This is a genomic window from Streptomyces sp. NPDC050636, assembly GCF_040654775.1.
Lineage (GTDB): Bacteria > Actinomycetota > Actinomycetes > Streptomycetales > Streptomycetaceae > Streptomyces.
The window spans coordinates 173,015-230,068 of the sequence record NZ_JBFAIP010000004.1 but is presented as its reverse complement, the minus strand read 5'-3'; the positions used below and the strand labels follow the sequence as shown (position 1 = coordinate 230,068).

Genomic DNA, 57,054 nt, shown 5'->3' with positions numbered 1-57,054 from the left:
GTTTGGCGGCGGGGCCGGGGAGGGCGGCGTGGCAGCGGGCGGCGCCTTCTCGGCCGGTGGCGCTGGTGTCGCGGGTGAGTTCGGCGTCGATGGTTTCGGGGGTGGTGGCGCCGAGGACGGCGAGGCGGTGGAGGATGCGCCAGCGGAGTTCGGGGTCGAGGGCGGGGCCGCCGGGGACGCTGTCGCCGTCGAGCCAGTCCTTGAGGTGTTCGTGGGTGGTGGCGCTGTCGATGAAGGCGCGTACGGCGGTCAGGCGGAGGCCCCCGCTGCTGCCGTTCTCGCTGCCTTCGGTGCGGCGCAGGATGTCGCGACTGATGGCGGTGAGGGCGGCCAGGGCGGTGGGGCGGGTGGGGGTACCTCCCTGCTCGAACGAAGTGGAGAGCTTGGGGGCGGAGGGGAGGTAGCGGTCGGCGATCTGGGTGCGGGCGAAGGTGAGGACGCCTTGGACGATGGCGAGGTCGGTTTCGTGCGGGAGGTGGGCGCGGGCGGCGTCCAGGTAGGCGGTGGGCGGGAGTTCGCCGTCGCGGACGAGGTCGCGGGCGGCGTTCCAGATGACGGCGCGGGTGAGCGGGTCGGGCAGGCCGGAGAGGGAGCCGGCGAGGGTCTGCCATGACAGTGGGTCGAAGCGGATCTTGGTGTAGGTGAGGTCGCTGTCGTTGAGGACGATGAGGGCGGGGGCGGGTGCGGGGAAGGTGCGGGAGGTGCGGCCTTCCGCTTCGGGGATGTCCAGGGCGAAGCGGTCGCGGAGGGTGAGGCGGCCGGTGTCGGCGGGGTCCTGGTCGTAGGCGCCGACGGCGATGCGGTGCGGGCGGCTGCCGGTGTGGGTGACGTCGAGGCGCCAGGAGTCGCGGTCGGCGGCGATGGCGGGGGTGAGGGTGTCGACGCCGGTCGTACGCAGCCAGCGTGCGGCCCAGGCGTGGACGTCGCGGTCGGTGGCGTGGGCGAGGGAGTCGATGAAGTCGGCGAGGGTGGCGTTGCCGAAGCGGTGCCGGGCGAAGTGGTCGTTGATGCCGGCGAGGAAGTCCTTCTCCCCCATCCAGGCGACGAGTTGGCGCAGTGCGGAGGCGCCCTTGGCGTAGGAGATGCCGTCGAAGTTGAGGAGGGCGGAGGCGGTGTCCGGGACGGCATCGGGGGCGGGGGCGACGGGGTGGGTGGAGGGGCGCTGGTCGGCGTCGTAGCCCCAGCCTTTGCGGGCGATGGCGAAGTCGGTCCAGGTGTCCTTGAAGCGGGTGGCTTCGGCGAGGACCTGGTAGCCCATGTATTCGGCGAAGGATTCGTTGAGCCAGATGTCGTCCCACCATTGGAGGGTGACCAGGTCGCCGAACCACATGTGGGCCATTTCGTGGGCGATGACCATACCGCGGGTCTGACGTTCGGTGTCGGTGACGGCGGAGCGGTAGATGAATTCGTCGCGGAAGGTGACGAGTCCGGGGTTCTCCATGGCGCCGGCGTTGAATTCGGGGACGAATGCCTGGTCGTAGGAGTCGAAGGGGTAGGGCTCGTCGAAGATCTGGTGGAAGCGGTCGTAGCAGCGACGGGTGATGTCGAGGATTTCTTCGACGTCGGTGTCGAGGTGGGGGGCGAGGGAGCGGCGGCAGTGGATGCCGAAGGGCAGTCCGGCGTGTTCGGTGCGGACGGAGTGCCAGGGGCCGGCGGCGATGGCGACGAGGTAGGTGGAGATGGGTGGGGTGGGGGCGAGGGTCCAGTGGCCGTCGCCGGTCTCCTGACCGATGCCGTTGCCCAGGACGGTCCAGCCGGGCGGGGCGGTGACGGTGAGGGCGAAGACGGCTTTGAGGTCGGGCTGGTCGAAGGCGGCGAAGACGCGTTGGACGTCTTCCATGAACAGTTGTGTGTAGGTGTAGGTTTCGCCGTCCGCGGGGTCGGTGAAGCGGTGCATGCCTTCGCCGGTGCGGGAGTAGCGCATGGTGGCGTCGATGCGCAGTTCGTGGTCGCCGGGGGTGAGGCCGGTGAGCGGGAGGCGGTTGCCGGTGAGGGTTTCGGGGTCGAGGGGCTGTCCGTCGAGGGTGACGGTGTGCAGCTCGGCGGGCTTGATCTCGGCGAAGGTGTCGGCGGTGGCGCCGGTGTCTTCGGCGTCCCGTGCCGTGAAGTGGATGGCGGTGCGGGAACCGAAGTGGTCATCGCCTTGGGTGAGGTCGAGTGCGATGTCGTAGCGGTGGACGTCGATGAGTCGGGCTCGGGTCTGCGCCTCGTCGCGCTGCAGTGCGGGCATGGTGTCATGCTGCCGTACGGCCCGGGGCGGACGCCGGGGGTTTGCGGGCGGGGCAAGGCGGGGGCCACCGAGTGGTCAACTGCTGACCAGCGGCGGATTGTCCGGGTCGGGGATCTGGGTGGACCAGCCGCCGGGGACGCTGCGGATCTGCCGGTCGCGGAAGCGCACCGGTGCGGTGCCGACCCGGCGGGTGAACAGCCTGCTGAAGTAGGCGGGATCGTCGTAGCCGACCCGGCGGGCGACCGCTGCGACCGGGAGTTCGGTGCCCACCAGTAGTTCCTTGGCCCGGCCCAGCCGGATGCCGAGCAGGTAGTCCTTGGGGCTGCAGCCGGCGCCGCGGCGTACGGCGGTGCGCAGTTCCGCGGGTGTCATGCCGTGCCGGGCGGCGTGCTCGGCGACCGACAGCGGCAGGAACGCGTCCCTGGCCAGGGCCTGCAGGACGGGGTCGCCGTCGGCGTCCGTATCGGCTCGTGCGCGCCGGAGTACGACGAGGAGTTCGTGCACGGCGGCCGAGGTCTCCACCTCCAGCAGGGGGTTGCCGCGGCGCGCGGCGCGCGCGATCCGGCCGACGGCGGCGCGGGCCGGTGCGGTGTCGGCGAGCGGCACGACGGGCCGGTCCGGCTCGATGTAGCCCAGTTCGGTGTAGGTGTCGGCCGCGGGGCCGGTGAAGTCGACGAAGCTTTCGTCCCAGCCGGTCTCCGGGTCGGCCCCGTAGTGGTGCGGTACGCCGGGCACGATCCACAGCAGGGCGGGGGCGGTGACGACGTGGCGCTGTCCGTCGGGGGCGGTGAGCCAGCCGCGGCCGGCGCTGATGATGATGGCGACGTGGTGGTCGAGGGTGCGCGGGCCCACCGTCGGCAGTGCGCCGTGCTGGAGTCCGACGCCCAGGCACACCAGGCCGAGCCGGTGGTGGACCGGGCTCGGGGTGAAGTACCGCATCCAGGTGTGGTACATGTCCGGGCCTCCCGTCGCCGTGTGCGCGGGCCGGGCAGCCGCGGTGTGCGCCGCCGTGCCGTGCGCTGCCGCCGCGTACCGCTCCGCCCGCTCCGTCCGCTCCGTCCAAACAACGCCGATCTTTATCCATGGACCGCCGCGCCGCCAGAGGGCGAGGGTGATCGATACGCGTGATCGGTACACGCGACCGGCGGCAGATGGATGGGGTGGGATGCGTGGTGCAGTTCGTGGTGGGTGAGCGGGACTTCGCGCTGGACGGGCGGCCGGTGCGGCTGCTGTCCGGGGCGCTGCACTACTTCCGGGTGCACGAGGCGCAGTGGGACCACCGGCTGGCGATGCTCCGTGCGATGGGTCTGAACTGCGTGGAGACATATGTGCCGTGGAATCTGCATGAGCCGCGGCCGGGTGAGTTCAGGGATCCGGAGGCACTGGGCCGGTTCCTGGACGCGGTGGATGCGGCGGGGCTGTGGGCGATCGTCCGGCCGGGCCCGTATATCTGCGCGGAGTGGGAGAACGGCGGGCTGCCGGAGTGGCTGACGGGGCCGCTGGGGCGGCGGGTGCGGACGCGGGACGCGGCGTATCTGCGGGCGGTGGATACCTGGTTCGCGCGGTTGCTGCCGCAGGTGGTGGCCCGGCAGTGCACAGCGGCGCCAGGGCCCGGCGGCCCGGTGGGCGGGCCGGTGATCATGGTGCAGGCGGAGAACGAGTACGGCTCGTACGGCAGCGATGCGGCGTATCTGGCGCATATCGCGGAGCTGCTGCGCCGGCTGGGTGTGCGGGTACCACTGTTCACGTCGGACGGGCCGGAGGACCACATGCTGACCGGCGGCTCGGTGCCGGGTGTGCTGGCCACCGTCAACTTCGGTTCCGGGGCCCGGGAGGCGTTCGCGGCGCTGCGCCGGCATCGGCCGGAGGGGCCGCTGATGTGTATGGAGTTCTGGTGCGGCTGGTTCGCGCACTGGGGGCATACCGGGGTGCCGCGCGCTTCGGAGGATGCCGCGGCGGCGCTGCGCGAGATCCTGGAGTGCGGCGGTTCGGTCAATATCTACATGGCGCACGGCGGCAGCAATTTCGGTGGCTGGGCGGGCGCCAACCGTGCCGGTGAGCTGCATGACGGGGCGCTGCGGCCGACGCTCACCTCGTACGACTACGAGGCGCCGGTCGATGAACGGGGCCGCCCGACGGAGAAGTTCTGGCGGTTCCGTGAGGTGCTGGCCGAGTGGGCGGACGGGCCGCTGCCGGAGCTGCCCGAGCCGCTGCGGGTGCTGTCCGCCCCGGTGCGGGCGGTGATCGGTGAGTGGGCGCCGGCGGAGGACGTGATGGCGGCGCTGGGCGGTGCGGAGATTGAGGCGGGCAGCCCGGTGACGTTCGAGGAGCTGGGGGTGGACCGGGGCGTGGTCCGCTACCGGGTGGAGGTGCCGGGGCCGCGCGGCCCGTATCCGCTGCGGGTGGCCGGGCTGCGGGACCGGGCGGTGGTGTACGTCGACGGGGTGCGGCAGGGGGTGCTGGAGAGCGAGGACGCGCTGGTCGGGGAGGTGCCGGGGCCGGCGTCGGTGGAGCTGTGGGTGGAGTCCCTGGGTCGCGTCAACTACGGGCCGCGGCTGGCGGAGTCCAAGGGAATCACCGGCGGGCTGCTGCACGAGCGGCAGTTTCTGCACGGTGTGCGGGCGCGCGGGCTGCGGCTGGACGCGCTGGAGGAGGCCGGGGCGCTGGGCAAGGTCCCGTTCCGGGCAGTGGCGGGAGCCGGGTGTGAGGCCGCCGGGAGCGAGGGTCTCTACCGGGGCACGCTGACCCTGCGCTGCCGTCCCGGGGACGCCGATCTCGCGCTGCCCGGCTGGACCCGTGGCTTCGTCTGGATCAACGGCTTCTGCCTGGGCCGCTATTGGGCCGTCGGCCCGCAGCGCACCCTGTTCGTGCCGGGCCCGGTGCTGCGCGAGGGCGACAACGAGCTGCTCGTGTGGGAGCTGGAGGGCGCCCCGCCCATCGTGGGGGAAGGGGCGGGGGCGCCCGGTCTGTATCCCTGCGCGCCGCGCTGAGGGGCCCGCAGGGGATGTGCCGTAGGGGGCGGGCCGGAGCCGGGCGGCCCGCCCCGCGCTACAGCTCCTGCACCTCGAAGGAATCCAGCACGAACTCCGCCGTGCCGTCGTCCCCCACCTTGCGCAGCCCCACCCACGCCGCACCGCCGGCCGGCGCGGTGAACTCGTAGGAGTGTGCGGCCGGTTGAGTGGCGACCGGCAGCGGCTCCCGGGTCAGCTCGCGGGCCTTGGGCTCGTCGACGGCGGTGACCCAGGCGTACTGCCCGGCTTTCTCGTTCGCGTAGCGGAAGGCGACCCGGTAGCGGCGGCCCGCGGTGAAGCGCACGGTGTGCGGCACCGTCCGGTAGACCAGCCCGCCGTTCTCGCCGCGTGATTTCAGTGATTCGCCGCCGTCGACGACATCGTCGACGGCCTTGCCGTTCCAGCCGCGCTGGGTGAACGGCGCGTGCCGCTGCGCGATATGGGTGCGCGGGTCGGTGATGCCCCCGGCGTCGCCCTTGACGAAGACGCCCCAGCCCTGCGGCACGTGCTCGAAGTCCTCGTGGACCAGTGCTCCTTTCTTGGCGCTGCGCACCGCGGGCACGACCCGTACGTTGTCGAATCTGACCCGGGCCCGGCCGGCCGCCGTGGTCAGGGTGAGGGTGACCGGGCCGCCGCCCTCCGGGACGGTGAAGTAGGTGAAGAGCCGCTGGAAGCGGGTGCCGGACTTGCGGTCGGCGGCCACGTAGTTGCCGGCCGTCGAGGTCTCGGTCCAGTTGGCCGCGGTGACGCCGTCGGCGGTACGGACCTCAAGGCCCGCGCGGCGCCGCTCCCCCGCCTTCGCGCCGACCTCGATCTGCACCGACGCGGCATAGCCTCCGGGAGCCAGCCGGGCGAGCCGCTGGCCGACGGTGGCGGCGGCGCCCGCGCCGATGACCAGTTCGTAGTCGCCCAGCGCGCTGAGTTCGACGGACGCCGGGCCGGTGTGCTGCCAGCCGTCGAGCGTCCCGGAGTGGAAGCCGGGGTCGGTCAGGCCGGTGCCCTCGCCCCAGCCGGGGTCGCCCTGCGCCGGGGCCTTGCTCCGGTGGACGGCATACGCCACACCGGCCTCCGCGGTGAGGGTGATCCGGCCGCCGCTGACCGGTACCCGGGTCTCCTTGGTACGGCCCTGGTCGGTGAGCCGGTAGGCATACACCTCACCAGTGCCCGACCAGCCGCGCGGCAACGCCCAACTGGTCGTACCACCACGGGGGTTGTAGTGGTAGAGCCGACCCGGATCGGTGGCCCGGCGCGGCTCCCAGGGCAGAAGATACGCGCCGCCGTCGTAGACCAGCCGCCCGTCCGTGGTGATTTTGCGGGTGCCGTCCGCGTCGCTCACGGAGGTCTTCGTCGGCCCCTCGAAGGTGATCTCGTGGGCGCCCCAGGTCTTGATCGGGTACGCCTGGAGGTACTTGGCGGGCAGCGCTTCGGTCCAGATGATCTTGTGGAAGGCGTGCCAGTCGGTCTTGCCGACCCAGCCCTCGAAGTTGCCCATCCGCGCGGCGCCCAGCAGCGTCGGCCACTTGTCGGCGAAGACGTCCTTCTGGTGGTTGCGGACGAAGCGGATCAGCTGGGAGTTGATGCCGCGCGAGGTGTCGGGGCCGTAGTCGGTCTCGGTCGCCCAGTGCGACCACAGGGCGGACCGCTCCAGGCCGTGGCCCCATTCGGTGGTGACCTGCCAGCCCTGGTCCCGCAGGTGCCGCTGCAGCCGGTCGGAATTCCAGCCCGACTCGCGGAACACATCGATATAGACGGTGTTCAGGGCCGGGTCGGTCTCCTTGCGCAGCTGTGCGAAGCGCTTCGCGATATCGCCGGAGACCAGATCGCGGCGGGCGTCGATGCGGTAGGACTGGTCGAGCCAGTCCCACTGCTTGTCGTCCTTGTCGACGAGCGTCTCGGAGAAGGCGTGCGCCACCGGGTACGACTCGGTGGCGTTCACATGCACCGCGAAGTCGCTGTGCCATTTTTTGCCCGCGCGGACCAGGGCGTTGAGGTCGGCGAGGCCGCCCGCCCGCTTGTTGTAGTTGCCGCCGTAGTCCGGGTGCGCGGAGTCGTGCCCCTCCGACTGGTAGCCCTTGACCAGCGTGAACTGCCGCAGCCCGTCGGTGGCCAGGGAGATCCGCTTGACGTTGTCGAGAGTGGCGAGGAACGGGTTGGTGGCCTGGCTGGCGAAGTTGAACGGGATGTGCGGGACGACCCGCAGATGCTGCTCGTCGGCGCCCAGCGGCGTCACCATGATGTCGCGCAGCGCGATCGCGGCGTCCTGCCAGTCGGCCTTGCCGTCGCCGTTGCGGTCACGGGTGACGATGACGGTTGCGTACGGCAGCGGGTCGGTGGCGATGGGGGCACCTCCCGCTCGAGCGAGGTCGAGAGTGGGGGACGGCTGCCCGGCCGCCCGGTACGTCCACTGACCGCAGGCCAGCTGCGCCTTGACGAAGCCGTCGCCCTTGACGGTCTGCCGCCACAGTCGGCCGTTCTCCCAGGTGGTGGCGCCGGCGGGCTTGTCGTGAACGGTGTTGGTCTCGACGGCGGCGGCCAGCTTGTCGGTGGCGACCACCGCGTACGCGCATCCGGTGGGCGACGCCTCGACCGGAGTGCCGGCGGCGACCTGCACCAGCGTGTCGCCGCTCTTGGTCTTGTCCAGGTCGATGCGGGCGGCGAGCAGCGCGGCGCCCGGCTGGTCGCTGCGGACGCTCAGCAGCGCGAGAGCCGGTATCTCCAGGGTGCCGACGCGCAGCGCCGCGGTGTCGGTGATGCCGGTGACCTGCCAGGTGACCCGCCAGCCCCGGACGGTGATCGCCACATCGATGGTGGTGCCGCCGTCGAAGGCGAGGGTGTACGTGGCACGGTCGGCGCCGGCCCGGTGGGTGACCTCGGGGGTGCGGGCGGTGCCGTCGATGAGGACCTGCCCGACCGGTGTCTCCTGGCCGTGCAGGACGGCGCCGGTGCCGCGGTCGGTGTAGGAGACGATGCGCGGGAACGCGGTGTCGACACGGACCTCCAGCTCGTCGGAGCGCAGCACCGCCTCGCCGGCGCGCGGCGCTGCCGTCGCGGTGTGCGCGCCGAGCGGGAGGGCGGAGGCGACCCCGGCGAGCGCGGTGGCCGCGACAACCTTTCGGCGGCTGGGCCCGCGGCGGGCACCTGTCTGTTCGTTCACGCGCGCTGTCCTCCTTCGCACCTGCACTGCCTGTTGGCTGCGTTGCCTGTTGCCTGTCGGCTGCACTGCCTGTCGCCGGACAGCGTGCTGGGCGCGCGGGGCATGCGCCTATGGACAAAGGGGGGACAGGTGTTGGACTAACGGGTGCGTGGTCGGCGGCCGTCGTGCACGACCGCAACGCGGAAGGCCCGGGGATCACCTCCCCGGGCCCCGCATGTCACATCACTCGGTCAGCTGCCGCCCAGCTCTCCGGCGGCCTTCTGGATGTCCTTGGCGAAGGTGCTCACCTCGCTGTAGACACCGGGCTTGCCGGGCCGTGCGCAGCCCTCGCCCCAGGAGACGATGCCGACCTGGAGCCAGGCACCGGAGTCGTCCTTGCGGAACATCGGGCCACCGGAGTCGCCCTGGCAGGTGTCGACGCCGCCGGTGTCCAGCTTGCCGGCGCAGAGCTCCTCGCCGGGCGTGAGCTGGTCGCCGTAGGCCTTCTCGCAGGCGGCGTCGTCGACGTACGGCACGGTCGCCTTGAGGAGGTAACGCTGCTGGTCGCCGCCTTCCTTGTCGGCGCCCCAGCCGGCGATCTCGAAGTCGCCGTTGTTGAGCTTGTCGTCCTCGGCGATCTTCAGAGTGGGCAGGTCTATCGCCTTGTCGAGCTTGATCAGCGCCCAGTCCTTGCCCTTGCCGTTGTAACCGGGGGCCTGCAGGACCTCGGTGGACTTGGCGGTGACCGCGTTCGAGTCCTCCAGGTCGACCACACCGGCGGTGGCGGTGATGGAGGTGTTCGGGCCGCTGCCGTCGACGCAGTGCGCCGCGGTGAGCACGATGTCCTTGGCGTACAGAGCGCCGCCACAGCCCATCGACAAGCGGACCATGAAGGGGAATTCACCCTGCTCGGCCTTGGTGCCGCCGACGACCTTGGTCTGGCTGCCGCCGCTGGGGGTCGGCTCGTGGGCGGCGAAGGCGGATCCGGGCTGGAGGCTGAAAGCGGCCAGGGCGACCGCGCCGACTGCGGTGCTTCTCTTGAGGTGCTTCAGGTAGCTGCGCAACGGGCTTCCTTTCGTGGGGGGTTGCACGTCGATGACGAGCCCATGCCAACCACCGGAGCCGGACGTGGCCGCCGAAGAGAACGCGTGAAAGAAGGCAGCACGCCGCAAGGCGTCCGGACCCAGTGGGGGATGAGTCCGTAAAGCGCCCTGTGATTATGTGGAGAGAGCGATCAGGGTGACAAGGGTGTGCATCCGGCCAACTTCCGTACTACCCACACCCCGTACGGCGCATACCGGGCAATCCCGGCCACCCGTACAGTGGCCGGGTGGCAACGGGTACCGGTGACATCAAGCACGGATTTCCCCATATCGACAGGGTGCGTTCGGCCATCACGGCGCTCTTCAAACGCCTGTCGCACGACACGGTGAGCACCTTCGCCGCCGCCGTGCCGCCCGTCGACGTCGCTTTCGACGACAGCGAGGACCTGTATCTGGGGGTGCAGCGGGTAGCCCATGTGATGGTCCGTCACCTGCGACTGCCGGATGCCCGGATGGTCGTCTCGTTCCGCGAGATGGACCATGCCGCGTTCGTCGAACTCACCGCGGGACCCGAGTACTTCATCGAACTCAACGACCGCTTCAAGACACACCGCAAGGACATCGGTGCCGCGCTCGCCCACGAAGTGATGCATGTCTATCTGCACCGCCTGGACCTGTCGTTCCCCGGCACCCCCGACAACGAGATCCTCACCGACACCGCCGCCACGTTCCTCGGCGCGGGCTGGCTGCTACTGGACGCGTACCGCGAACACGGCCCGTTCTCGCAGAAGCTCGGCTATCTGACACCGGAGGAATTCGGCTACGTCCTGGCCAAGCGCGCGCAGTTCTTCGGCGAGGACCCCGCGCCGTGGTTCACCAGCCCGCAGGCGTACGACGCCTACGCGGCGGGACGGGCGCGCGCCCGCGAGGACGCCCGCCGTCCGCCGCTGGCCGCCGCGGGCTGGACCGCCCGGCTCCGCTACGCCAAGGACCGGCGTACGGCGCAGGATCCAAAGCGCGGAGGCCCGGTCCGCGGCCCCGGCGACGGCTATGCCTTTGAAGGCCCGGCGCCGCTGCGGGTGTCGTTCCCCTGCCCCACATGCCACCAGCGGATCCGCGTCCCGGTCCGCGGCCGCCTGCAAGCGCGCTGCGGCCTGTGCAAGACACTGCTGGACTGCGATACGTAGGGCGTGACTTGTATGGATTGCACGTGTGGAGCTGATAGACGGGCTAGATCCAGCCGTCCAGCCCCGCCATGAAGCCGTCGAAGTCGTCGCGGTGGATGGTGTGGCCCGCGTCCCGAACGGTACGGACCTCGAAGCCGCGGTCCGTCAGTCCGGCCGCCGCCCCCTCGGGGAAGAGGAACCCGTTCCCCGCTATCTGCACCATGGAGGGGACGACCGGACGCTCCGGCGTACGGTCCTTCAGATGCGGGCCGGACAGGGCGTACGCCGTGCCGGTGTCCCAGGCCGCCAGCGTCGCCAGCTCGATGTCGACATCGGCGTCCTCCCAGCGCGGGTTGAAACCGGTCACCACCGCGCGGGAGGCGCTCTTGAACAAGACGAAGGCGTCGGGAGTCACACGCCGGCCCAAGGTGCCGAGCGTCCATGCCGGATCGCTGTAGACGGCACGCTTGGGCCGCAGCCGCTCCGCCGCGAGGGACAGTGCCAGCCCGCCCAGCGAATGCCCGATCACGACCTCCGCGCCGGTGGGCAGGGTGTCCACGAGGTCGTCGGCGAACAGCTCGGCGCCGTACTCGCCGCGCGGGCTGCGGCCGTGGCCCCGCAGATCGACACCGATGACGCGGTAGCCGCGTTCGGCCAGCGCCGGCCCGACCCGGCGCCAGGTGCGGTGGTCCGACATCATCCCGTGGACCAGCACCGCGATCCGGCCGCCGGCGCCCCACTCATGGGTGTGCAACTGCATGCTCGTGCCCCTCTCCCGTAGCCCGGCGTGGCGCCCTTCGCTGCGCCACGCCTCGTCGGCCAAAGCCCCTTCCGCATCAGCGTGCACACCGTCTCACGGCGCCGCAGCACGCCGTCCGGCCGTGCGGCGCATGAGGTCCCGGCCCCTCCCTCACAGCCAGTCCTTCTCCGGGGTGGCCGCCGCCAGGACGGCGCGTGCGCCCGTACGGATCGGCTCGCCGTGGGGTACGCACACGGTGTCCAGGCCGTCGAGCGCGGCGAGGCGGCGGAAGGACGCGATCGCCACCTCGCGGTCGACGTTGAACGGACCGAGGACCGCACGGCCACCGCCGCAGCCGATGATGTCGCCGGGGAAGAGCAGGCCGCTCTCGGGCAGGTACAGGGCGATCCCGCCCGGTGTGTGGCCGGGGACGTGCAGCACCCGGACGGGCTCCGCCCAGTCGTCCAGGGTGTCCCCGTCGTGCAGTTCGACGTCGACCGCGACGTGGCGCAGCGGCGGGAGCCCGGCGTCGGCGAAGTCCGCCAAGATGCCTTCGTGCAGGACCCGTTCGGCCAGGGTGTACACGGGCGGGGGTTCGGGGGTGGTGCCCCGGATGACCGGTGCGTCGTGTACGCCGGCCAGGATGCGGGCGCCGGTGGCATCCGCCAGGTCGGCCGCCGATCCCATGTGGTCGAGGTGGGAGTGGGTCAGCACGATCTGCCGCAGATCGCCCGGCGCCGCGCCGAGCCGGGCGAGCGCGTCGAGGATGGCGGGCGCGGAGCCGGGGATGCCGGTGTCGACGACCGCGTACCCGTCGTCGGGCAGTGCGACGACGTACACATGCCCTACGGGGAAGGGGAGTTGCCAGATGTCCGGGGTGATTTCGGTGAGCGTGATCGAGTCCATGGCTCGGACGCTAACGGGTGCAGGGACCGCCTGCCCCTGCCTTGCGCCCTGGGCGGATTGAGCGCACGGCGAACGCGGCGGAACCCGTCCCCCTCCTGCCACGTCCCATCGATGACCTGAGGAGGTAGGACATGACCCGTACTCGTCCCCATTCCCGCTCGCTGACCGCCGTGCTCGCGATGGCGGCCGCCGGCACCGTCGCGCTGTCCGGCTGCGGCAGTGAGAAGCAGACGGTGGGCACCGCGCCCCCGAAGAAGCAAGACCCGTTCGAGCAGCGGGCGGAGCAGATCGCGCGGGACTGGCCGAAGGTCTCCCCCGTCTCCGGGCGGAAGGACACGATGCTGCCGCTGGCCGGCGCCGACCGCCCGAAGAACACCGCGGTACGGGAGATCACGGTGACCGTCGGACACGGTGCGTGCGACGCCGAGTACGGTGTGCACACCCATGAGTCAAAGGGCTTCGTGGTGGTCTCCGGCTGGGGCAAGAAGAAGGATCCGAAGGGGATGTGCACCGATCAGCTGGTCACCAACAAGGTGAAGGTCAAGCTGAAGAGCCCGCTGGACGACCGCAAGGTCGTGGACGCGGCCACCGGTAAGCAGCTCCTCAAGTGATCGCCGGCCGCCGCTCCCCCGGACGCCACGCCCGTGCCCGGCCTTACCCTGGAGCGCGCTCCACCACCTAGTCTCGCCCGTATGAGCCCCTCCATCGCTACGAACACCCGTGTCGAGCTGCCCGAACTACTGGAGTTCGTCCGCCCCCGCCACCGTGCGATCCTGCTCACCCGCCGGGCCGACGGCACTCCGCAGGGGTCGCCGCTGACGTGCGGGGTGGACAGCTCCGGGCGGCTGGTGATGTCGACGTATCCGGAGCGCGCCAAGGTCCGTAACGCCCGCCGGGTGTCGTCGGTCAGTGTGATGGTGCTGAGCGACGAGTGGAACGGTCCCTGGGTGCAGATCGACGGAGATGCCGAGGTCATCGACGCCCCGGATTCGGTCGAGCCGCTGGTCGAGTACTACCGCAGCATCTCCGGTGAGCACCCGGACTGGGACGAGTACCGGGCGGCGATGCTCAAGCAGGGCAAGTCACTGATCCGGGTGACGCCGGTGCGCTGGGGACCGGTCGCCACGGGCGGTTTCCCGGCCCGGCTCGCCTAGACGAGAGCCGGATTCAGTCCTGAACGTCACACTCCAGGAAGGTCCCGTGGCGAGTTGTCCGGCGGCGAGCGCCGTCACACGCCGGGCGGTACCAGCGTCAGGGACGGTGACAGGGCGCTCTCGGCCAGCCCCAGGTGGCGGAACGCCGCACGGCCCGCCTCGGTGACGGTGATGATGCGGGTGGACGCGACCTTGACGATCCACCTCTGGTCCAGGGCGTGCCGGCACAGGGCGGCGCCGACCGCGCCGGAGAGGTGCTGCCGGCGCACGGTCCAGTCGAGGCAGGTGCGAACGTGGGCGCGGTGGGCGGCGGACGGGCCGGCGTCGGGGATGCCGAGGTCGGCGAGCCAGGACGCACCGTCCCGGGTCAGCATCAGGCCGTATTCCCTGACCAGCAGGCCGCGTTCGGTCATCGTCTCGGCGATGGCGACGCCGAGCGCGCCCGCGATGTGGTCGTAGCAGGTTCTGGCGTGGTGCAGGGCTCTGCGGTGGTTGGCCTCGACGAGGGAGCGGACCGGGACCTGGCGGTAGGGGGCCAGTCCGGCGAGGTTCTCCAGGGTTTCCGCGGTGTCGGGTCCGGCCAGGCGTACGTAGCGCCGCCGCCCCTGTCGTTCCTCTGTGAGCAGGCCGCCGGCGACCAGGAGGTTGAGGTGTTCGGTGGTGGTGGAGCGCGCCACCGCGGCGTATTCGGCCAGTTCACCCGCGGACCAGGAGCCGCCGTCCAGCAGGGCGATGCAGATGGCGGCGCGTGTGCGGTCCGCGAGCAGCGCCGCGAGGGCGGCCAGGTCCGGGGTTTCGGCGGTGCTTTCGTGATCGGCATCCCGTCGGTTCATGTGCAGAGATTATGCAGAGAGTAAGCGGTCATCACACTTCGGTGATCGCCGAATGATTCGGCTTCTATCCTAAGAATCATGAAATGCGTGCTGGAGAAGAGCAGTTCGGTCACTCGGGCGCTGCTGTCCACGGAGAACGACGACGGAACATTCGGGCTGGTCGCCCTGCAGATCACCTGGGAATTCGGCCCGGTTGTGAGTGCCTGGCTGCCCGCGCGCGGCCGCGCCGCGCGCAATCTCGTGGTGCGCCCGGAGGTGGTCTTCAACCTCTCACCGGCCGGTACAGGGTCCGAGGAGGAGCGGGCGGGAACGGGCGGCTGCCCGTCGTCGTCGGACACGCCGTTGACGGAACCGTCCGAGATGGTGCGGCCGCCCCGACTGGCGGACTGCCCACTGCAGTTGGAGGCGCGCTGCGTCGCCGAGCTGACGGTGACCGACGGCGCATGGACGCATATCGAGGCGCAGGTGCTGCGGGTGCACGCGGATCCCCGGTGGGTGCTGCCGATGGGCGATCGCGGTGTCGATCTGTCGGCGTGGTGCCCGCCGGTGTATGACTTCCGGTCCTCGGGCACGCCGCCGTACGAGCCGGTTCCGGCGCCCGCGCGGGAGCTGGCGGAGCGGTTGGGTCGGCGGTTCCCGGGGCAGCGGGCCGGCTCATCGGCCACCCACGCCCCGTAGACCGCGGATCGATCCATGGACCACGGATCGGCCGGACCACAGATCAGTCACGGCCCGGGAATCTCACCCGCAGCCGGAATGACACGCGGCGCCTGCCCCCTGGTCGGGGAGGGGGCAGGCGCCGGGTTGTTCCGCACGACGTTGTACGGGACATCAGGTGACGGTCACACGGTCAGCGAGCGATCCGTCGGCTTGATGGGAGCCGGCAGGGCGCTGGCTCCGGTCAGGAAGCGGTCCACGCCGCGGGCGGCGGAGCGGCCCTCGGCGATGGCCCACACGATCAACGACTGGCCGCGGCCCGCGTCACCGGCGACGTACACGCCGGGGACGTTGGTGGCGAAGTCCGCGTCGCGGGCGATGTTGCCGCGGGCGTCCAGCTCCAGGCCGAACTGGGCGACCAGGCCGTTCTCCTGGTCGGTGCCGGTGAAGCCCATGGCGAGGGTGACCAGGTCGGCGGGGATGGTCCGCTCGGTGCCGGGCTTCTGCTCCAGCTTGCCGTCCTTGAACTCGACCTCGATCAGGTGCAGCGCCTTGACGTTGCCGTCCTCGTCGCCCTCGAAGTGGGTGGTGGAGACGGAGTAGACCCGCTCGCCGCCCTCCTCGTGCGCGGAGGTGACCTTGTAGAGCATCGGGAAGGTCGGCCAGGGCTGGCCCGGGTTCCGCTCCTCGCCCGGCTTGGGCATGATCTCCAGCTGGGTGACGGAGGCCGCGCCCTGGCGGTGGGCGGTGCCGACGCAGTCCGCGCCGGTGTCGCCGCCGCCGATGACGACGACGTGCTTGCCCTCGGCGGTGATCGGGGCGACGGTCAGGTCACCCTCCTGCACCTTGTTGGCGAGCGGCAGGTACTCCATCGCGAAGTGGATGCCCTTGAGGTCACGCCCTGCCACCGGCAGGTCGCGGGAGGCGGTGGCGCCGGCGGCGATGACGACGGCGTCGTAGCGCTTGCGCAGCTTGGCGGCGTCGATGTCGCGGCCGATCTCCACCTCCGTACGGAACTTGGTGCCCTCCGCGCGCATCTGCTCGATGCGGCGGTTGATGTGGCGCTTCTCCATCTTGAACTCGGGGATGCCGTAGCGGAGGAGACCGCCGATACGGTCCGCGCGCTCGTAGACGGCGACGGTGTGGCCGGCGCGGGTCAGCTGCTGGGCGGCGGCGAGACCGGCCGGGCCCGAGCCGATGACGGCGACGGTCTTGCCGGACAGGCGCTCCGGCGGCTGCGGGGTGACATCGCCCTTGTCCCACGCCTTGTCGATGATGCTGACTTCGACGTTCTTGATGGTGACGGCCGGCTGGTTGATGCCGAGGACACACGCCGACTCGCAGGGAGCGGGGCACAGCCGCCCGGTGAACTCCGGGAAGTTGTTGGTGGCGTGCAGCCGCTCGCTGGCGGCGCTCCAGTCCTCGCGGTAGGCGTAGTCGTTCCACTCGGGGATGAGGTTCCCCAGCGGACAGCCGTTGTGGCAGAACGGGATACCGCAGTCCATGCAGCGCGAGGCCTGCTTGCTGATGATCGGCAGCAGCGAACCGGGAACGTAGACCTCGTTCCAGTCCTTGACGCGCTCGCCGACGGGGCGGGTCTTGGCGACCTCGCGGTCGGTGGTCAGGAAGCCCTTGGGGTCAGCCATTGGTCGCCGCCTCCATCATCTTCTCGTGGGTCTCGGACTCGGAGAGTCCTGCTCGCTCGGCGGCGTCCTTGGCGGCGAGCACTGCCTTGTAGGTGGCCGGGACGACCTTGCTGAAGCGCACGGCGGCCGCGTCCCAGTCAGCGAGGAGCTTCTCGGCGACGGTCGAGCCGGTCTCCTCCTGGTGGCGGCGCACAACCTCGTGCAGCCACTGCTTGTCGGTGTCGTCCAGCGCGGTGACCGCGTCGGCCAGTTCGCGGTTGACGTTCTGCGGGTCGAGGTCGATGACGTACGCGGTGCCGCCGGACATGCCCGCCGCGAAGTTGCGGCCGGTCTCGCCCAGGACGACGGCGTGGCCGCCGGTCATGTACTCGCAGCCGTGGTCGCCGACGCCCTCGGAGACCACCGTGGCACCGGAGTTGCGGACGCAGAACCGCTCGCCGACCCGGCCGCGCAGGAACAGTTCGCCGCCGGTCGCGCCGTAGGCGAGGGTGTTGCCCGCGATGGTGGAGTACTCGGCGAGGTGGTCGGCGCCGCGGTCCGGGCGGACCACGACCCGGCCGCCGGACAGGCCCTTGCCGACGTAGTCGTTGGCGTCGCCCTCCAGGCGCAGCGTGACACCTCGCGGCAGGAACGCGCCGAAGGACTGGCCGGCCGAGCCGGTGAAGGTGATGTCGATGGTGTCGTCGGGCAGACCGGCACCGCCGAACTTCTTGGTGACCTCGTGGCCGAGCATGGTGCCGACGGTCCGGTTGATGTTCCGGATCGCGACCTGGGCCCGTACCGGCTGCGCGGCCTCGGCGGAGTCCGCGGCCAGCGCGTCGGCGGCGAGCTTGATGAGCTCGTTGTCCAGCGCCTTCTCCAGGCCGTGGTCCTGGACCGTGACCTGGTGGCGGACCGCGCCTTCGGGCAGCTCGGGGACGTGCAGCAGCGGGGCCAGGTCCAGGCCCTGCGCCTTCCAGTGGTCCACGGCCTTGGCGGTGTTGAGCATCTCGGCGTGGCCGATGGCCTCGTCGAGGGTGCGGAAGCCCAGCTCGGCGAGGAGCTCGCGGACCTCTTCGGCGATGAACTCGAAGAAGTTGACGATGTACTCGGCCTTGCCGCTGAACCGCTCGCGCAGCGTCGGGTTCTGGGTGGCGATGCCGACCGGGCAGGTGTCCAGGTGGCAGACGCGCATCATGACGCAGCCGGAGACGACCAGCGGGGCGGTGGCGAAGCCGAACTCCTCGGCGCCCAGCAGGGCGGCGATGACGACATCGCGGCCGGTCTTGAGCTGGCCGTCGGTCTGCACGACGATGCGGTCGCGCAGGCCGTTGAGCAGCAGCGTCTGCTGGGTTTCGGCGAGGCCGAGCTCCCAGGGGCCACCGGCGTGCTTCAGAGACGTCAGGGGAGAAGCACCCGTACCGCCGTCGTGGCCGGAGATCAGGACCACGTCCGCGTGTGCCTTGGACACACCCGCGGCGACCGTGCCGACGCCGACCTCGGAGACCAGCTTCACGTGGATGCGGGCCGCAGGGTTGGCGTTCTTGAGGTCGTGGATCAGCTGAGCCAGGTCCTCGATGGAGTAGATGTCGTGGTGCGGCGGCGGGGAGATCAGCCCCACGCCCGGCGTCGAGTGCCGGGTCTTGGCGACCCACGGGTAGACCTTGTGGCCGGGCAGCTGGCCGCCCTCGCCGGGCTTGGCGCCCTGGGCCATCTTGATCTGGATGTCGTCGGAGTTGACCAGGTACTCGGACGTCACACCGAAGCGGCCGGAGGCGACCTGCTTGATGGACGAGCGGCGCGCCGGGTCGTACAGCCGGTCCGGGTCCTCGCCGCCCTCACCGGTGTTGGACTTGGCGCCCAGCTGGTTCATGGCGATGGCGAGGGTCTCGTGGGCCTCGCGGGAGATCGACCCGTAGGACATCGCGCCGGTGGAGAAGCGCTTGACGATCTCGGATGCCGACTCGACCTCGTCCAGCGGGACCGCGGGGCGGCCGGAGTCGAAGGAGAACAGGCCGCGCAGCGTCATCAGCCGCTCGGACTGCTCGTTCACCCGCTCGGTGTACTGCTTGAAGATGTCGTAGCGGCGCGAACGGGTGGAGTGCTGGAGGCGGAAGACGGTGTCCGGGTCGAAGAGGTGCGGCTCGCCCTCGCGGCGCCACTGGTACTCGCCGCCGATCTCCAGCGCGCGGTGGCTGGCGGCGATGCCGGAGACCGGGTACGCCTTGACGTGCCGGGCGGCGACCTCCTTGGCGATGATGTCCAGACCCGCGCCGCCGATCTTGGTGGCGGTGCCGTTGAAGTACTTCGCGACGAAGGCCTCGTCCAGGCCGACGGCCTCGAAGACCTGCGCGCCGCGGTAGGAGGCGACGGTCGAGATGCCCATCTTGGACATGACCTTCAGGACGCCCTTGCCGAGCGCCTTGATGAGGTTCTTGATGGCGGTCTCGGCCTCGACGCCGGGCAGGAACGTACCGGCGCGGACGAGGTCCTCGACGGACTCCATCGCCAGGTACGGGTTGACGGCCGCGGCGCCGTAGCCGATGAGCAGCGCGACATGGTGCACCTCGCGCACATCGCCGGCCTCGACGAGCAGACCGACCTGGGTGCGCTCCTTGGTGCCGATGAGGTGGTGGTGGACCGCGGCGGTGAGCAGCAGCGACGGGATCGGCGCGTGCTCGGCGTCCGAGTGGCGGTCGGAGAGGACGATCAGCCGGGCGCCGTCGTCGATGGCGGCGTCCGCCTCGGCGCAGATCTCCTCGATCCGGGCGGCCAGTGCCTCGCCGCCGCCGGAGACCCGGTAGAGGCCGGAGAGGGTCACGGCCTTCATGCCGGGCATGTCGCCGTCGGCGTTGATGTGGACCAGCTTGGCCAGCTCGTCGTTGTCGATGACCGGGAACGGCAGGGTCACGCTGCGACAGGACGACGCGGTCGGCTCCAGGAGGTTGCCCTGGGGGCCGAGGGAGGAGATCAGCGAGGTGACCAGTTCCTCGCGGATGGCGTCCAGCGGCGGATTGGTGACCTGCGCGAACAGCTGGGTGAAGTAGTCGAAGAGCAGCCGGGGGCGCTCGGAGAGCGCGGCGATCGGCGAGTCGGTGCCCATCGAGCCGATGGGCTCGGCGCCGGCCTTGGCCATCGGGGCGAGGATGACGCGCAGCTCTTCCTCGGTGTAGCCGAAGGTCTGCTGGCGGCGGGTGACCGAGGCGTGGGTGTGCACGATGTGCTCGCGCTCGGGCAGGTCCGCCAGGTCGATCAGGCCGGAGTCCAGCCACTCCTGGTACGGGTGCTCGGCGGCGAGCTGCGCCTTGATCTCGTCGTCCTCGATGATGCGGTGCTCGGCGGTGTCGACGAGGAACATCTTGCCGGGCTGGAGGCGGCCCTTGCGGACGACCTTGGCGGGGTCGATGTCCAGGACGCCGACCTCGGAGGAGAGCACGACGAGGCCGTCGTCGGTGACCCAGTAGCGGCCGGGGCGCAGACCGTTGCGGTCGAGGACCGCGCCGACCTGGATGCCGTCGGTGAAGGTGACGCAGGCCGGGCCGTCCCAGGGCTCCATCATCGTGGAGTGGTACTGGTAGAAGGCGCGCCGGGCCGGGTCCATGGCGGTGGAGTTCTCCCACGCCTCGGGGACCATCATCAGCACCGAGTGCGGCAGCGACCGGCCGCCGAGGTGCAGCAGCTCCAGGACCTCGTCGAAGGAGGCGGAGTCGGAGGCGTCGGGCGTACAGACCGGGAAGATCCGCTCCAGGTCCTCGTTGCCGAAGAGCTTGGAGGCGAGCTGCGACTCGCGGGCGCGCATCCAGTTGCGGTTGCCCTTGACCGTGTTGATCTCGCCGTTGTGCGCGACGAAGCGGTACGGGTGGGCGAGCGGCCAGCTCGGGAAGGTGTTGGTGGAGAACCGCGAGTGGACCAGCGCGACGGCGGTGGCGAAGCGGCGGTCGGACAGGTCCGGGAAGAAGGGCTCCAGCTGGCCGGTGGTCAGCATGCCCTTGTAGACGATGGTCCGCGAGGAGAGGGACGGGAAGTAGACACCGGCCTCCCGCTCGGCGCGCTTGCGCAGCGCGAAGGCCTTGCGGTCCAGCGCGAGGCCGGTGTTCTCGCCGTCCGCGACGCTGTGCTTGCCTGAAACGAACAGCTGGGAGAAGGCCGGCATGGTGGCGCGGGCGCCGTTGCCGAGCAGCTGGGGGGCGACCGGGACGACGCGCCAGCCGAGGACGTCCAGGCCCTCTTCGACGGCCATTGTCTCGATGCGCGCGACGGCAGCGGCCGCGTCCTGGGCGTCGGACGGCAGGAAGGCGATACCGACGGCGTACGCGCCGGCCTCGGGAAGCTCGAAGGTGACGTCCTCGCGCAGGAACGCGTCCGGGACCTGGAGCAGGATGCCGGCGCCGTCACCGGAGTCGGGCTCCGAGCCGGTGGCACCGCGGTGCTCCAGATTCGTCAGGACGGTGAGCGCCTGCTCGACCAACGCGTGGCTGGCCTCGCCGGTGAGGGTGGCCACAAACCCGACGCCGCAGGCGTCGTGCTCATTGCGCGGGTCGTACATCCCCTGCTGGGCGGGGCGCCCGTCCATGGGCGACCATGCGGCGGCGCTGGCGCTGCTGGTGGTCGCGGAGTGCGTGGACGCGAAGCGCATCAAGCTCTCCCAACGTCGTCGTGGCATAGGCATTGCCGAGGGACGACGTTGGCCCTCCGCGAAATTTTCGTGCAGGTTACAGGATGGCGCCATTCCCAAGAAGTGGATAGGGCCTTCCAACATGCGGACACCGCGCATAGCGGTGGATCAAGGACGCGGACGGACATTGCCATCCCACAAGGCGGCGATCGCCAGGCGACATTGCCCGCGACGCTTCGGCCTTATGCCCCGAGGTCAACAAACCGAAACCGCTGAGTAACGCGTTAATTATGCGGTCACCCGCATGACGCGTCACCCTACGACGGTTCCGAAGAGAGCTCCCAGGGCGTACGTCACACCTGCGGCGGCACCACCCAGGGCCAGTTGGCGCAGTCCGCTGAACCACCAGGAGCGCGCCGTCACCCGCGCCACAACCGCCCCGCAGGCAAAGAGTCCGAGCAGCGCGAGCGCCACCGCCGGCCAGATTGCCGTTGCGCCCAGAAGATAAGGAAGGACAGGCAGAATCGCGCCCAGCGCAAACGATCCGAAGGAGGAAACGGCGGCCACGGCCGGCGACGGAAGGTCGGACGGGTCAATTCCCAATTCCTCGCGGGCGTGAATCTCCAGCGCCTGCTCGGGGTCCACGGAGAGCTGCTCGGCAACCTGCCGGGCGAGCTTCGGCTCGACGCCGCGGGACTCATAGAGGGCCGCCAGCTCCTCCAGCTCATCCTTGGGGTGCTTGCGCAGCTCGGCCCGCTCGACGGCCAGCTCGGCGAGGACCAGCTCGCGCTGCGAGGCGACCGAGGTGTACTCCCCCGCGGCCATGGAGAAGGCGCCGGCGGCCAGGCCCGCGAGGCCGGTGAGGACGACCGTCTGCGGCGGCAGCGAGCCGCCGGCCACGCCCGTCATCAGGGCGAGGTTCGAGACCAGGCCGTCCATCGCACCGAAGACCGCGGGGCGCAGCCAGCCGCCGTTCACATCGCGGTGGGTGTGGTTGTCACGGTGGGCGACATGTGTCGGCGCCGCGGTGTCCATGATCTCCATGACGGACATATCGGGACCTACTCCCTTCAGCGAGGTGTGGGCCGATGCCGGCACTTCCCCCTGGAACGCTTCGAAGGTATGCGCGAAATCACCCTCTCCGCTAGCAAGGAAGGCCGTACTTACCGCCCTGACCTGCGGCTTTACGAGGAGAGGTAGCTAGTGATCTGAGTCACACGACCGTCATGGCGGCATCCCGGGATGCGGGCGGATGCCTCCCCAGGGAGTCGACCGGGTGACCCTGCCGGTCCGGGGAGGAAAGCGGGGCCCCGGCGTGGGACGGATACAGCGCAGTGGTTCGACCCACATGACGGACAGAAGGGCGCGCACCCATGAGCGCACCGGAACTCCCGGCGCCACATGCCGAAGGGCTCACCGTCGCCGACGGCACGCCCGACGATGCCCCCGATGCCGTCGCCGAGGCGCTGCGCGACCGGGCGCGGGGCGCGATGCTCGGCCTGGCGGTCGGTGACGCGCTCGGCGCGCCCGCGGAGAACATGAAGCCCTCCCAGATCCGGCGCCGCTGGGGCCGTATCGAGGGGTATGTCGAGGACGATCCGGCCGGCACCGACGACACCGAGTACGCGATCTTCTCCGGGCTGCTGCTCGCCGCGCACGGCTCGGCGCTGACCGTCGCCCATGTCGAGGCCGCCTGGCACCAGTGGATCGCGGACCGCGACGAGGGGCCGTTCCGCGGCGCCGGGTTCAGCGAGCGCGGCACCCTGGAGAACCTGCGCCGCGGCCTCGCCGCCCCCATCTCGGCACAGCACCGGCACGCCTGGAGCGACGGCCTGGCGATGCGCGCCGCGCCGTTCGGGGTGTTCGCCGCCGGCCGGCCCGCGGAGGCCGCCCGGCTGGTCGCCATCGACGGCACGGTCAGCCACGACGGCGAGGGGATCTACGGCGGCCGGGCGGTCGCCGCCGGGGTCGCCACCGCCATGGTCGCGGGCTCTGTCGACGCGGTGATCGCCGCCGCGCTCTCCGTCGTCCCCGAGGACTCCTGGACGGCGCGCTCGCTGCGCCGGGCGGTCGGCGCGGCCCAGCGGTCCCGGCACGATCCGGGAATCACCCAGCTCGGCACCGAGCGCGCGGTGCGCTCCGCCGTCGTCGTCGGCGGCTACCCCTGGACGGATCTGGCGCCCGAAGCCGTCGGCCTCGCCTTCGGCGCGTTCACCGCGGCGCGCGGCGACTTCACCGCGTCGGTGCTGACCGCGGTCAACATGGGCCGGGATGCCGACACCACGGCGGCGGTCGCCGGGGCGCTGGCCGGGGCGCTGGCCGGAGCCGCCGCGATCCCCGAGTCCTGGACCGCGGCCATCGGCCCGGCCCGCGGCAGCTGCCTGCCGTCGATGGCGGGCTACCACGTCCTGGACATCGCGGAGCTGTTGGCGCCGGCAGGGGCGGGCGCCGGGGCGCCGGCGGGGGTGGTCGACGCATGAACGGCGAGCGGCCCGGCGCGGCAGACCAGGCCGGCGCCGCCCGCGCCCGTATCGAAGGGCTGCTGCTCGGGCTGGCCGCCGGTGACGCCGCCGGATGGCCCGCGGCGCGGCACCGGGCGGCGCGGATGCCCGAGTGGACCCGGCGGCTGACCCGCGAGCTGGACACCTTCGCCGAGCAGAACGCCACCACGACGCTGCCCGTCCCGATCGCCCTCAACCAGCCTCCCGAGCCACTGCGGCTCGGCCCCTCCGACGACGCCGAGTGGGCGGCCTTCACCGCCGAGTCGGTGCTCACCGCGGCCGGGGCACTGCTCAGCGACCTCGGCCGGGACCGCCGGATGCGTGCCGCCATCGACCTCGCCTGGAACGCGCTGGCCAGCGAGGTCGCCGCGGCCGCCGACCGGGCGCCGGAAGTGGAGTCCGCGGTGCTGCCGCTGCGCGCCCGGATCTCCGTACGGGCCGGGCTCGGCAACCTCGCGACCGGGCTGCGGCCGCCCGCCACCGGCCATGACAACCCGCACTTCTTCGACGACGCGGCCTGCATCCGGGCCGCCGTCCTCGCCGTCGTGCACCCGGGCGACCCGTCCGCGGCGGCCGAGCTGGCCGAGTACGACGCGCGCTACACCCAGGACGGCGACGGGGTGCACGGCGCCCGCGCGATGGCCGCGGCGGTGGCGGCCGCGCTCGGCGGTGCGACGGCCGGCGGCTGTGTGGACACGGCGCTCGTCCAGCTCCCCGAGGGCACCGAGATCCGCCGCAACGCGCTGCACGCGGTCCGGCTCGCCGGCGCCGTCGCCGCCGACCGGCCCGGCCGTCCGGGCAACGCCTTCGCGCTGGTTCCCGTGCTGGAGCACGAGATCGTCGACCACGTCTACAGCTACGGAATCGCCGCGGCCGAGACCGTCCCCGTCGCGCTGGCCCTCGTCCTCGCATCGGACGGGCTGGTCGCCGAGGCGGTGCCGGCCGCCGCCTGCCTGTCCCGCGTCGCGGACTCCGCGCCCGCCCTCGCCGGGGCGCTGACCGGTGCGCTCGGCGGCGCCCGCGCGCTTCCCCGGACCTGGCGCGACGCCTGCCGGGTGCTCTCCGGCTGCGCGCTGCCGCGGCTGGCCGGCACCGATCTCGTCGAACTGGCGGGCCTGCTCGCCGGGACGGAACTGACCGCGCCGGAAGCCCTCCCCGGGCCCGAGGGCGCCGCCCCGGACTCCTCTTCTCACCGCCCGCCCGGCCCGACTCCCCCGCCGACCGGCAAGACCCTGGAAGGACTCACCCGCACATGACGGCGACCACTGCGAACACCACCACCCGCACACCGGCCGCACCGGACATCCCCTCGCCGACCCTGGAGGACCGGGCCGCCGGGTGCCTGGCCGGCGCCGCCGTCGGCGATGCGCTCGGCGGGCCCGTCGAGGGCTGGACTCCGGAGCAGATCGTGGCGCGGCACGGGGGCCGGGTCACCGGCATCGTCGGCCCGTTCCACCACGACTGGCGCACCGCACGCCCGATCGCGCCGTACCACAAGGGCGATGGCCATGTCACCGACGACACCCTCATGACGCATGCGCTGGTACGGGTCTACGAGAAGGTCCGCGACCACCTCGACGCCTATGACGTCGCCGACCATCTCGTACCGGATCTGATCGGCACCCCGCGCTGGATCCCCGAGCTGGAGGCCGAGGCGCTGCCGCTGCAGCGGATCTTCCTGGCCGAGAAGTGGATCGTGGCCCGGCTGCACTACGGGCACGCCGACCCGCGTGAGGCGGGCGTCGGCAACATCGTCAACTGCGGGGCGGCGATGTACATGGCGCCGGTCGGTGTCGTCAACGCCGGTAATCCGGACCGGGCCTACGCCGAGGCGCTGGACATCTCGGGTGCCCATCAGTCGTCGTACGGCCGGGAGGCGGCGGGCGTCTTCGCCGCGGCCGTGGCCGCCGCGTGCGTGCCGGACGCCACCCCGGCGTCCGTCGTCGACAGCGCGCTCCGGCTCGCCAAGGACGGCACCCGCGCCGCGATCGAGGCGGTCTGCGAAGCCGCCGCGCCGCACCGTGACTTCGAGTCCGCGCTGACGCCGCTGCGCGAGGCCGTCATCCCCTTCGACACGGTGGGCCCGGACTATCGCAACCCGTCGCTGGGCGCGCGCCGCCCGTCCCGGCTGCACGCCATCGAGGAACTCCCCGTCGCGCTCGGCATGCTGCTCGTCGGCGACGGCGACTTCCGCACCACCGTCCTCGGGTCGGTCAACTATGGGAGGGACTGCGATTCGATCGCCACGATGAGCGGGGCGCTGGTCGGCGCGCTGCGCGGGGCGTCGGCCGTGCCGGACGAGTGGAGCGCGGAGGTCGCGCGGGCCAGCCGCCTCGACCTGTACGCCCCCGCGACGGCGCTGGCCACGGTCGCCCGGGAGATCTTCAGCCGCGACCGGGCCCGACGCCGCGCGCACGAACGGGCCTTCGCGGCCATCGCGGAGGCATGAGGTGACCGTCACGGCAGTACTCCCCTCCGACCCGGCGCGGCCCCGCCCACTGCGGCTGACCTGGGTGCAGCCCGAGGACCTGATCGGGCACGAGCTGCGGCAGGCGGCCGAGGACGGCCGGGAAGCCGCCGGGATCGAGCACCGGTGGCGAGCGGCGGGCGGGACCCCGGCACCCGGCCGGGCGGGCGCCTCCCCGGCACCCGCGGACCCGTCGCTGCGCGCGCTCGCCGGTCAGCTGCTCGATGAACTCACCCTGCTGCCTTGCCCGTTGGACGTCGACGAGCCCACCGACCTGGCGGCGATCGAGGCGGTGCGCGAGGACGATGCGGCCGTCGGCCTCCGTAGCGCCGCCCTCCCGGCAGCCGGCCCGCTGACCGCCCGGCTGGAGGCCGGCTGGCTCGGGCGGGCGGCCGGCTGCCTGCTCGGCAAGCCGGTCGAGAAGCTGCCGCTGAGCGGCATCCGGGCGCTCGCCCGCTCGACCGGGAACTGGCCGCTGACCTCGTGGTTCACCGAACTCGGCCTGGACCGGGCAGTGGCCGCGCAACACCCCTGGAACCGCCGCAGCCGGTCCACCTCGCTCGCCGAGAACATCGACGGGATGCCCGAGGACGACGACCTCAACTACCCCCTCCTCGGCCTGCTGCTCCTCGAACGCCACGGTCATGGCTTCCGCACCGCCGATGTGGCGCGGCTGTGGCTGGACGAGCTGCCCGCCGGCCGGACGTTCACCGCGGAGCGCATCGCGTACCGCAATCTCCTGGACGGCATCGAGCCGCCGCACACCGCACGCCACCGCAACCCGTTCCGGGAGTGGATCGGCGCGCAGATCCGCGCGGACATCTTCGGCTGGACCCACCCCGGTGACCCGGCGGCCGCGGCCGCGGCGGCCTGGCGGGACGCCACGCTCAGCCACACCGCGAACGGGGTGTACGGGGCGATGTTCGCGGCGGCCGCGGTCGCCGCGGCAGCGGGAGGCGCGGACGTCCACGACGCGCTGCGGGCCGGACTCGCCGTGATCCCCGGGCGGTCCCGGCTGGCGCGGGCCGTCCGCTTCGGTATCGCGGCGGCGCGCGACGAAGCGACCGGCACGGCGGCCGGTTTCGCGACCGTCGTCGACCGCCTGCACACCGCCTACGGGCACCACCACTGGGTGCATGCGGTGCCGAACGCCGCGCTCCTGGCCGCCGCGCTCACCCACGCCGACGGTGACTTCAGCGGCTCCATCTGCCGTGCGGTGTCCGGCGGTTGGGACACCGACTCCAACGGCGCGACGGCCGGTTCGATCACCGGGCTGCTCGCCGGCACACCCGCCGCGCTCCCCGCCCGCTGGACGGAGCCACTGCGCAACCGGCTCACGACGACGGTCGGCGGACTGGACGGCATCGGCTTCGACACGCTCGCGGCCCGCACCGCGGCACTGGTCGAGTAAGTCCCCCGTCTCGTCGTCCACCCGTAGGACACCGCTGGCCAGAAAGGACACGGGCCTCACTCGACCGGTCCGTGCCCGGCACCCGACCCCCGGAGGCACCCGCACCATGACCGGCCCACACCCCGCAGACCCTCCCCCATGCCTGAAGGGCACGGGGGGACCCCCATCCGCTCGCCCCCGTCACGGCTCCTCTTCTTCTGGCTCTCCCTGCTCCCCCGGCCCGCTCGCCGGACTGCGGGTGCTCGACCTCGCCACGCTGTTCGCCGGTCCGCTCGCCGCCACCATGCTCGGGGACTTCGGCGCCGAGGTGATCAAGGTCGAGCATCCGCGCCGGCCCGACCCGTCACGCGGCCACGGGCCCGCCAAGGACGGCGTCGGCCTGTGGTGGAAGCTGCTGGGCCGCAACAAGAAGACGATCACCCTTGATCTGTCCCGGCCCGGCGGCCGCGAGGTGCTGCTCCGGCTCGCCGCCGAAGCGGATGTGGTCATCGAGAACTTCCGGCCCGGCACCCTGGAGAAATGGGACCTGGGCTGGGCGGAACTCTCCGCCGTCAACCCGCGGCTGGTGCTCACCCGGGTCACCGGCTTCGGGCAGTTCGGCCCGTACGCCCGCCGCCCCGGCTTCGGCACCCTCGCCGAGGCGATGAGCGGTTTCGCCGCGATCACCGGCGAGCCGGACGGCCCGCCGACCCTGCCGCCGTTCGGCCTCGCCGACTCCATCGCCGCGCTCGTCACGTCGTACGCCGTGATGGCCGCGCTCCGCGGCCGGGACACCACCGGCCGGGGCCAGGTCGTCGACATGGCGATCATCGAGCCGATGCTGACCGTCCTCGGCCCGCAGCCCCTCTGGTACGACCAGCTCGGCTATGTCCAGCAGCGGACCGGCAACCGCTCCGCCAACAACGCGCCGCGCAACACCTACCGCACCGCCGACGGCTCCTGGGTCGCCGTCTCCACCTCGGCGCAGTCCATCGCCGAACGGGTGCTGCGGCTGGTCGGCCGGCCCGATGTGATCGACGAACCCTGGTTCGCGACCGGCGCCGGGCGGGCCGGGCACGCGGACGAGCTCGATGCGGCGGTCGGCGGCTGGATCGCGTGCCATGACCGTGCCGAGGTGCTCGCCGCCTTCGAGAAGGCCGAGGCGGCCATCGCACCGGTCTACGACATCCGGGACGTGATGGCGGACGAGCAGTACCAGGCGCTCGGGTCGCTCACCGATGTCCCGGACGACGAGCTCGGCACCGTGCGGATGCAGAACGTCCTCTTCCGGCTGTCCGAGACGCCGGGCGCCATCCGCTGGGCGGGCCGCCCACACGGCGCGGACACCGACGAGGTGCTCACCGGCCTCGGCATGACCGGCCGCGAGATCGCCGGGCTGCGCGCGGCGGGTGCCCTGTGAGCCTGCCGCCCGAACCGGACTCGACGCCTCTGACCTGGCTTTATGTGCCCGGCGACCGGCCGGACAGGGTCGCCAAGGCGCTCGGCTGCGACACCGATGTGCTCGTGGTCGACCTGGAGGACGCGGTCGCCCCGGACCGCAAGGAGCACGCACTGCGCGCCACCGCCGAGCTGCTGAGCGACCCGGTGCCCGGCCCCGTCCCGGTACACGTCCGCGTCAACGCGCTGGACGGCCCGCTCGCCGAGACCGAGATCCGCACCCTCGCCCCGCTGCCGGGCCTCGCGGGGCTGCGGCTGCCCAAGGTGCACGGTCCGGAGGACATCCAGCGCGCAGCGGCCTGGGCCACCGCAGGACGCACCGTCCCCGCCCTCCCCTCGTTCTACGCGCTCCTCGAATCCGCCCTCGGGATCGAGCACGCCTTCGCCATCGCCACCGCGCACCCGTCGCTGCGCGGCATCGCGCTCGGCGAGGCCGATCTCCGGGCGGAGCTGGGGCTGCGGGACGAGGCGGGGCTGGCCTGGCCGCGCAGCCGGGTGGTGATCGCCGCCCGCGCGGCCGGACTGGCCCCGCCGCCGCAGTCGGTCCACCCCGACGTACGCGACCTGGACGGTCTGGCCCGGACCTGCGCGCACGGCCGGGACCTGGGATTCCTGGGCCGGGCGGCGATCCATCCACGCCAGCTGCCGGTCATCGAGGCGGCCTATCTGCCGTCCGCCGGAGAGATCGAGGCGGCCGAGGAGATCGTGAAGGCCGCCGCGACGGACGCCGGGGCGCAGGCCCTGCCGGACGGCCGGTTCGTGGACGCGGCGGTGGTCGCCGGTGCCCAGCGCGTCCTGGCCCTGGCACACCGCCGCCGCTGAGACCGGGCTCCCGGCCGGGAACAGCAGAGCGCCGGGCGGACTCGGCGTGTCGAGTCCGCCCGGCGCTCATCAGCCGGGTGGCGCGTGGCGTCAGGGCTTCTTGGTGTTGCTGCTCCCGGCGGCCTCGGCGTCGCCATCGGCATCAGCGGAGTCGTCGGCGTCGGCCGACTCCTGGGATCCGGCCTCGGCGTCAGGCTTCGTGTCCGCCTCGGCGTCAGGCTTCATGTCCGCCTTCGCACCCGACTCCGTGTCCGGCTTGGCCTCAGCCGCCTTCTCGACCGAGATCTTGTCGCTTGCGGCGTCCCCGGCGGCCTTGCCGCCCGAGAGGCGATCGAACTCCTCCGCCTCGGCCTCGGCGTACTCATCCGCGCCCTCGTCCACCGCGAGCTGCGCCCCCGGCTCGACGACCGCTTCCCGGCCCGGCCGCTTCTTCGCGGAGATCACCAGGTAGGCGATGGCCAGTGCGAAGACGATCAGCGAGGTCCAGACGTTCAGCCGCATGCCCAGGATGTGGTTCGCCTCGTCGACGCGCATGTACTCGATCCAGCCGCGGCCGGCGCAGTAGGCGGCGACGTAGAGCGCGAAGACGCGGCCGTGGCCCATCTTGAAGCGCTTGTCGGCCCACATCACCAGCACCGCGACGCCGATGCACCACAGGGACTCGTAGAGGAAGGTCGGGTGGTAGGTGCCGCCGACCCGTCCGATGGCCGGGTCGGAGCTGATCTCCAGCGCCCACGGCACATCGGTCGCGCGGCCGTAGAGCTCCTGGTTGAACCAGTTGCCCCAGCGGCCGATCGCCTGCCCGAAGGCCAGGCCGGGCGCCAGCGCGTCGGCGTACGCGGGGAGCGGGATACCGCGCCGGCGACAGCCGATCCAGGCGCCCACCGCGCCGAGCGCGACCGCGCCCCAGATGCCGAGGCCGCCCTCCCACACCTTGAAGGCGTCGAGGGGATGGCCGTCCTTGCCGAAGTACGGCTGGTACGTCGTGATGACGTGGTAGAGGCGTCCGCCGACGAGCCCGAAGGGCACGGCCCATACGGCGATGTCCGCGACGGTTCCGGAGCGGCCACCGCGCTGGATCCAGCGCTTGTTGCCGAGCCAGACGCCGACGAAGACGCCGATGATGATGCAGAATGCGTAGCCGCGCAGCGGAATCGGGCCGAGATGTACGACACCGGTCGACGGGCTGGGAATGAATGCGAGGTCCATGGCAGGACCGACGCTACCGCGCCGGGCGGGGTCGGCGACAACCCACCCGGCAACGGCTCAGTAACGACCCCGCCGTATTCCGCCGTGACACCGCGTGTCCGGCCACTACGTCGACGGCACGGCCGGATTCCCGGGCTTGACCGGCGCCGAATTCGCCGGCTTCCCCGGCTGCTTCCCCGGCTGCTTCCCCTTGTTGGCGTCCTTCACCATCTTCTTGAACTCCACCGGGCTGAACCGCCCGCCATTGACGGTCGACAGGTCCTTGCCGTTGAGCAGGACGGTCGGTGTGCCGTGGAATCCGGAGTTGGTGAAGGCGGTGTTGGACTTCTCCACGAAGCTGTCGTACTTGCCGTCGTTGACGCACTTGGTGAAGGGGCCGGTCACCAGGCCCTTGACCTTGCCGGCGAGTTGGACGAGGTACTGCTTGTCGGCGAACTTGTCCTGCTGCTCGGGCGGTTGGTTCGAGTAGAGCACGTCGTGGTACTCGCGGAACTTACGGGCGTCCTGGGCGCAGAGCGCGGCGTTGGCGGCGTTGCGGGAACCCTTCCCGCCCATGTTGCCGTCGATGATCGTCGCGAGGTGGTACTCGGTCTTGAGCTGGCCGGAATTCACCAGCTTATGGATCGTCGACCGGAATCCGGTCTCGAACTGCTGGCAGGCGGGGCAGCGGAAGTCCTCCCACACCGTCAGCGTGGACGGGGCGTCGCCCGCGCCCACCGGGACGGCGGGTTTGTCGCCGCCGCTGACCTCCTTCGGGAAGGCCACCTGCGTGCTGCCGCCGTCGCCGTTGCTTCTGCTGGACGCCGCCCAGACGGCGATACCACCGGCGACCGCCAGTACGGCGACCACCGATCCGGCGACGACCGCCTGGCGTCGGCGCCGGGCGCGCGCCTTCTCTTTCTCACGCTGTGCCTGCAGCCGCTCACGGGCGCTGCTCTGTCCGTCATGGTTCTTCTGGCTCACGCCCCTGGACAACGAAGCGGAGGGGCGCCTTCGCACCCCTCCGCACCGATGTTCGCCCTATCGAGGGACCACGGCCTCTGCCAGACGGACGCCCAGGGCGGACACACCCCAGACGAGTAAGTCCTAGGCGAGCAAGTCCTAGGCGCGCTTGCGTACGCCCTCGGCCAGCTCGCCCGCCAGGGCACGGACCCCGGCGACGCCGGCCGTCAGATCGCCGTCCTCCGCGAGCAGCCGCTTGACGAACGCCGAGCCGACGATGACGCCGTCCGCGAACCGGGCCACCTCGGCGGCCTGTCGGGGGTTGGAGACGCCGAGCCCGACACAGACCGGCAGTTCGGTGGTGGCACGGGTACGGGTCACCAGGTCCTGCGCCTCGCGGCCGACCGACTCACGGGTGCCGGTGACACCCATCAGCGACGCGGCGTAGACAAAGCCGCTGCCGGCTGCGGTGATCTTGGCCAGCCGCTCGTCCCGGCTGCTCGGCGCGACCACGAAGACGGTGGCCAGTCCGTGCTGCTCGGCGGCCTTGCGCCATACCTCGGACTCCTCGACCGGCAGGTCGGGCAGGATGCAGCCGGCGCCGCCCGCCTCGGCCAGATCGGCCGCGAACCGCTCGACGCCGTAGCGGTCGACGGGGTTCCAGTACGTCATGCACAGCACCGGCGCCCCGGTGGCGGTGTGCACCTCGCGGACCGTACGGATCACATCGACGATCTTCACGCCGCCGCGCAGAGCGATGTCGTCGGCGGTCTGGATCACCGGGCCGTCCAGGACCGGGTCGCTGTGCGGCAGCCCGACCTCGACGATGTCGCAGCCGCCGTCCAGCATGGAGATCATGGCCTGTACGCCGCCGTCCACGGTCGGGAAGCCGGCCGGGAGATAGCCGACGAGCGCGGCACGGTTCTCCGTGCGGGCCTGGGCCAGCACGGAATTGAGCAGTTCCACATTGCCCGCCATCACTTCTCCCCCTTGCTCTCGTGGTGCGCGGCTGCGTTGTCGGCATCGTCGTCTGCACCGTCGGCGTTGTCGCCGTCGTACAGCCCGAAGTAGCGGGCGGCGGTGTCCATGTCCTTGTCGCCACGGCCGGAGAGGTTCACCAGCAGCAGGCCCTCGGGGCCCAGCTCGCGGCCCAGCTCCAGGGCGCCGGCCAGCGCGTGCGCGCTCTCGATCGCCGGGATGATGCCCTCGGTCTGCGACAGCAGCCGCAGCGCCTGCATCGCGGCGTCGTCGGTGACCGCGCGGTACTCGGCGCGGCCGACGTCCTTGAGGTAGGCGTGCTCCGGGCCGATGCCGGGGTAGTCCAGGCCGGCCGAGATCGAGTACGGCTCGGTGATCTGGCCGTCCTCGTCCTGGAGGACGTACGAGCGGGAGCCGTGCAGGATGCCGGGGGTGCCCTCGGTGAGAGTGGCCGCGTGCTCGCCGGTCTCGACGCCGTGTCCGCCCGGCTCACAGCCGATCAGGCGGACGGTGTCGTCCCCGAGGAAGGCGTGGAAGAGGCCGATGGCGTTGGAGCCGCCGCCGACGCAGGCGACGGCGGCGTCCGGCAGGCGCCCCGCGCGCTCCAGGATCTGCCGCCGGGCCTCGACGCCGATGACCCGGTGGAAGTCGCGGACCAGCGCCGGGAAGGGGTGCGGTCCGGCGACCGTGCCGAAGAGGTAGTGGGTGCGGTCGACGTTGGCGACCCAGTCCCGGAACGCCTCGTTGATGGCGTCCTTGAGGGTGCGGCTGCCGGACTTCACGGCGATGACCTCGGCGCCGAGCATCCGCATCCGGGCGACGTTGAGCGCCTGGCGCTGGGTGTCGATCTCGCCCATGTAGATGGTGCATTCGAGGCCGAAGAGGGCGCAGGCGGTGGCGGTGGCGACGCCGTGCTGGCCGGCGCCGGTCTCCGCGATGACCCGGGTCTTGCCCATCCGCTTGGTGAGCAGCGCCTGGCCCAGCACGTTGTTGATCTTGTGTGAGCCGGTGTGGTTGAGATCCTCGCGCTTGAGGAACACCCGGGCGCCGCCCGCCTGTTCCGCGAACCGGGGCACCTCGGTGAGCGCGCTGGGGCGCCCGGTGTAGTTGACCAGCAGGTCGTCGAGCTCGGCCGCGAACGCGGGGTCCGCCTTGGCCTTCTCGTACTCGGCGGCGACCTCGTCGACCGCGGCGACCAGCGCCTCGGGGATGAACTTGCCGCCGAAGGCACCGAAATAGCCCTCGGGGGTCGGCACGAGACCCTCGGGGTCGGGAATGAAGAACTCGGAGGACATCTGACGCACTCCTAGGCCGGGGCAGCCGCCCCGGAAGTCCGGTTGTCTCGGGATCTGAGCATTACGGTATGCGTCGCGCGCTGTGCCGGGCCGCTGCCACGGTGGGCCGCCGCGGCGGGTCCGCCACGGTGGCCGATGCCGCTGCGCGGGGGAATCGCCGCGTACGGGTACGGCGGGCGGCCGCCGTGGGAGCGGGCCCGCGGTCAGCGGACCGCCGTGCCCTTTGGCGCCGGTGGTGCGGCATGGGGCCGACGCGTCAGCGCGCGGACCCCGGTCGCCATCGCATGCCGTTGATCTGTCCCGGCTCGGATCCGATGTGGTACCTGACCCGGCGTCCGTGTACCCGTCGTGCGGGGGCCCGGCAGCCGCGCGGCCGGCAGCCGCGACCCAGCGCCGGATACGGAACGCGGGCGGCCCCCGCCGCGGCGCGCACGCCGGCCGGGCCCGGGTGCGGTCCCCGGGCCGGGCGGCGGATGCCTGCGACGGTGGCGGTCATGTCGGTGTTCTCGTCCCGGCCGCTCAGGACCGGCCGTGGCGGATCGCCGGGTGGGAGCCCGCGGCGACCAGGTCGGCGACCGCGGTCTTGGGGTCCTTGCCGGTGACCAGGGACTCGCCGACGAGGACGGCGTCCGCGCCGTCGTTGGCGTAGGCGATCAGGTCGTGCGGCCCGCGCACCCCGGACTCGGCGATCTTGACGATATGGTCCGGGATCTCGGGGGCGACCCGGGCGAAGTTGCCGCGGTCGACCTCAAGGGTCTTCAGATTGCGGGCGTTGACCCCGATGATCCGCGCGCCCGCGTCCACGGCACGCTGGACCTCGTCCTCGTCGTGCACCTCGACCAGCGGCGTCAGCCCGATCGACTGGGCCCGCTCGATGAGCGAGACCAGCGCCTCCTGCTCCAGCGCGGCGACGATCAGCAGCACCAGGTCGGCGCCGTAGGCACGGGCCTCCCACAGCTGGTAGGCGGTGACGATGAAGTCCTTGCGCAGGACGGGGATGTCGACCCGGGCGCGTACCGCCTCCAGGTCGGCCAGCGAGCCGCCGAACCGGCGCTGCTCGGTGAGCACGGAGATGCACGCCGCGCCGCCCGCCTCGTAGTCGGCGGCGAGCCCGGCGGGGTCGGCGATCGCGGCCAGCGCGCCCTTGGACGGGCTGGAGCGCTTCACCTCGCAGATCACCGTCACGTTCTCGCCCTTGAGGGCCGCCACGCCGTCCTTGGCCGGGCGGGCGTTCTGGGCCCGCTCCTTGAGCTCGTCGAGGCTGACACGTGCCTGCCGCTCGGCGAGGTCGGCGCGGACTCCGTCGATGATCTCGTCGAGCACACTCACGCGAGCGGCCTCCTTCTAGAAGGGTGGAGGTGGACAGTGACCCGTGGGGCGAAAAGCCGTCCCAGCAGGCACTCCGATGGTATCCGCCATGGGGCGCAGGTCCCGCATCCGGTTGACCGTGGTCCCACAACCTGGACATCTCCAGGTTTCGTGGCGGTTTGTACGGCGCCAGGTGCGGCGGCACGCACGGCCGTCCGCCGCCGTAGGCCGGTCATGGGCTCAGGCCGGTGCCGAAGGGAAGGTTGCGGACGGCCGTGAAGGCCAGCAGCAGCCCGGCCAGCGCCCACCAGTGGACGGCTCGCGGCCGCGGGCCCGCCGTACGGAGTCCGCGCGCCGACCGGCCGAGCCAGACCAGCCAGAAGACCGCGAACGCGGCGTAGCCGGCCACCGCGAGGGCATTGGCGCCCAGCGCCGTACCGAGGTCGCCGTGCGCGAGGGCGTGCGTGCTGCGCAGGCCGCCGCAGGCCGGGCAGTAGATGCCGGTGAGGTGCAGCAGCGGGCAGACGGGGTAATGGCCGGGCTCATTGGGGTCGACGGCGCCGACGAGGCCGACGGCGGCGGTGACGGCGGCCAGCGTGCCGAGTGGCGCCGCGAGGCGGCGCAGCGGGGCCGCCGGCAGGGGCTCTGACGGATCCGGTGGGGCCGCCGGCGGGGTTTCCGGCCGGACCTGGGCCACGGGGTCGCTCACGCTGCCGATTGTCCTGTGGCATACGCGAAGGCGCAGCTTCTCAGCCGCCGTACGGGGTGGTCACGGGGGACACACCGGCACGGGCCGGGAAACGGCGCCTTCGTGAAGGAGTGCGGGATGGTGGCGCCGGGCCCGGCGCCACGGGAGCGGTGGTCAGCCCTCCTGCGGCTGGGCCTGCGCCTGGGGACGCGGCTGCGCGGAGCGCTTCGGCTCCGAGCCGAGGCCGGCCATCCGCATCAGGCCACCGACGACGGCACCGAGGCCGATCAGGGCGCTGCCCGCCCAGAAGCCGGGCACGTTCGCCATCACCATGAAGACACCGGCCACGCAGAAGCCGATGAACGAGATGATGACGCCGGTCCAGGCGGCGGGGGTGTGTCCGTGGCCACTGCTCGACATGAGTGCTCCTCGTTGCTCTCTCGCGCCGGGGTCCGGGCGCTTGATCCTCGCCGACCATTGTCACCGATGCCGGAGGCGGCCCGATTACCGGGTCGGGTCCTCACCGCGGTCCAGGGACTTCCAGATCTCCTCCGGACGGTCCGGATCCGGCGGGGCTGCGGCACGCCGCGGGCCGCGGGCGCCGCCCGGCGTGCGCTCGTATTTGCCCGACATAGCAGGCCAGTGACGGCCGTGGAGCAGTGCCAGCAGTCCGGCGATCAGCAGCAGCAGGCCGCCGGCCGCGGCCACCCACGGCCAGACGGTATGCGTGACGTGATGCACATCGGTGCCCGACAGACCGACCGCGGTGGACGCCTTCTCACGCAGCGCCGCGGTGTCGGCGTTGCCGAGCGCCGCGGCGACGACGATGCCCAGTCCGCTGAGCGCGAGCAGCGCGGCGACCGCGATCCGGCCGACCCGGCGTACCGCGAAGACGGCGACCAGCGCGGCCAGGCCGACGACGGCGAGCGCGCCGGGCACGCCCGTCACATCGCCGCCGGTCACGCTGCTCGGCAGCTCGCCCTGGGCGAGGACCGCGGTGCCCTCGGCCCAGGTGCGGCCGGCGGCGAGCAGCGCGAGGCCGGCGCCGGCCGCACCGGCCAGCAGCGCGAGGGCGAGGCTGCGCTTGGCGCCGCGGGGCGCGGCAGGCTGCGGGACGGCCTTGTCGCGGTCCTCGGCATCTGTACGGGGCTGGGGTACGGCACTCACGCGTACCACTATCGCGCACCGGTCTGCGGGGCCCCCCGCGCGGGGGTGGTGCCGGCTATTTCCCCATGTGGTTCGCCGTGTTCACGGCGCGCAGCACCGCCGCCGCCTTGTTCCTGCACTCGGTGTCCTCGGCGACCGGGTCGGAGTCGGCGACGATGCCGGCGCCGGCCTGGACGTAGGCGGTACCGTCCCGCAGCAGGGCGGTGCGGATCGCGATGGCGGTGTCGGAGTCGCCGGCGAAGTCGAGATAGCCGACACAGCCGCCGTAGAGGCCGCGCCGGGTCGGCTCCAGCTCCTCGATGATCTGCATGGCGCGCGGCTTGGGGGCGCCGGAGAGGGTGCCCGCGGGGAAGCAGGCGGTCAGCACGTCGAATGCGGTACGGCCCTCGGCGATCTGCCCGGTGACCGTCGACACGATGTGCATGACATGGCTGTAGCGCTCCACGGACATGAAGTCGACGACCTCGACACTGCCGGGCTCGCAGACCCGTCCCAGGTCGTTGCGGCCCAGGTCGACCAGCATCAGATGCTCGGCGCGTTCCTTGGGGTCGGCCATCAGCTCGTCGGCCAGCGCCTGGTCCTCCTGGACGGTGGCGCCGCGCGGGCGGGTACCGGCGATGGGGTGCACCATCGCCCGGCCGCCCTCGACCTTGACCAGCGCCTCGGGGCTGGAGCCGACCACGTCGAAGGCCGTTCCCTCCCCGCCGCCGTCGAAGCGGAAGAGGTACATGTACGGGCTCGGGTTGGTGGCCCGCAGCACCCGGTAGACGTCCAACGCGCTTGCCGTACACGGCGTTTCGAAGCGCTGGGAGGGCACCACCTGGAAGGCCTCGCCCGCCCGGATGCGCTCCTTGATGTCCTCGACGACCTCCTGGAAGGCCTCGCCGCCCCACTTCGCGGTGTACGCGGGCACCACGGAGGGCGGCAGGGCGGCGGCGCTGGCGGGCGCGGGGCGGGCCAGGTCGTCGGCCATGGTGTCCAGCCGGGCCACCGCGTCCGCGTACGCCTCGTCGATGCCGGTGTCGAGGTCGTTGTGGTTGATCGCGTTGGCGATCAGCAGGACCGTGCCGTTCCAGTGGTCGAGGACCGCCAGGTCGGAGGTGAGCAGCATGGTCAGCTCGGGCAGCTGGAGATCGTCGGTGGTCTGCTCGCCGATCTTCTCCAGGCGGCGCACGATGTCGTAGCCGAGGTAGCCGACCATACCGCCGGTGAACGGCGGCAGGCCCGCGCCCTCGATGAGGTCCCGGGGCGTGTGCAGCGCCTCGACGGTGGCGCGCAGGGCGGCGAGCGGGTCGCCGTCGGTGGGCACGCCGACGGGCGGGGTGCCGAGCCAGTGCGCCTGGCCGTCGCGGGTGGTCAGCGTCGCGGCGCTGCGGACGCCGATGAAGGAGTAGCGCGACCACGTACGGCCGTTCTCGGCGGATTCCAGGAGGAAGGTGCCGGGGCGTTCGGCCGCGAGTTTTCGGTACAGCCCCACCGGGGTGTCGCCGTCCGCGAGCAGGCGGCGGGTGACGGGGATGACCCGCCGGTCCTTGGCGAGCGTACGGAAGGTGTCGAGGTCCGGATTGGCGGTGCCGGTGGTTCCCGTGGTCATGGCAGCGGAGCCTACTGGGCGGGGGCGGCGGGGGAAGACCGGGTGGGGGTGGTGGGGGAAGACTGCGTCGGGGCGGCGGGAGAAGCGGCACCGGGGGCCGGGGCGGTGACCAGCACGTCCGCGTCGAAGCAGGTGCGGGCGCCGGTGTGGCAGGCGGCGCCGACCTGGTCGACCTTGACGAGGACGGTGTCGGCGTCGCAGTCCAGGGCCACGGACTTGACGTGCTGGAAGTGGCCGGAGGTGTCGCCCTTGACCCAGTACTCCTGGCGGCTGCGGGACCAGTAGGTGCAGCGGCCGGTGGTGAGCGTGCGGTGCAGCGCCTCGTCGTCCATCCAGCCGAGCATCAGCACCTCGCCCGTGTCGTACTGCTGGGCGATGGCGGGGACCAGGCCGTCGGGGCTGCGCTTGAGGCGGGCGGCGATGGCGGGGTCCAGGGTGGTGAGGGAAGAGGTGTCGGTGTCGGAGGCGCGGCTGCTCATGGTGTCCATTGTGCCGTGCGGCATCCTGCTGGCATGGATCAGCAGCCGCCCGTGCCGCCACCGCCGCCGGATCCGGACCGGGCCGGGAGGGTCGCGGTGGTTGTGCTGGGGGTGGTGTTCCTGGCGGCGGTGGGTGTGGGCGTGGTGTTGCTGCTGCGGCGGTGAGGCGGTGGAGGGTGCGGCGGTTGGGGTGTCCGGTGGGTCAGGGTCGGAAAGGCCGCGTCAGAGCCCCAGCTTCGCCTCCAGCAACTTGGCGACGGCGTCCTTGTCCCCGTCCAGCTCCACCTCTGCCACGGCCTGCCGGCCGAACACGAACATCGTCAGCTCCCCCGGCTCCCCGGTCGCCGTGACCACCGGGGTGCCGCGGTTGGCCACCGCCGTCCGGCCGTCCGGCCGCCGCAGCACCAGCCCCACCGGTGCACCGCGTCCCAGCACCCGGGCCATGCGCTCGACCCTCGACCACAGCGCGTCCGAGAAGACCGGATCGAGTTCGCGGGCGGTCCAGTCGGGCTGCGCCCGCCGGACGTCCTCGGCGTGGACATAGAACTCGACGGTGTTGGAGGCCTCGTCGATCTGCTTGAGGGAGAACGGCGACATCCCGGGCGGCCCGGTCCTGATCAGCTGGATCAGTTCCTCGTACGGCTTGGCTGCGAACTCCGCCTGCACCCGCTCCAACCGGGCCGCCAGCGGCTTGACGAGGAGGCCCGCGGCCGCGTCCGCCCGCCGTTCGCGCACCACCACGTGCGCGGCCAGCTGCCGCGTCGTCCAGTTCTCGCACAGCGTCGGCGCGTCTGGGCCCGCGCTCTCCAACAGGTCGGCGAGTAGCAGCCGTTCACGCTTCGCATGGGTCGACATACGGCCAGCGTACGACCGGGGTACCGGAGCTGCCACGGCGCCGCGCCCCGGGCGGCCGTCCCGGCGCACGGTCCGCCGGGTCAGGACATGCCCGTCACGACATCCTCATCAAGGCATCCCCATCGAGCCGTCCCCATCAGCACATCCCCGTCAGGACATCCCCAGATCCAGGTGTTCCATCAGGATGCGTTCCAGTTCCCGGGCCGCCCGGGGCGGGGAGACGTCGCCGCGGTGGGCCACCGAGATGACCCGGTGCATGCCGGGGGTCGAGAAGCGGGTGACGCGCAGACCGGAGCGTTCGGCGACCATGCTGGGGACCACGGCGATGCCGAGGCCGGCGCGGACGAAGCCGAGGACGGCGTCCATTTCGCCGCCCTCCACGGTGAAGGTGGGCTCAAAGCCCGCCGCGCGGCATGCCGCGGTGGTGAATTCCCGCAGGTCGTAGCCGCGTCGGAACATGGCCAGCGGGCGGTCGCGCAGATCCTCGATGCGGATGCGGGTACGGCGGCCCGCCGGGGAGGGGCGGTCCGCGGCGGAGACCACCACGAGTTCCTCGCGCAGCAGGTCGGAGGTGGCGAGGGCGGGGGCCTGGCCGGGGAGCGGGGTGATGATCAGGGCCAGGTCGAGTTCGCCGTCGGCCAGTGCGCGGACCAGGTCCTGTGAGCCGTCCTCGTTGACGATCAGGTCGACGCCCGGGTAGGTGGCGTGGAAGGCGCTCAGGACGTCGGGGACGAGGCTGGCGCAGAGGCTGGGCGGGGCGCCGAGGCGGAGCCGGCCACGGCGGAGCTGGGCGACCTCCTGGACCTCGCGGCGGGCGGTCTCGGTGTCCGCGAGGATGCGGCGGGCCAGCGGCAGGAGGGTCTCGCCGGCGTCGGTGAGGGTGATGTGGCCGCGGGCGCGGTGGAACAGGTCGGCTCCCAACTCCCGTTCCAGGGAGCGGATTTGCTGGGAGAGCGAGGGCTGGGCCACATGCTCGCGTTCGGCGGCGCGGGTGAAGTGACGGGTGTCCGCCACCGCGGTGAAGTAGCGGAGCTGCTGCAGCTGCATGCCCGCGATGTTAGGCGACGATAGCCTCTTCCTATGGATATGAGCCGGACCATGTCTTGGACTGATCGGACCGACGGTCCCTAACGTCAGGACTCATGGCACTGGACACTCGGACGGATCGACGGCCGTCCTTCGCGGGCCTTCTGTGGCGCTCGACCGTCGGCAAGAAGACGGCGATGGCCGTCAGCGGCATCGTGATGCTGCTGTATCTGGTCGTCCATATGCTGGGCAATCTCAAGATCTTCTTCGGGGCCGTGGAATTCGATGCCTATGCGGCCTGGCTGCGGACGATCGGTGGGCCTTTTCTGCACCATGAGTGGTTTCTCTGGATCGCCCGGGTGGTGCTGGTCGCCGCGGTGGTGACGCATGCGGTGGCGGCGTTTCAGCTCAGCCGACGGGATATCGCGGCCCGGCCGACGCAGTATGCGCACAAACGGCAGCGGGCTTCTTATGCCACCCGGACGATGCGCTGGGGCGGTGTCATCCTCGGACTCTTCATCGTCTGGCACATTCTGGATCTGACGACGCTGACGGTGAATCCGCGCGCCGAGTCCGGCCACCCGTACGCGAATGTCGTCGCGACGTTCTCCACCTGGTACGGCAACGTCGTCTACATCGTCGCGATGCTCGCTCTCGGGCTGCACGTCCGGCACGGGTTCTGGAGCGCCGCACAGACCCTGGGCGCCAACCGGCCCGGCCGCGACCGCACTCTCAAGAACACCGCCAACGCCCTCGCGCTGCTGTTGACGGTGGGCTTCATCTCCGTACCCGTCGCCGTCATGACCGGATTGGTGAGCTGACGTGAACCACACCGCCTACTCCGATTACACCGCCGGCGCACCGGTCGCCGACACAAAGGCGCCCCAGGGCCCGATCGCCGAACGCTGGGACACCCGCCGCTTCGAAGCGAAGCTGGTCAATCCGGCCAACCGCCGAAAGCACACGGTGATCGTCGTCGGCACCGGTCTCGCGGGCGGTGCGGCGGGGGCCACGCTCGCCGAACAGGGTTACCACGTCGAGCAGTTCTGCTATCAGGACTCGCCGCGCCGGGCGCATTCCATCGCGGCGCAAGGCGGAATCAACGCGGCGAAGAACTACCGGAACGACGGGGATTCCATCCACCGCCTCTTCTACGACACCGTCAAGGGCGGCGACTTCCGCGCCCGCGAGTCGAACGTCCACCGTCTCGCGCAGATCTCCGTCGAGATCATCGACCAGTGCGTGGCCCAGGGTGTGCCGTTCGCCCGCGAATACGGCGGGCTGCTCGACACCCGCTCCTTCGGCGGCGTCCAGGTCTCCCGTACCTTCTACGCCCGCGGCCAGACGGGGCAGCAGCTGCTGCTCGGCGCCTATCAGGCGCTCTCCCGGCAGATAGCGGGCGGGGCGGTGAATCTGCATGCCCGTACCGAGATGCTCGATGTGATCGTTGTCGACGGACGGGCGCGGGGCATCGTCGCCCGCGACCTGGTCACCGGGCGGATCGATACGTATTTCGCGGACGCCGTCGTCCTGGCCAGCGGTGGCTACGGCAATGTCTTCTATCTCTCCACCAATGCCATGAATTCGAATGCGACCGCCGTCTGGCGGGCGCACCGCCGCGGCGCCTACTTCGCCAATCCCTGCTTCACCCAGATCCACCCCACCTGCATCCCACGCACCGGCGATCACCAGTCCAAGCTGACGCTGATGAGCGAATCGCTGCGCAATGACGGGCGTATCTGGGTGCCGCAGGCGAAGGGCGACGCACGGTCACCGAAGGACATTCCCGAGGACGAGCGCGACTACTACCTGGAGCGGATCTATCCGGCGTTCGGCAATCTCGTGCCGCGCGATATCGCCTCCCGGGCGGCGAAGAACGTGTGCGACGAGGGACGCGGTGTCGGGCCCGGCGGGCAGGGCGTATACCTGGACTTCGCGGACGCCATCGCGCGCATGGGAAAGGCCAAGGTCGAGGAGAAATACGGCAACCTCTTCGACATGTACGAGCGGATCACCGCGGAGAATCCGTACGAGGTACCGATGCGGATCTACCCCGCCGTGCACTACACCATGGGCGGATTGTGGGTCGACTACGACTTGCAGACCACCGTCCCGGGACTGTTCGCGATCGGCGAGGCCAATTTCTCCGACCATGGCGCGAACCGCCTGGGCGCTTCGGCCCTGATGCAGGGCCTGGCCGACGGCTACTTCGTCCTCCCCTCCACCATCAATGACTACCTCGCCCGCAATCCGCACCACCACGAGGTCGATGCCGGACATCCGGCGGCGGTCGCGGCGGTGCGGGAGACCCAGGAGCGGCTGGCCCGGCTGCTGGCCGTCGACGGTGACCGTACGCCCGACTCCTTTCACCGGGAGATCGGCGAACTCATGTGGGAATACTGCGGAATGGCCCGTACCGAGGAGGGCCTGCGCAAGGCCCTCGACCGGATTCCGCAGATCCGCGAGGAATTCTGGCGGCGCATCAAGGTGCCGGGCACCGGCGAGGAATTCAACCAGTCGCTGGAGAAGGCCAATCGCGTTGTCGACTATCTGGAGCTCGCCGAGCTGATGTGCCTCGACGCGCTGCACCGCGCCGAGTCCTGCGGCGGCCATTTCCGCGAGGAGTCCCAGACCCCGGACGGCGAGGCCGCCCGCCGCGACGACGCATTCTCCTACGTTGCCGCCTGGGAATACGGGGGGTCCGGGGGTCGTCCCCCGGGAGAACACAGCACCGGCACCGGCGCGGCCCCCGCCCTCCACAAGGAAGACCTGGTCTTCGAGTACGTCCACCCCACTCAGCGGAGCTACGCATGAGGCTCAATCTGCGCGTCTGGCGCCAGCAGAACCCCGACGCCCCCGGCGCCATGGCCACCTACCAGGTCGACAACATCTCCTCCGACATGTCGTTCCTGGAGATGCTCGACACCCTCAACGAGGAACTGATCCTCGCCGGTGACGACCCGGTCGCCTTCGACCACGACTGCCGCGAAGGCATCTGCGGCGCATGCAGCCTGGTCATCAACGGCGACGCCCATGGCCCGGAGCGGACCACCACCTGCCAGCTGCACATGCGGTCGTTCAAGAACGGCGACACCATCGACGTCGAGCCGTGGCGGGCCTCGGCCTTCCCGGTGGTCAAGGACCTGGTCGTCGACCGCTCCGCCTTCGACCGCATCATCCAGTCCGGCGGCTACATCACCGCACCGACCGGCGCCGCGCCCGAGGCCCATGCCACGGCCGTCCCCAAGCCGGCCGCCGACACCGCATTCGAGCACGCCGAGTGCATCGGCTGCGGCGCCTGCGTGGCGGCCTGCCCCAACGGCTCGGCGATGCTCTTCACCTCCGCCAAGGTCGTCCACCTCAACTCCCTGCCCCAGGGTGCCCCGGAGCGCGAGAGCCGGGTCCTGGACATGGTGGAGCAGATGGACACCGAGGGCTTCGGCGGCTGCACCAACACCGGCGCATGCGCGACCGCCTGCCCCAAGGGCATCCCGCTGTTCAGCATCACCAAGATGAACCGCGAGTTCGTACGGGCGGCGCGCAGGGGACGCTGAGTCAGCGCTCCGGGCCGCCCCGCTCACGCCCCCTCAGCGCACCGGATGCCCAGCCTCCCGCAGCGCCTCCTTGACCTGGCCGATGCGGAGGTCGCCGAAGTGGAAGACGGAGGCGGCGAGGACCGCGTCCGCGCCGGCGGAGACGGCGGGGGCGAAGTCGGCGAGGCGGCCGGCGCCGCCGGAGGCGATGACGGGGACGGTGACGTGCTTGCGGACGGCCTCGATCATCTCGATGTCGTAGCCGTTCTTGGTGCCGTCGGCGTCCATGGAGTTGAGGAGGATCTCGCCGGCGCCCAGTTCGGCGGCGCGGTGGGCCCATTCGACGGCGTCGATGCCGGCGGAGCGGCGCCCGCCGTGGGTGGTGACCTCGAAGGAGCCAGGATAGCCACTGCGGGAAGGGATCCGGCGGGCGTCCACCGACAGGACCAGGACCTGGCTGCCGAAGCGTTCGGCGATCTCGCGGATCAGGTCGGGGCGCGCGATGGCGGCGGTGTTGACGCCGACCTTGTCGGCGCCCGCGCGCAGCAGCTTGTCGACGTCCTCGGTGGTGCGGACGCCGCCGCCGACCGTGAGGGGGATGAAGACCTGCTCGGCGGTGCGGCGGACCACGTCGTACGTCGTCTCGCGGTCGCCGGAGGAGGCGGTGATGTCGAGGAAGGTCAGCTCGTCCGCGCCCTCCTCGCCGTAGATCTTGGCCATCTCGACGGGGTCACCCGCGTCGCGCAGGTTCTGGAAATTCACACCCTTGACGACCCGGCCGTTGTCGACGTCCAGGCAAGGGATGACTCGGACCGCCAGGGTCATGTCTGTTCGGGCCTCTCTGCAGGTTCTCTGAAGGCTTCGGGTTCTCTGAAGGCTTCTAGTTCCACTTCGACCAGGACGCGGGAATCGACGAAGCCGGAGACCACGACCAGGGTCGCGGCGGGGCGTACGGCGCCGAAGAGTTCCTTGTGGGCGCGGCTGACCGCGTCCACGTCGCGCAGGTGAGTGAGATACATACGGGTGCGGAGGACGGCGTCGGCACCGAGGCCGAACGGCGTGAGCGCGGCGAGCGCGTTGCCGAAGGCGGCCTTGGTCTGCTCGTACGGGTCGCCCTCACCCTGCAGGACGCCGTCGACCAGCGGCATCGTGCCGGCGACCAGGACCCGGTCGCCGGCTGCCACGGCGCGTGCGAAGCCGATGGCCTCTTCCCAGGGACTGCCGGTCCGTACGCGCTCGATGGTCATCACGCCGCCTCTCGGTACACCGTTTACGACACTGCTGCCAGCGCCTCTTCCAAGGTGAACGCCTTCGCGTAGAGCGCCTTGCCGACGATCGCGCCCTCGACACCCTCGGGTACCAGGGTCGCAATCGCCCGGAGATCGTCAAGTGAGGAAACGCCGCCGGAGGCGACGACGGGGCGGTCGGTGGCCGCGCAGACGTTCTTGAGCAGCTCCAGGTTGGGGCCCTGGAGCGTGCCGTCCTTGTTGATGTCGGTGACGACGTAGCGGGCGCAGCCCTCGGCGTCCAGGCGGGCCAGGGTCTCGTAGAGGTCGCCGCCGTCGCGGGTCCAGCCGCGGCCGCGCAGCGTCGTGCCGCGGACGTCCAGGCCGACCGCGATCTTGTCGCCGTGCTCGGCGATGACCTTGGCGACCCACTCGGGGGTCTCCAGGGCGGCCGTGCCGAGGTTGACGCGCTTGCAGCCGGTGGCGAGCGCCGCGGCCAGCGAGGCGTCATCGCGGATGCCGCCGGACAGCTCGACCTTGATGTCCATGGAGCGGGCGACCTCGGCGATCTGCGCCCGGTTGTCGCCGGTGCCGAAGGCCGCGTCGAGGTCGACGAGGTGCAGCCACTCGGCGCCGGCCTGCTGCCAGGCGAGGGCGGCCTGCAGCGGGTCGCCGTAGGAGGTCTCGGAGCCGGACTCGCCGTGCACGAGGCGGACGGCCTGGCCGTCGCGGACGTCCACGGCGGGGAGGAGTTCAAGCTTCGGCATTTCGGGACTCACAGGGTCTTGATCCAGTTGGTCAGGAGCTGGGCGCCGGCGTCGCCGGACTTCTCGGGGTGGAACTGGGTGGCCCACAGCGGCCCGTTCTCCACCGCGGCCACGAACGGCTCGCCGTGCCGGGCCCAGGTGACCCGCGGCGCCACGATGTGCGGGTTGCCGACCTCCAGCTCCCAGTCGTGCACCGCGTAGGAGTGCACGAAGTAGTAGCGGGCGTCGGTGGGCAGGCCGGCGAAGAGCTGGGAGCCCTCGGGGGCGTCGACCGTGTTCCAGCCCATGTGCGGGACGACATCGGCCTTGAGCGGGCCGACCGTGCCGGGCCACTCGTCCAGGCCCTCGGTCGCCACGTCGTGCTCGATACCGCGGGCGAACAGGATCTGCATGCCGACGCAGATGCCCATGACGGGGCGGCCGCCGGACAGCCGGCGGCCGACGATCCAGTCGCCGCGGGCCTCCTTCAGCCCCCGCATACAGGCGGCGAAGGCGCCGACGCCGGGCACCAGCAGGCCGTCGGCGTTCATCGCCCGCTCGTAGTCCCGGGTGATCTCCACATCGGCGCCGACATGGGCGAGGGCGCGCTCGGCGGAGCGGATGTTGCCGAAGCCGTAGTCGAAGACGACGACTTTCTTACGGGATGCAGCGGCGGTCAATTCCACACCTCCAGCCGCAGCACGCCGGCGACCAGGCACATCGCGGAGCCGATCGCGACCAGCGTGATGACGCTCTTGGGCAGCTGCTGCTTCCAGAAGGAGTAGACACCGCCGAGGAGGAAGAGGCCGACGATGATGAAGACGGTGGAGAGGCCGTTCACTACAGGGCGCCCTTCGTGGACGGGAGGATGCCGGCCGCGCGCGTGTCGCGCTCGCTGGCGTAACGCAGGGCCCGGGCCAGCGCCTTGAACTGGCACTCCACGATGTGGTGGGCGTTGCGGCCGTACGGGACGTGGATGTGCAGCGCGATCTGGGCCTGGGCGACGAACGACTCAAAGATGTGCCGGGTCATCGTGGTGTCGTAGCTGCCGATCATCGGCGCCATGTTCTCCGGCTCGGTGTGCACCAGATACGGGCGGCCGGAGAGGTCGACGGTGACCTGGGCGAGCGACTCGTCCAGCGGGACGGTGCAGTTGCCGAAGCGGTAGATGCCGACCTTGTCGCCGAGGGCCTGCTTGAAGGCGGCACCCAGCGCGAGGGCGGTGTCCTCGATGGTGTGGTGGGTGTCGATGTGCAGATCGCCGTCGGTCTTGACCTTGAGGTCGAAGAGGCCGTGCCGGCCGAGCTGGTCGAGCATGTGGTCGTAGAAGCCGACCCCGGTCGACACGTCGACCTGCCCGGTGCCGTCGAGATCGATCTCGACGAGGACCGTCGTCTCCTTGGTGGTGCGCTCGACCCGTCCTAGGCGGCTCATGAGCTCTGCTCCTTCTTCAGTGCGCGAACCGCATCGAGGAACGCGTCGTTCTCTGCGGGCGTGCCGGCGGTGACCCGCAGCCACCCCGGTACGCCGTTGTCACGGACCAGGACGCCCCGGTCGAGGATCTTCTGCCAGACCTCGTGCGCGCTCCGGAACCGTCCGAACTGCACGAAGTTGGCGTCCGACTCGGTCACGTCGTAACCGATCGCGCGCAGCTCGGTGACCAGGCGGTCCCGCTCGGCCTTGAGCTGCTCGACGTACTTCAGGAGCGTGTCGGTGTGCTCCAGGGCGGCGAGCGCGGTGGCCTGGGTGACGGACGAGAGGTGGTACGGGAGCCGGACGAGCTGGACGGCGTCGACCACGGCGGGGTCGGCGGCCAGATAGCCGAGGCGGAGACCGGCGGCGCCGAACGCCTTCGACATGGTCCGGGAGACGACCAGATTCGGCCGGCCCTCGATCAGTGGGAGCAGCGAGGGGCGGTGGCTGAACTCGCCGTAGGCCTCGTCGATCACCACGAGCGCCCCGGCGGTGTCCGCCTTGGCCGCCTGCGCGGCCTCGTACAGGGCGAGGACCGTCTCGGCCTCGACGGCGGTGCCGGTGGGGTTGTTCGGGGAGCAGATGAAGACCACATCGGGCCGCTGCTCGGCGATGGCCGCCAGCGCCGCCTCGACGTCGATGGTGAAGTCGTCGGTGCGTGGTCCGGAGATCCAGCCGGTCCCGGTGCCGCGCGAGATCAGCCCGTGCATGGAGTACGACGGCTCGAAGCCGATCGCGGTGCGGCCGGGACCGCCGAAGGTCTGCAGCAGCTGCTGGATGACCTCGTTGGAGCCGTTGGCGGCCCAGACCTGCTCGGTGGTGACCTCATGGCCGGCGGTGCGGGTGAGGTACCGGGCCAGCTCGGTGCGCAGCTCGACCGCGTCCCGGTCGGGGTAGCGGTTGAGCTGCCGGGCTGCGTCGGTGACCCGCTCGGCGATCCGCCGGACCAGCGGCTCGGGCAGCGGGTAGGGGTTCTCGTTGGTGTTCAGGCGTACGGGGACATCCAGCTGCGGCGCGCCGTACGGGGACTTGCCGCGCAGCTCGTCCCGGATGGGGAGATCGTCGATGCGGGTCACGTGCCTGCTCACTTGCTCTGCGGAACCTTCCAGTCATTGCGATCCTCGCGTTCCCCCTCAGGGAAACGCGCCATGACGGCCGCGCCATGGGCCGGAAGATCCTCGGCCTCGGCGAGGGTCACCACATGGTGGGCGACCTCGGCCAGCGCGTCACGCGAGTAGTCCACGACGTGGATACCGCGCAGGAAGGACTGCACGGAAAGCCCCGAGGAATGGCAGGCGCAGCCGCCGGTGGGCAGGACGTGGTTGGAGCCGGCGCAGTAGTCGCCGAGCGAGACCGGCGCGTACGGGCCGACGAAGACCGCGCCGGCGTTGCGGACCCGGGCGGCGACGGCGGAGGCGTCCGCGGTCTGGATTTCGAGGTGCTCGGCACCGTAGGCGTCCACGACCTTGAGGCCCTCGTCGAGGCCGTCGACGAGGACGATCGCGGACTGCCGGCCGGACAGCGCGGGGACGATCCGGTCCTCGACGTGCTTGGTCGCCGCGATCTGCGGCTCCAGCTCCTTCTCGGTCTTCTCGGCCAGCTCCACCGAGTCGGTGACCAGGACGGCGGCGGCCATCGGGTCGTGCTCGGCCTGGCTGATCAGATCGGCGGCGACGTGTACCGGGTCGGCGGTGTCGTCCGCGAGGATCGCGATCTCGGTGGGCCCGGCCTCGGAGTCGATGCCGATCCGGCCCTTGAGCAGCCGCTTGGCGGCGGCGACATAGATGTTGCCGGGGCCGGTGACGAGGTTGGTGGGCAGGCACTCGTCGGTGCCGTACGCGAACATCGCGATGGCCTGGGCGCCGCCGGCCGCATAGACCTCGTCCACGCCGAGGAGGGCACAGGTCGCGAGGATCGTGGGGTGCGGCAGGCCGTCGAAGTCAGCTTGGGGCGGCGAGGTGACGGCCAACGACTCGACGCCGGCCTCCTGCGCGGGGACGACGTTCATGACGACGGACGAGGGGTAGACCGAGCGGCCGCCCGGGACGTAGAGACCCACCCGCTCGACCGGGACCCAGCGCTCGGTGACCGTGCCGCCGGGGACGACCTTGGTCGTGGTGTCCGTACGGCGCTGCTCGCGGTGCACGATCCGGGCGCGCCGGATGGACTCCTCAAGGGCGGCCCGTACGGCCGGATCCAGCTCGGCGAGGGCGCTCTGCAGGGCCTCGGCGGGGACCCGTACGCGCTCGATCTCCACACCGTCGAACCGCCGCGCGTAATCGATCAGCGCCGCGGTGCCGCGATGGCGTACGTCCTCGCAGATGGGCCGCACCTTCTCCAGGGCGGCTTCCACGTCGAACTCGGCACGAGGCAGCAGATCGCGCAGGGCGCCGCCCTCGGGGAGGGCGTCACCGCGCAGGTCGATTCGGGAGATCACGCCCCCAGTGTCTCAGACCCGATCTCGCGCCCGTCCGCGCGTATCACTCAGTGATACACAGCGATGCGCCACCCGGACGCACGGTGGACCGGTCACGCGAAGTTGACCGGAGTTGGCCCTGACCGCTCGTGTTCAAGCAGTCACCCGGCGGGCAGGGGGTCCACAGGGCGTTACGGGGACACGCACGGGACGGGTGTGAGCCCGGCCCGGCAGACCATCGCGGACATGCGCGGATCTCGCGGCACCGCACGACCAGGGGGAGGAGGATCCCACAGTGACCGAGCCCGGGGACGGTGACGCGCCCGCCGGCCTGCAGCTGACATCGGCGGAATGGAGCATGTGGCAGGCCTTTCGGAACGGCAGCACCTGCGATCTGCACATCGGCGATCCGGCCAGGGACGATCCGCACGGACAGCATCTGTGGGGACCGGAGCGCCGGGTGCGCGGCCGTGTCGTGGCGCTGCTGCTGCTCGACGGGCCGCCCGCCCAGCCGGGCCGGGTCTCCGCGCTCAAGCTCACCGGCGCGTACATCACGGACACTCTGGACGTCGCGGGCGGCACGATCAAGCCATTCGTGGAACTGCGGGACTGCCGCTTCGAGGCCGAGGTGATACTGCCCGAGAGCCGGTTCACCACGCTCCGGATGGTGAACTGCGCGATACCCCGGGTGGAGGCGGCCCGGCTGCACACCGAGGGCGATCTGCATCTGCCGCGCTGTGTGGTGCACTCCGGCATCCGGCTCACGGACGCGCACATCGGCACGGATCTGCTGCTCAGCCAAGCCGTGGTGCACAAGGACCGGCAGGGCCGGTCGATCATGGCGGACGGGATGACCGTCGCACAGGATCTGCAGGCCGAGATGATGGAGTCCTACGGCGAGCTGTCGCTGCGCGGCGCCACGATCGGTGTGTCACTGAGCCTGCGCGGCAGCCGGCTGAGCAATCCGTTCGGCCGCCGGGCGCTGAACGCCCCGCAGCTGACCGTCGAGCGCACCCTCTATCTGACCGCCGCCGGCCTGGCGAACTCCCCGTTCTCCAGCAGCGCCACTCCCCCGTACGGCATCGCGCACACCCCTTCCCGCGGCACCCGTATGCAGCGCTTCGAGTGCGAGGGCGGGATGCGGCTCGACGACGGACGGTTCGGCGACGCGGTCGACTTCGAGCACGCGCGGTTCATCCTGGAGTCAGACCAGGAGCTGTCGCTGCGCCGCATCCAGACGCCCGAGCTGCGGTTCCTCGGGGAACGTCCGCAGCGCGGCCGGGTGATCCTCTCCGGCGCCCGGGTCGTCAATCTCGTCGACAAGTCGGCGAGCTGGCCGGGCCTCGGCGGCCTGTGGATGGCGGGCTTCTCGTACGAGACGCTGATCCCCCGCGGCCACTTCCCGCTCGCGCTGCGGCTCCAGTGGGTGGCCGCGGCGACCCCCGAGTACGCGCCGGAGCCGTACGAGATGCTGGCCACCGCGCTGCGCACCAGCGGTGAGGACGCCGACGCGCGGGAGGTGCTGCTGGCCAAGCAGCGGCGCCGCCGGGAGACGCTGCCGCTGGCGGGCAAGGCCTGGGGGTTCCTCCAGGAGTGGACGGTGGCGTACGGGTACCGGCCGGGGCGGGCCGCGGTGTGGATGGCGATCCTGTGGGCGATCGGCACGGTCTATTTCACCCAGTCCCCGCCGCCTCCGCTCAAGCCGGGCGAGTCGCCGCCCTGGAATCCGTATCTCTACGCCCTGGACCTGCTGCTGCCGGTGATCGACCTCTATCAGGGCGCCGCGTGGAAGCCGTCCGGTGGCGCGCAGTGGGTGGCGGCGGTGCTGATCCTCGCGGGCTGGGTGCTGGCCACGACCGTCGCGGCGGGCGCGTCACGGCTGCTGCGGCGGCAGTAGCCGTGACCTCTGGGGGGCGGGCGGGAGAAGGTCAGCGAGCGGGTGGGAAGGGTCTGCTGACGGACCCCGGGGCCACAGGCAATAGGCTTACCGGTTGTGACTTCCGTGCGCCTGCCGCTCTTCCCGTTGAACTCGGTGCTGTTCCCGGGGCTTGTGCTCCCGCTGAACGTCTTCGAGGCGCGGTACCGGGCGATGATGCGCGATCTGCTCGCCCAGCCCGAGGACGAGCGCCGCTTCGGCGTGATCGCGATCCGGGACGGCCGCGAGGTCGCGCCGACCGCGCAGGGCATGCCGGACGCCACGCTGCCGGCCGCCGACGGCCCCGCGGCGGGCTTCGGAGACGACCCGATGCAGGCGTTCCACTCGGTGGGCTGTATCGCGGACGCGGCGACCATCCGGGAGAAGTCGGCCGCCGACGACACCGGCTATGAGGTGCTGGCCACCGGCACCACCCGCTTCCGGCTGCGGTCGGTGGACGCCTCGGGTCCGTATCTGATGGGCGAGCTGGAGGAGCTGGAGGAGAGCCAGGGCGAGGGCGCCGGCGCGCTCGCCTCGGGTGTCGTACGGGCCTTTCGCACCTACCAGAAGCGGCTGGCCTGGGCGCACGAGCGGACCCTGTCCAGCAGCCAGGACCTGCCGGCCGACCCGTCGGTGCTGTCGTATCTCGTCGCCGCCGCGGCCGTGCTGGATGTGCCCGCCAAGCAGCAGCTGCTCCAGGCGCCGGACACCGCGGCCCGGCTCGCCCAGGAGCTGAAACTCCTTCGCCATGAGTCGGCGCTGCTCGGTAAGCTCCCGTCGCTGCCCGCGGTGGATCTGACCCGGCAGCCGACCAGCCCCAACTGACGCGAGGCACGAAGACGTTGGCGAAGAAGACGTTGGCCAAGAAGTCCAAGAAGTCCGCCGGTACTCCCGCGACCGTCTCCCTCACCGAGGCGGGTGTCCCCTTCACCACGCACTCCTACGAGCACGACCCGGCCGCTCCCTCGTACGGGGAGGAGGCCGCCGAGGCCCTCGGTGTCGCGCCCGACCAGGTGTTCAAGACGCTGCTCGCGGATGTCGACGGCACCCTGACCGTCGCGGTGGTGCCAGTGTCCGGCTCCCTCGATCTCAAGGCGCTGGCGGCCGCGGTGGGCGGCAAGCGGGCCACGATGGCCGATCCGGCGGCGGCCGAGCGGAGCACCGGCTATGTCCTGGGCGGGATCTCGCCGCTGGGGCAGCGCAAGCGGCTGCGTACGGTGCTGGACGCGTCGGCCGAGGACCGGCCGACGATCTGTGTCTCGGCGGGGCGGCGCGGCCTGGAGGTCGAGCTGTCGCCCGCCGATCTGGCCGCGCTCACGGACGCCCGGATCGCGCCGATCGCCCGCGTCTGAGGCGGCGGCCGCCGCTATTCGCCCCGTATCAGGCGGTGCCGCGGAGTGGCCGGGAACGGCCGTTTCGGGTGGCTGCGCCCGGCCGTATACCGACGCGGGGCCTTTACGGCGTACTCCTCCTCGGCTACGACCCGGGGAGAGAGGGCCGGCCCGGGAAGAGGGCCTGCGCCCGGGGAGGAGGCACGCCGTGTCGAAGAGGACCCGCAAGCGGAAGTGGCGCGTCAGGAAGGGCCGGGCCAACCACGGACGCCGTCCGGCCTGAGGTCAGTCCGGCTGCGGCGGATTCTGCTGGTGGTGACCGGACCAGTCCGGCACCACCCGCGCCGTCGGCTCCGGGTCGTGCGGCGCGAACAGCGCGGTCAGCAGCAGCTGCGCCAGCATCGAGGTGATGGGCCAGGCCAGCAGCGCGCCCTTGGCTCCCAGCCGCAGCGGGCTGTCGAAGGGCACCCCGGGTCCGACCTGCTCGGCGTGCGCGACCACGTCCTCCGTGGGGCCCAGCCACATGCCCAGCTGCCAGGCCAGGATCGCGCCGAGCACCCCGCCGACCGCCAGCGCCACGACCAGCGGAATCCCGCCACGCCGGCGGAAGAAGAACACCACACCGGCGCTGAGCAGCCCGAAACCGATGGCCAGCAGCACGAACACGCTGTCCGCGCCGATCGCCTCCTCGCCCTCGGTGTTCTTGAGGTAGACGCTCTTGCTGTCCGCGATCAACGGCACATGCGGCGCCAGCCACGCCCACAGCACGCCGAGCAGCGCACCGCTCACCGCCACCGCGAGCGCGATCACGGCGCTCTCGCGCAGCTCGCGGGCGTGGTCCGGGAGGTGATCCGGACTGCCGTCGTCCTCGGACGGGCGGTGCGACGCGTACGCGCCGGGATCGGCCGGGGAGCCCCCGGCCGCAGGTGCGGCGAAGGGGTGCTGCGGTTCTTCGGGCGGCTGGTTGTTGCGTGGCGTCAGCGGTGCGATCACCCCGTCATCGTGCCAGGTCGGCGTGGTGCGGCCGGAACCAGGACGCCGGTTGGGGCCCGTGGCGCCGGTCATCGGGTCGCCGCGCGGCGGTATGCCCAGGTCGCGACGGCCAGCGAGAGCGCGCCGACGGCCGCGCAGACGCCCAGATCGGCGGCGACCGCGAGCCAGTCCGGATGCGCGTCGAAGCTGCGGGCCAGCGCCTCCACGCCGTAGGTCGAGGGCAGCAGATCGCGGGCGTAAGCGATCGCCGCGGGCAGCCGGCCGGCCGGCAGTACGCCCAGCAGCAGTGCGGCGGACATGCCCAACTGGCCGCAGAGCGTGGCGAGCTCCTGGCGCGGGGCGAGCAGGCCCAGGGCCGCGCCGAGGCCGGCGAGGGCCGCTCCGGACAGCGGGATCACGGCGGCCAGCACCCAGAGGTGGGCCATCGGCAGCTGGAAGAGCAGACAACCGGTGACGGCGGTGACGACCGTCCCCGGCACGGTGAACGACGCATAGGCGGCGGCCGCCCCGAGCACCACGGCGGCCGGCGGCACCGGCAGCGTCGCGTAGTGGTCGAGGCCGCCGCTGGCCCGCAGCTGCCCGAAGTACTGCGCCAGCAGATTGAGCGCGACAAAAGCCACGACCAGCACGGCGGAACCGGAGACGACGGCCCGTGCCTCGTCGCCGCCGTCGACCACGCCACGCATCAGGACCATGATCCCGATGGACTGGAAGGTGGCGACGAACAGCAGCGGGATCCGGGCGACCCGGGCGCGCGACAGCTGGGCGCGGTAGACGGCGCAGAGCGCGGGCAGCAGACGGGCGCTCGGCGCCAGCGGGGCGGCTTGGCCGTCCTCGGGCCACGCCGAGGTGTCCCGGGCCTCCCGTGCCCCAGCCCCGGCCACCGCCTGCGCGGGAATCACACTCACGCCTTCACCACGTCTTCCTCGCTGCACTGCAATCCCCAGGTGTCGAAACCCCGGTCCCTCAGCCGAGAACCACCCCGGCTCACGCCCTCACCAACCCCTCCGCACGCCCACCGAGCGCCAAATACACATCCTCCAGGCTCGGCGTCGCCAACGTGCTGCAATCCTCCGGGGGCAACCCCCGGTCCCCCGGCCGGGAACCACCCCCGCTCACGCCCTCACCAACCCCTCCGCACGCCCACCGAGCGCCAGATACACATCCTCCAGGCTCGGCGTGGCAAGCGTGAAGTCGTCGAGGGCGGCGAAGGCGGGGCCGGCGGTGACGGATGCCACCGCGGAGCGGGCCTGGTCCGCGGGGAGGCGGAGGGTCCAGCGGCGGCCGGAGACGCGGGCGGCGGCGCCGAGGGCGGCGACCTCCGGTACGTCCAGGGGCGGGTGGTCCCGCCACACCAGGTCCAGCCGGACCTCCTCGCCCACCATCTCCTTCAGTCCGCCCGGCGTGTCACAGGCGATGACCCGGCCCCGGTCGATCACCGCGACCCGGTCCAGCACGCTCTCCGCCTCCAGCACGTTGTGTGTCACCAGCACGACGGTGGCGCCCCGCTCGGCCCGGCGCCGGTCCACCGCGTCCCACACGGCGCGCCGTGCGACGGGGTCCATGCCGGTGGTCGGCTCGTCCAGCACCAGGAGCGACCGTTCTCCGATGAGTACGGTCGCGAAGCAGGCCAGCCGCCGCTGCCCGCCGGAGAGTTTCTTCAGGGCGCGTCCGGCGATATCGGCCAGGCCCAGCTCGCGGACCACCGCGTCCCGCTCGGCGCGCGCCTCGCGGGCGCCCAGTCCGCGCAGCCGGCCGGTGGTCTCCACGGCCAGCGCGACGGTCATCTCGTCCAGGGCGGTGGACTCCTGGCCGAGGTAGCCGAGCAGCCGGGCGGCCCGTTCCGGGTGACGCACCAGGTCGTGGCCGAGTACGGAGATGCTGCCGGAGTCCGGGCGCAGCAGTCCGGTCAGCTGGCGGACCAGGGTGGACTTGCCGGCTCCGTTGGGGCCGAGCAGGCCGAAGATCTCTCCGCGCCGTACGTCCAGACTGATGCCGTCGCTGGCGCGTACGGCGGGCGCCCGATCGGCCCCGCGGCGCCCGCGCGTCGCGGGGTACGTCTTGACCAGGTCCCGCACGACGCAGACCGTCCCGCCGCGCTCCACCTGCTTTGCGCCCGTCCTCACGAGC

52 protein-coding genes (1 of these 52 running past the window's edge) are annotated in these 57,054 nt (G+C 71.6%); 18 read left to right on the top strand and 34 right to left on the bottom strand.

The genetic code is table 11. The features are described 5' to 3' along the window. Window positions 1-2,230, bottom strand: partial view of an aminopeptidase N gene (pepN, locus tag AB0I10_RS06970; protein ID WP_363151274.1) — the 5' portion only. The gene continues 353 nt to the left of window position 1, outside the view; 2,230 of the gene's 2,583 nt are visible here — the first part of the coding sequence; its start codon is at window positions 2,228-2,230; its stop codon lies beyond the left edge, outside the window. A gap of 75 nt (window positions 2,231-2,305) precedes the next feature. Continuing rightward, window positions 2,306-3,184: an AraC family transcriptional regulator gene (locus AB0I10_RS06965; protein WP_363151338.1), complete on the bottom strand. Its 879-nt coding sequence runs from the start codon at window positions 3,182-3,184 to the stop codon at window positions 2,306-2,308. A 215-nt stretch (window positions 3,185-3,399) separates the two neighbouring features. Here AB0I10_RS06965 and AB0I10_RS06960 point away from each other — a divergent pair, with 215 nt between their 5' ends. Beyond that, window positions 3,400-5,220 (top strand): beta-galactosidase family protein, encoded by a 1,821-nt coding sequence (locus AB0I10_RS06960; protein ID WP_363151337.1) that lies wholly within the window; start codon window positions 3,400-3,402, stop codon window positions 5,218-5,220. Between the two features lie 58 nt (window positions 5,221-5,278). Here AB0I10_RS06960 and AB0I10_RS06955 read toward each other — a convergent pair whose 3' ends face one another. Continuing rightward, window positions 5,279-8,395 (bottom strand): endo-alpha-N-acetylgalactosaminidase family protein, encoded by a 3,117-nt coding sequence (locus AB0I10_RS06955; RefSeq protein WP_363151273.1) that lies wholly within the window; start codon window positions 8,393-8,395, stop codon window positions 5,279-5,281. A gap of 230 nt (window positions 8,396-8,625) precedes the next feature. Then, window positions 8,626-9,438 carry a serine protease gene (locus tag AB0I10_RS06950; RefSeq protein WP_363151272.1) on the bottom strand — a complete coding sequence of 271 codons (813 nt, stop codon included), beginning with the start codon at window positions 9,436-9,438 and terminating at the stop codon, window positions 8,626-8,628. Between the two features lie 266 nt (window positions 9,439-9,704). Between AB0I10_RS06950 and AB0I10_RS06945 the strand changes: the two genes are divergently transcribed. Continuing rightward, on the top strand, window positions 9,705-10,604 hold the full coding sequence (locus AB0I10_RS06945) for a hypothetical protein (RefSeq protein ID WP_363151271.1): 900 nt from the start codon (window positions 9,705-9,707) through the stop codon (window positions 10,602-10,604). 43 nt (window positions 10,605-10,647) lie between these two features. On the opposite strand, the gene AB0I10_RS06940 is transcribed toward AB0I10_RS06945, so the two are convergent. Further along, window positions 10,648-11,343, bottom strand: a complete 696-nt coding sequence (locus AB0I10_RS06940) for an alpha/beta hydrolase (protein ID WP_363151270.1) — start codon at window positions 11,341-11,343, stop codon at window positions 10,648-10,650. 150 nt (window positions 11,344-11,493) lie between these two features. Beyond that, the gene (locus tag AB0I10_RS06935) at window positions 11,494-12,228 is read right to left on the bottom strand and encodes an MBL fold metallo-hydrolase (RefSeq protein WP_363151269.1); all 735 of its coding nucleotides are present in this window, start codon (window positions 12,226-12,228) and stop codon (window positions 11,494-11,496) included. A 131-nt stretch (window positions 12,229-12,359) separates the two neighbouring features. On the opposite strand from AB0I10_RS06935, the gene AB0I10_RS06930 reads away from it, so the two are divergent. Together AB0I10_RS06930 and AB0I10_RS06925 are read left to right on the top strand one after the other, a co-directional pair. Beyond that, the gene (locus AB0I10_RS06930; RefSeq protein WP_363151268.1) at window positions 12,360-12,839 is read left to right on the top strand and encodes a hypothetical protein; all 480 of its coding nucleotides are present in this window, start codon (window positions 12,360-12,362) and stop codon (window positions 12,837-12,839) included. A gap of 81 nt (window positions 12,840-12,920) precedes the next feature. Further along, window positions 12,921-13,382 carry a PPOX class F420-dependent oxidoreductase gene (locus tag AB0I10_RS06925; RefSeq protein ID WP_363151267.1) on the top strand — a complete coding sequence of 154 codons (462 nt, stop codon included), beginning with the start codon at window positions 12,921-12,923 and terminating at the stop codon, window positions 13,380-13,382. 74 nt (window positions 13,383-13,456) lie between these two features. Here AB0I10_RS06925 and AB0I10_RS06920 read toward each other — a convergent pair whose 3' ends face one another. Further along, a complete protein-coding gene (locus tag AB0I10_RS06920; protein ID WP_363151266.1) occupies window positions 13,457-14,215 on the bottom strand; it encodes a winged helix-turn-helix domain-containing protein in 759 nt (252 codons plus the stop codon). A 78-nt stretch (window positions 14,216-14,293) separates the two neighbouring features. Between AB0I10_RS06920 and AB0I10_RS06915 the strand changes: the two genes are divergently transcribed. Then, complete coding sequence (locus tag AB0I10_RS06915; RefSeq protein ID WP_363151265.1) at window positions 14,294-14,893, top strand: hypothetical protein; 600 nt, start codon at window positions 14,294-14,296, stop codon at window positions 14,891-14,893. A 164-nt stretch (window positions 14,894-15,057) separates the two neighbouring features. Here AB0I10_RS06915 and AB0I10_RS06910 read toward each other — a convergent pair whose 3' ends face one another. The 3 genes from AB0I10_RS06910 to AB0I10_RS06900 form a co-directional block, all read right to left on the bottom strand. Then, window positions 15,058-16,518 (bottom strand): glutamate synthase subunit beta, encoded by a 1,461-nt coding sequence (locus AB0I10_RS06910; protein WP_363151264.1) that lies wholly within the window; start codon window positions 16,516-16,518, stop codon window positions 15,058-15,060. Next, window positions 16,511-21,133, bottom strand: a complete 4,623-nt coding sequence (gene gltB / locus AB0I10_RS06905; protein WP_363151263.1) for a glutamate synthase large subunit — start codon at window positions 21,131-21,133, stop codon at window positions 16,511-16,513. The genes AB0I10_RS06910 and gltB overlap by 8 nt, the downstream gene beginning before the upstream one ends. 291 nt (window positions 21,134-21,424) lie before the next feature. Further along, the gene (locus AB0I10_RS06900; RefSeq protein WP_363151336.1) at window positions 21,425-22,156 is read right to left on the bottom strand and encodes a VIT1/CCC1 transporter family protein; all 732 of its coding nucleotides are present in this window, start codon (window positions 22,154-22,156) and stop codon (window positions 21,425-21,427) included. Between the two features lie 446 nt (window positions 22,157-22,602). Between AB0I10_RS06900 and AB0I10_RS06895 the strand changes: the two genes are divergently transcribed. From AB0I10_RS06895 to AB0I10_RS06870, 6 genes are all read left to right on the top strand, one after another. Continuing rightward, complete coding sequence (locus AB0I10_RS06895) at window positions 22,603-23,592, top strand: ADP-ribosylglycohydrolase family protein (protein WP_363151335.1); 990 nt, start codon at window positions 22,603-22,605, stop codon at window positions 23,590-23,592. Beyond that, window positions 23,589-24,869: an ADP-ribosylglycohydrolase family protein gene (locus AB0I10_RS06890; protein ID WP_363151262.1), complete on the top strand. Its 1,281-nt coding sequence runs from the start codon at window positions 23,589-23,591 to the stop codon at window positions 24,867-24,869. The genes AB0I10_RS06895 and AB0I10_RS06890 overlap by 4 nt, the downstream gene beginning before the upstream one ends. After that, window positions 24,866-26,062 (top strand): ADP-ribosylglycohydrolase family protein, encoded by a 1,197-nt coding sequence (locus AB0I10_RS06885; protein WP_363151261.1) that lies wholly within the window; start codon window positions 24,866-24,868, stop codon window positions 26,060-26,062. The genes AB0I10_RS06890 and AB0I10_RS06885 overlap by 4 nt, the downstream gene beginning before the upstream one ends. A gap of 1 nt (window position 26,063) precedes the next feature. After that, complete coding sequence (locus AB0I10_RS06880; protein ID WP_363151260.1) at window positions 26,064-27,491, top strand: ADP-ribosylglycohydrolase family protein; 1,428 nt, start codon at window positions 26,064-26,066, stop codon at window positions 27,489-27,491. A gap of 106 nt (window positions 27,492-27,597) precedes the next feature. Continuing rightward, on the top strand, window positions 27,598-28,890 hold the full coding sequence (locus AB0I10_RS06875; RefSeq protein ID WP_363151259.1) for a CoA transferase: 1,293 nt from the start codon (window positions 27,598-27,600) through the stop codon (window positions 28,888-28,890). Further along, entirely contained in the window at window positions 28,887-29,750 is an 864-nt protein-coding gene (locus tag AB0I10_RS06870; RefSeq protein WP_363151258.1) for a CoA ester lyase, read from the top strand. The genes AB0I10_RS06875 and AB0I10_RS06870 overlap by 4 nt, the downstream gene beginning before the upstream one ends. Before the next feature lie 90 nt (window positions 29,751-29,840). On the opposite strand, the gene lgt is transcribed toward AB0I10_RS06870, so the two are convergent. The 11 genes from lgt to hisI form a co-directional block, all read right to left on the bottom strand. Continuing rightward, window positions 29,841-30,959 (bottom strand): prolipoprotein diacylglyceryl transferase, encoded by a 1,119-nt coding sequence (lgt, locus tag AB0I10_RS06865; RefSeq protein ID WP_363151257.1) that lies wholly within the window; start codon window positions 30,957-30,959, stop codon window positions 29,841-29,843. Window positions 30,960-31,064: 105 nt separating this feature from the next. Next, entirely contained in the window at window positions 31,065-31,922 is an 858-nt protein-coding gene (locus tag AB0I10_RS06860; protein WP_363151256.1) for a thioredoxin domain-containing protein, read from the bottom strand. 138 nt (window positions 31,923-32,060) lie between these two features. Next, window positions 32,061-32,879, bottom strand: coding sequence for a tryptophan synthase subunit alpha (trpA, locus tag AB0I10_RS06855; RefSeq protein ID WP_363151255.1), 819 nt, complete (start codon window positions 32,877-32,879; stop codon window positions 32,061-32,063). Further along, window positions 32,879-34,174: a tryptophan synthase subunit beta gene (gene trpB, locus AB0I10_RS06850; protein ID WP_363151254.1), complete on the bottom strand. Its 1,296-nt coding sequence runs from the start codon at window positions 34,172-34,174 to the stop codon at window positions 32,879-32,881. Before trpB ends, trpA begins: the two co-directional genes overlap by 1 nt. Before the next feature lie 256 nt (window positions 34,175-34,430). Continuing rightward, a complete protein-coding gene (locus AB0I10_RS06845; RefSeq protein WP_363151253.1) occupies window positions 34,431-34,670 on the bottom strand; it encodes a tryptophan synthase subunit(beta) in 240 nt (79 codons plus the stop codon). Window positions 34,671-34,693: 23 nt separating this feature from the next. Further along, the gene (trpC, locus tag AB0I10_RS06840; RefSeq protein WP_363151252.1) at window positions 34,694-35,503 is read right to left on the bottom strand and encodes an indole-3-glycerol phosphate synthase TrpC; all 810 of its coding nucleotides are present in this window, start codon (window positions 35,501-35,503) and stop codon (window positions 34,694-34,696) included. 211 nt (window positions 35,504-35,714) lie between these two features. Then, window positions 35,715-36,122 carry a DUF2752 domain-containing protein gene (locus AB0I10_RS06835; RefSeq protein WP_363151334.1) on the bottom strand — a complete coding sequence of 136 codons (408 nt, stop codon included), beginning with the start codon at window positions 36,120-36,122 and terminating at the stop codon, window positions 35,715-35,717. Between the two features lie 222 nt (window positions 36,123-36,344). Continuing rightward, window positions 36,345-36,590, bottom strand: a complete 246-nt coding sequence (locus AB0I10_RS06830) for an HGxxPAAW family protein (RefSeq protein WP_363151251.1) — start codon at window positions 36,588-36,590, stop codon at window positions 36,345-36,347. An 84-nt stretch (window positions 36,591-36,674) separates the two neighbouring features. After that, window positions 36,675-37,337, bottom strand: coding sequence for a TIGR02234 family membrane protein (locus tag AB0I10_RS06825; RefSeq protein ID WP_363151250.1), 663 nt, complete (start codon window positions 37,335-37,337; stop codon window positions 36,675-36,677). A gap of 55 nt (window positions 37,338-37,392) precedes the next feature. After that, window positions 37,393-38,931 (bottom strand): anthranilate synthase component I, encoded by a 1,539-nt coding sequence (locus AB0I10_RS06820; protein ID WP_363151249.1) that lies wholly within the window; start codon window positions 38,929-38,931, stop codon window positions 37,393-37,395. A gap of 11 nt (window positions 38,932-38,942) precedes the next feature. Further along, window positions 38,943-39,410 carry a phosphoribosyl-AMP cyclohydrolase gene (hisI, locus tag AB0I10_RS06815; RefSeq protein WP_363151248.1) on the bottom strand — a complete coding sequence of 156 codons (468 nt, stop codon included), beginning with the start codon at window positions 39,408-39,410 and terminating at the stop codon, window positions 38,943-38,945. A gap of 33 nt (window positions 39,411-39,443) precedes the next feature. On the opposite strand from hisI, the gene AB0I10_RS06810 reads away from it, so the two are divergent. Then, window positions 39,444-39,575: a hypothetical protein gene (locus AB0I10_RS06810; RefSeq protein WP_363151247.1), complete on the top strand. Its 132-nt coding sequence runs from the start codon at window positions 39,444-39,446 to the stop codon at window positions 39,573-39,575. 57 nt (window positions 39,576-39,632) lie between these two features. Here the strand turns inward: AB0I10_RS06810 and AB0I10_RS06805 are convergent, their stop codons facing one another. Next, on the bottom strand, window positions 39,633-40,265 hold the full coding sequence (locus AB0I10_RS06805; RefSeq protein WP_363151246.1) for a TIGR03085 family metal-binding protein: 633 nt from the start codon (window positions 40,263-40,265) through the stop codon (window positions 39,633-39,635). Window positions 40,266-40,415: 150 nt separating this feature from the next. Next, window positions 40,416-41,312, bottom strand: a complete 897-nt coding sequence (locus AB0I10_RS06800; protein ID WP_363151245.1) for a LysR substrate-binding domain-containing protein — start codon at window positions 41,310-41,312, stop codon at window positions 40,416-40,418. A 95-nt stretch (window positions 41,313-41,407) separates the two neighbouring features. Between AB0I10_RS06800 and AB0I10_RS06795 the strand changes: the two genes are divergently transcribed. The 3 genes from AB0I10_RS06795 to AB0I10_RS06785 are packed head-to-tail and all read left to right on the top strand — an operon-like array spanning window position 41,408 to window position 44,845. After that, window positions 41,408-42,112 carry a succinate dehydrogenase cytochrome b subunit gene (locus AB0I10_RS06795; protein ID WP_363151244.1) on the top strand — a complete coding sequence of 235 codons (705 nt, stop codon included), beginning with the start codon at window positions 41,408-41,410 and terminating at the stop codon, window positions 42,110-42,112. Window position 42,113: 1 nt separating this feature from the next. Continuing rightward, entirely contained in the window at window positions 42,114-44,105 is a 1,992-nt protein-coding gene (locus tag AB0I10_RS06790) for a fumarate reductase/succinate dehydrogenase flavoprotein subunit (RefSeq protein WP_363151243.1), read from the top strand. Next, complete coding sequence (locus AB0I10_RS06785; protein WP_363151242.1) at window positions 44,102-44,845, top strand: succinate dehydrogenase/fumarate reductase iron-sulfur subunit; 744 nt, start codon at window positions 44,102-44,104, stop codon at window positions 44,843-44,845. The genes AB0I10_RS06790 and AB0I10_RS06785 overlap by 4 nt, the downstream gene beginning before the upstream one ends. 33 nt (window positions 44,846-44,878) lie before the next feature. Here the strand turns inward: AB0I10_RS06785 and hisF are convergent, their stop codons facing one another. Genes hisF through hisD form a run of 8 tightly spaced genes read right to left on the bottom strand, consistent with a single transcriptional unit; the run spans window position 44,879 to window position 50,706 of the window. Then, on the bottom strand, window positions 44,879-45,649 hold the full coding sequence (gene hisF, locus AB0I10_RS06780) for an imidazole glycerol phosphate synthase subunit HisF (RefSeq protein ID WP_363151241.1): 771 nt from the start codon (window positions 45,647-45,649) through the stop codon (window positions 44,879-44,881). Further along, window positions 45,646-46,071, bottom strand: coding sequence for a RidA family protein (locus AB0I10_RS06775; RefSeq protein WP_363151240.1), 426 nt, complete (start codon window positions 46,069-46,071; stop codon window positions 45,646-45,648). The genes hisF and AB0I10_RS06775 overlap by 4 nt, the downstream gene beginning before the upstream one ends. Window positions 46,072-46,094: 23 nt before the next feature. Next, window positions 46,095-46,817, bottom strand: coding sequence for a bifunctional 1-(5-phosphoribosyl)-5-((5-phosphoribosylamino)methylideneamino)imidazole-4-carboxamide isomerase/phosphoribosylanthranilate isomerase PriA (gene priA, locus AB0I10_RS06770; protein ID WP_363151239.1), 723 nt, complete (start codon window positions 46,815-46,817; stop codon window positions 46,095-46,097). An 8-nt stretch (window positions 46,818-46,825) separates the two neighbouring features. Continuing rightward, on the bottom strand, window positions 46,826-47,476 hold the full coding sequence (gene hisH, locus AB0I10_RS06765; RefSeq protein WP_363151238.1) for an imidazole glycerol phosphate synthase subunit HisH: 651 nt from the start codon (window positions 47,474-47,476) through the stop codon (window positions 46,826-46,828). Beyond that, a complete protein-coding gene (locus AB0I10_RS06760) occupies window positions 47,473-47,637 on the bottom strand; it encodes a hypothetical protein (RefSeq protein WP_363151237.1) in 165 nt (54 codons plus the stop codon). Before AB0I10_RS06760 ends, hisH begins: the two co-directional genes overlap by 4 nt. After that, the gene (hisB, locus tag AB0I10_RS06755) at window positions 47,637-48,230 is read right to left on the bottom strand and encodes an imidazoleglycerol-phosphate dehydratase HisB (RefSeq protein ID WP_363151236.1); all 594 of its coding nucleotides are present in this window, start codon (window positions 48,228-48,230) and stop codon (window positions 47,637-47,639) included. The genes AB0I10_RS06760 and hisB overlap by 1 nt, the downstream gene beginning before the upstream one ends. Then, on the bottom strand, window positions 48,227-49,345 hold the full coding sequence (locus AB0I10_RS06750) for a histidinol-phosphate transaminase (RefSeq protein ID WP_363151333.1): 1,119 nt from the start codon (window positions 49,343-49,345) through the stop codon (window positions 48,227-48,229). Before AB0I10_RS06750 ends, hisB begins: the two co-directional genes overlap by 4 nt. An 8-nt stretch (window positions 49,346-49,353) precedes the next feature. After that, window positions 49,354-50,706, bottom strand: coding sequence for a histidinol dehydrogenase (gene hisD / locus AB0I10_RS06745; protein ID WP_363151235.1), 1,353 nt, complete (start codon window positions 50,704-50,706; stop codon window positions 49,354-49,356). Window positions 50,707-50,980: 274 nt separating this feature from the next. Here hisD and AB0I10_RS06740 point away from each other — a divergent pair, with 274 nt between their 5' ends. The 3 genes from AB0I10_RS06740 (at window position 50,981) to ybaK (ending at window position 53,952) form a co-directional block, all read left to right on the top strand. Beyond that, entirely contained in the window at window positions 50,981-52,582 is a 1,602-nt protein-coding gene (locus AB0I10_RS06740) for an oxidoreductase (protein WP_363151234.1), read from the top strand. A 96-nt stretch (window positions 52,583-52,678) separates the two neighbouring features. Further along, a complete protein-coding gene (locus AB0I10_RS06735) occupies window positions 52,679-53,425 on the top strand; it encodes an LON peptidase substrate-binding domain-containing protein (RefSeq protein ID WP_363151233.1) in 747 nt (248 codons plus the stop codon). Between the two features lie 17 nt (window positions 53,426-53,442). Continuing rightward, window positions 53,443-53,952 carry a Cys-tRNA(Pro) deacylase gene (ybaK, locus tag AB0I10_RS06730; RefSeq protein WP_363151232.1) on the top strand — a complete coding sequence of 170 codons (510 nt, stop codon included), beginning with the start codon at window positions 53,443-53,445 and terminating at the stop codon, window positions 53,950-53,952. 264 nt (window positions 53,953-54,216) lie between these two features. Here ybaK and AB0I10_RS06725 read toward each other — a convergent pair whose 3' ends face one another. From AB0I10_RS06725 to AB0I10_RS06715, 3 genes are all read right to left on the bottom strand, one after another. Then, entirely contained in the window at window positions 54,217-54,924 is a 708-nt protein-coding gene (locus tag AB0I10_RS06725; RefSeq protein ID WP_363151231.1) for an ABC transporter permease, read from the bottom strand. 68 nt (window positions 54,925-54,992) lie between these two features. Next, complete coding sequence (locus tag AB0I10_RS06720; protein ID WP_363151230.1) at window positions 54,993-55,832, bottom strand: ABC transporter permease; 840 nt, start codon at window positions 55,830-55,832, stop codon at window positions 54,993-54,995. Window positions 55,833-56,039: 207 nt separating this feature from the next. Next, the gene (locus tag AB0I10_RS06715) at window positions 56,040-57,029 is read right to left on the bottom strand and encodes an ABC transporter ATP-binding protein (RefSeq protein WP_363151332.1); all 990 of its coding nucleotides are present in this window, start codon (window positions 57,027-57,029) and stop codon (window positions 56,040-56,042) included. Window positions 57,030-57,054: the final 25 nt, after the last annotated feature.

Coding starts and splice junctions, on each gene's coding strand:
- AB0I10_RS06965 (WP_363151338.1), bottom strand. CDS start 3,184: ATGTACCACACCTGGATGCGGTACTTCACCCCGAGCCCGGTCCACCAC.
- AB0I10_RS06940 (WP_363151270.1), bottom strand. CDS start 11,343: ATGCAGTTGCACACCCATGAGTGGGGCGCCGGCGGCCGGATCGCGGTG.
- AB0I10_RS06935 (WP_363151269.1), bottom strand. CDS start 12,228: ATGGACTCGATCACGCTCACCGAAATCACCCCGGACATCTGGCAACTC.
- AB0I10_RS06930 (WP_363151268.1), top strand. CDS start 12,360: ATGACCCGTACTCGTCCCCATTCCCGCTCGCTGACCGCCGTGCTCGCG.
- AB0I10_RS06925 (WP_363151267.1), top strand. CDS start 12,921: ATGAGCCCCTCCATCGCTACGAACACCCGTGTCGAGCTGCCCGAACTA.
- AB0I10_RS06920 (WP_363151266.1), bottom strand. CDS start 14,215: ATGAACCGACGGGATGCCGATCACGAAAGCACCGCCGAAACCCCGGAC.
- AB0I10_RS06915 (WP_363151265.1), top strand. CDS start 14,294: ATGAAATGCGTGCTGGAGAAGAGCAGTTCGGTCACTCGGGCGCTGCTG.
- AB0I10_RS06910 (WP_363151264.1), bottom strand. CDS start 16,518: ATGGCTGACCCCAAGGGCTTCCTGACCACCGACCGCGAGGTCGCCAAG.
- gltB (WP_363151263.1), bottom strand. CDS start 21,133: ATGCGCTTCGCGTCCACGCACTCCGCGACCACCAGCAGCGCCAGCGCC.
- AB0I10_RS06900 (WP_363151336.1), bottom strand. CDS start 22,156: ATGGAGATCATGGACACCGCGGCGCCGACACATGTCGCCCACCGTGAC.
- AB0I10_RS06895 (WP_363151335.1), top strand. CDS start 22,603: ATGCTCGGCCTGGCGGTCGGTGACGCGCTCGGCGCGCCCGCGGAGAAC.
- AB0I10_RS06890 (WP_363151262.1), top strand. CDS start 23,589: ATGAACGGCGAGCGGCCCGGCGCGGCAGACCAGGCCGGCGCCGCCCGC.
- AB0I10_RS06885 (WP_363151261.1), top strand. CDS start 24,866: ATGACGGCGACCACTGCGAACACCACCACCCGCACACCGGCCGCACCG.
- AB0I10_RS06875 (WP_363151259.1), top strand. CDS start 27,598: ATGACCGGCCCACACCCCGCAGACCCTCCCCCATGCCTGAAGGGCACG.
- lgt (WP_363151257.1), bottom strand. CDS start 30,959: ATGGACCTCGCATTCATTCCCAGCCCGTCGACCGGTGTCGTACATCTC.
- trpA (WP_363151255.1), bottom strand. CDS start 32,879: ATGGCGGGCAATGTGGAACTGCTCAATTCCGTGCTGGCCCAGGCCCGC.
- trpB (WP_363151254.1), bottom strand. CDS start 34,174: ATGTCCTCCGAGTTCTTCATTCCCGACCCCGAGGGTCTCGTGCCGACC.
- AB0I10_RS06845 (WP_363151253.1), bottom strand. CDS start 34,670: ATGACCGCCACCGTCGCAGGCATCCGCCGCCCGGCCCGGGGACCGCAC.
- AB0I10_RS06830 (WP_363151251.1), bottom strand. CDS start 36,590: ATGTCGAGCAGTGGCCACGGACACACCCCCGCCGCCTGGACCGGCGTC.
- AB0I10_RS06820 (WP_363151249.1), bottom strand. CDS start 38,931: ATGACCACGGGAACCACCGGCACCGCCAATCCGGACCTCGACACCTTC.
- hisI (WP_363151248.1), bottom strand. CDS start 39,410: ATGAGCAGCCGCGCCTCCGACACCGACACCTCTTCCCTCACCACCCTG.
- AB0I10_RS06810 (WP_363151247.1), top strand. CDS start 39,444: ATGGATCAGCAGCCGCCCGTGCCGCCACCGCCGCCGGATCCGGACCGG.
- AB0I10_RS06805 (WP_363151246.1), bottom strand. CDS start 40,265: ATGTCGACCCATGCGAAGCGTGAACGGCTGCTACTCGCCGACCTGTTG.
- AB0I10_RS06800 (WP_363151245.1), bottom strand. CDS start 41,312: ATGCAGCTGCAGCAGCTCCGCTACTTCACCGCGGTGGCGGACACCCGT.
- AB0I10_RS06795 (WP_363151244.1), top strand. CDS start 41,408: ATGGCACTGGACACTCGGACGGATCGACGGCCGTCCTTCGCGGGCCTT.
- AB0I10_RS06785 (WP_363151242.1), top strand. CDS start 44,102: ATGAGGCTCAATCTGCGCGTCTGGCGCCAGCAGAACCCCGACGCCCCC.
- hisF (WP_363151241.1), bottom strand. CDS start 45,649: ATGACCCTGGCGGTCCGAGTCATCCCTTGCCTGGACGTCGACAACGGC.
- AB0I10_RS06775 (WP_363151240.1), bottom strand. CDS start 46,071: ATGACCATCGAGCGCGTACGGACCGGCAGTCCCTGGGAAGAGGCCATC.
- priA (WP_363151239.1), bottom strand. CDS start 46,817: ATGCCGAAGCTTGAACTCCTCCCCGCCGTGGACGTCCGCGACGGCCAG.
- hisB (WP_363151236.1), bottom strand. CDS start 48,230: ATGAGCCGCCTAGGACGGGTCGAGCGCACCACCAAGGAGACGACGGTC.